Raw genomic sequence first — 54946 nt, 5'->3', positions numbered from 1 at the left:
CCTCGTCGACCCCGGTGTGCACGTCGAAGGAGCCGATGAGGCCGAGGTGGACGTGCACGAGGCGCTCGTGCTCGAGCTCCACGAACAGGTGCTTGCCGGCGGAGTCGGCACCGACCAGGAGGCTCCCGTCGACGAGGGCGGCGTCGGCGGCGAAGCGCCCCTGCGGGCTGCCCACGTGGACGCGGCGGCCCGCGAAGGCGGTGTCGAGGTCGGTGGCGAGGCGCCGGAGGGTGTGCCCCTCAGGCACCCGTGCGGTCCTCCGCGGGACCCTGGAGCGCCGACGCCGGCAGCGGGGGGAGCTCGCCGCTGGTGTCGTACGTCGAGAGCTGTCCGATGCGTCGTACGTGCCGCTCGTCCTCGGTGAACGCGGTGGTGAGGAAGACCTCCACGAAGCGCACCATGTCGTCCAGGGAGTGCATGCGGCCGCCGACGGAGACCATGTTGGCGTCGTTGTGCTCGCGCGCGAGGACGGCGGTCTCCTCCGACCAGACGAGCGCGCACCGGATGCCCTCGACCTTGTTGGCGGCCATCTGCTCGCCGTTGCCCGAGCCGCCGATCACGACGCCGAGGGCGTCGAGGCCCTCGGCCCGGTCGGCCGCCACGCCCTCGGCCGCGCGGAGGCAGAAGCAGGGGTAGTCGTCGAGGGCGTCGTAGACGAACGGCCCGTGGTCGACCGGCTCGTAGCCGTGGTCGACGAGCCACGTCATCAGGTGGTCCTTGAGCTCGAGGCCGGCGTGGTCGGAACCGAGGTGTACGCGCATGGCAGCAGTCTCTCAGGCCGGAACGGCGATCAGCCCAGGTGCTGGTCCACGAAGCCTGAGACCTGCCTCACCAACGGCTCGGCGGCGGTGAACTGCGCGTGCCGGTAGAAGCCGTGGGTCTGCCCCAGGCAGCGGATGCCGACCGTGGCGACGCCCTCCTCGGCGAGCCGCCGGGCCAGCTCCTCCCCCTCGTCGCGCAGCGGGTCGTGCTCGGCGGTCGCGACCAGGGTCGGGGGCAGCGTGCCGAGGCGCTCCGAGCGCAGCGGGGCCAGGTCGGGGTGGTCCCAGGCCGACTCGTCGGCGTACTGCTCCCAGTACCAGCGCGCCTCGGCGGGGTCGAAGCCGCTGGGCACGCCCTCGGTGTACGACGGGTGACCCGCGTGCGGCTCGAGGAACGGGTAGACCAGGGCCACGGCCGCGAAGAGGCCGGGGTTGCGCAGCGCGGCGACGAGCGCGAGGTTGGCCCCGGCCGAGTCGCCGTGCACCGCCCATCGACCGGGGACGCCCTGGCGGCCCAGCCACCCCAGGGCGGTGTCGACGTCGTCGGGAGCCGCGGGGAAGCGGTGCTCGGGCGGCTTGCGGTAGCCGACGCTCAGCACCCGGCGGCGGCTGCGGTTGGCCAGCCGCCGGCTGAACCCGTCGTGCACGTCGATGTCGTTGAAGACGAACCCGCCGCCGTGCAGGTGGACGACCACGCCGTCCACCGCGTCGACCGGCGTGTAGAGCCGGGACGGGACCCCGTCGGCGTCGACGTCCCTGGCCTCGGCCACCTCCTCGCGCGGCTCCTCCAGGCTGGCCAGCCGCGTCTGCTCGCGGTGGCCCGCCAGGTCGTAGCCGGGAGCACGGAAGTCGGGACCGTCGTCGGCCGCGACGGCCGCTCGCACCTCGGGATACATGCCGCCAGTCTGCCGGTGCCGGGCGAAGGTCAGCGCACGATCTTGAAGTTGAAGGTCGCGGTGCCGAGCGAGCCCATCAGCCGCAGCCACACCGGGAGCAGCATCTCGGTCCCGCGTGCCGTCGTGATGTCGCCGAGGTCGATCACGTCGGTGTGGCCGAACTCGGTGAGCATCGCGGTGACGACCGCCTTGGCCTCGGCGTCGTCGCCGGAGACGAAGACCGTGCTGGCCTCGGGCAGCGAGCCGGGACGGACCATCAGCCCGGCCGTGAGGGTGTTGAGCGTCTTGACGACGCGCGCCTCGGGGAAGGCGCGCTGCACCTGCTCCCCCAGCGAGTCGGTGTCCTTGACGAACAGCGTGGGCGGGAAGCCGGCCGAGAAGTCGAGGGGGTTGCTGATGTCGACCAGCACCTTGCCGGCCAGGTTGTCGGCGCCGGCCGCGGCGAGGATGTCGAGGGCGGCGACGCCGCTGCCTGCGTGGACCACCACGTCGGCCGCGGCTGCCGCCTCGGCGAAGGTGGCCAGCGCGACGTCGGGGTGCTCCTCGGCCCAGGCGGCGTACGGCGGGTTGCCCATGCCGTCGGGCTCGGTGCGGGCGAGGGTCGCTCCGGGGTCGCGCGTGCCGACGGTGACCTCGTGGCCGAGCTCGGCGAGCCGGTCGGCGACGGTGCGTCCGACCGTGCCGGTGCCGAGGACTGCGTACTTCATGGGTTCCTCCTGGAAGAGCGGGGGCAGACAGATCTGTCTACGTCTGGGGGAACGCTAGCAGACAGATCTGTCTAGGTCCACGGTAGGCTGACCCCATGGCCACCTCGAGCCCCGCTCCCCCCGCCCGCGAACGGATCCTCGCCACCGCGTTCGCCCTCTTCTACGCGCACGGCATCCGCGGGGTCGGGATCGACCGGATCATCGCGGAGTCGGGCGTGGCCAAGGCGACCTTCTACAAGCACTTCCCCGCCAAGGACGACCTCGTCCTCGCCTACCTCGACCGGGTCGACGAGGTGTGGACCGGGCAGCTCCACGACGCCGCGGCCGCCGCAGGCCCCGACCCGGCCGCCCAGCTCGTCGGCGCGTTCGACGCCCTGGGCAACGCCTGCCGGCGCGACGGCTACCGCGGCTGCGCCTTCATCAACGCGGCCGCGGAGAACCCCGCCGGCAGCCGGGTCCACGACCGCACGCTGGCGCACAAGGAGGAGGTGCTCTCCTGGCTGGCGGGACTGGCCCGACAGGCCGGCGCCGAGGATCCGGAGGGGCTGGCGCGCACGCTCACCCTCCTGCTCGACGGGGGGCTCGCGAGCGGCGCGCTGGACGCGCGGCCCGACGCCCCCGTCGCTGCACGGGCAGCAGCCGCCGCGCTCGTGTCCGCCGCCGTGGACTGACCGCTTCAGGCCTCGAGCGACTTCTCGAACCACCAGCCGGCGTCGGGGTTGCCGTTGTAGTCCTCGACCTCGCGGTAGCCCGACGAGCGGTAGAGCGCGACCGCCGGGGCCATCTCGCGCCCGGTGTCGAGGCGGACGACGCGAGCGCCGAGGGCGGCGGCCTCCGCCTCGAGGGCTGCCACGATGCGACGGGCCAGCCCGCCACCGCGCGCCGACGGGTCGACGTACATGCGCTTGACCTCGGCGACCTCCGGGGACAGCAGCCGCACGCCGCCGCAGGCGACGGCCTCAGCCCCGCGCCAGCCGACCAGCCAGGCGCCGATGGGCGGGGCGAGCTGCTCGGGAGTCACACCACCGGACCACCCGTGGTTGAGCACGACGCCGAGCGAGACCAGCTCGGCCTCGTACGCCGCCAGCAGCCGCAGCGACGCGGGCGAGTCGACGGAGCCGGCGCGCAGCTCGACCTCATCCGCCAAGGCGGGCGAGCTCCTCCTCGACGACGGACGGGTCGAGCTTGGTGAAGACCGGCGTCGGCTTGTCGACCTTGGCGCCCACCGTCACCGGCCGCGACTCCCACGCCGGGGTGGCGGTGTAGTCACCGGTGATGACGGGGTAGGACACGAGGCCGGCGCCGTTGTCCGGCTCCAGCTCCTCGACCTGCTCGATGCGCGGCATCGGCATGAACTCGCCCTCGCCGCCGAGGACCAGGTGGACCTTGTTGGCCGCGTGCGGCAGGAAGGGCGAGAGCAGTGTGTTGCAGTCGGACACGCACTGGGCGGCGACGTGCAGCACCGTCGCGAGGCGCTCGCGCTGCGACTCGTCCTTCATCTTGTAGGGCTCGGTGACGGTCAGGTACTTGTTGACCTCGCCGACGACCCGCATGGCCTCGGCGATGCCAGCGCGCAGGCGGTGGTGCGAGATCAGCCCTCCGACCGTGTCGAAGCCGGTGCGCACGGCCTCCAGCACGGCCTCGTCGACCGGCTCCAGCTCACCGACCTCGGGGATCTCACCGAAGCTCTTGGCGATCATCGTGGCGGTGCGGTTGACCAGGTTGCCCCAGCCGGCGACGAGCTCGGAGTTGTTGCGGGTGACGAAGTCCGCCCACGTGAACGCCGCGTCGGAGGTCTCCGGCCCGGCGGCGCAGATGAAGTAGCGCAGCGGGTCCGGGCCGTAGCGGGCCAGGAAGTCGCCGACGTAGAGCACGTGGCCCCGCGAGGTGGAGAACTGCTGGTCGCCCATCGTGAGGTACTCCGAGGAGACGACCTCGGTGGGCAGGTTGAGGACGCCGTACTCCCCCGGCTCGCCCCCGCGCGCACCCTGGCCGTTGTAGGCGAGCAGCTCGGCCGGCCAGATCTGGGAGTGGAAGACGATGTTGTCCTTGCCCATGAAGTAGTAGGACAGCGCGTGCGGGTCGTTCCACCAGTCGCGCCACTTGTCGGGCTCGCCGAGGCGCCGGGCCCACTCGATGGACGCCGACAGGTAGCCGATGACCGCGTCGAACCAGACGTAGAGGCGCTTGGTGGGCTGGTCCTCCCAGCCCGGCACCGGGATGCCCCAGTCGATGTCGCGGGTCATCGCGCGCGGGCGGATCTCCTTGAGGATGTTCTGGCTGAACTTGATGACGTTGGGCCGCCACGTGCCGCTGGCCTCCCGCTCGTCGAGCCAGGCGCCGAGCGCGTCGGCCAGGGCCGGCAGGTCGAGCAGGAAGTGCTGGGTGTCGACGAAGCTCGGCGTCTCGCCGTTGATCTTCGAGCGCGGGTCGATCAGGTCGGTGGCGTCGAGCTGGTTGCCGCAGTTGTCGCACTGGTCGCCCCGCGCGTCGCCGTACCCGCAGATCGGGCAGGTGCCCTCGATGTAGCGGTCGGGCAGGGTGCGCCCGGTGGATGGACTGATGGCGGCCTGGGTCGTCTGCTCGACCATGTAGCCGTTGGCCAGCACGGTCCGGAACATCTCCTGCACGACGCCGTAGTGGTTGCCGGTCGTGGTGCGGGTGAAGAGGTCGTAGGACAGGCCGAGGTCGGCGAGGTCGGTCACGATGACCGCGTTGTTCTTGTCCGCGAGGTCCTTGGCGGAGACGCCCTCCTTGTCGGCCGTGACGAGGATCGGCGTGCCGTGCTCGTCGGTGCCGCTGACCATCAGGACCTGGTGACCCGCCATCCGCATGTAGCGGGAGAAGACGTCGGAGGGCACGCCGAAGCCGGCCACGTGGCCGATGTGGCGCGGGCCGTTGGCGTAGGGCCAGGCGACTGCGGAGAGGACGTGGGTCATGGCGACGATCCTAGTGAGCGGCCGCCGCCGACCATCCGCCGGTCGCGCTAGCGTCGGGCGCATGCGGACGCTCATCGCCGAGGACCTCCTGCTGCTCCTGCTCGACGACGAGAAGGGCACCGTCGCTGCGTCGGACAAGGTGCAGCCGCTGCTCGGAGGGGCGCTGCTGCTCGAGCTCGCGATGGCCGAGCGGCTCGAGGTCGCGGAGCGGACGAGCCGGTGGAGCACCGCCAAGGTCGCCGTCGTCGACGGGCCGACCCCCGACGACCCGCTCCTGGTCGACGCGTTGGCCGTGGTCGCCGAGAAGCCGCGTCGTGCGCAGGACCTGGTGAACCGGATCGGCAAGGGGCTCAAGGACCGCCTCCTGCACCGGCTCGCCGACCGGGGGCTGGTCGAGCGGCGGGAGGGCAGGGTGCTGGGGCTCTTCCCGCACACCACGTGGCCCGCGACCGACGCGCGGCACGAGCAGCAGGTGCGCGCGCGGCTGCACGACGCGCTGGTGGTGGGCCTCACCCCGGACGAGCGCACGTCGGCGCTGGTCGCGCTGCTCGCGGCGATCGATCACGCGCACAAGGTCGTCGACCGGAGTGACGTCCCCGCGCGGGACGTCAAGAGGCGCGCCAAGGAGGTCGCCGAGGGCGCGTGGGCGGCCGACGCGGTCAAGGACGCCGTCGCGGCGGCGCAGGCCGCGATCGCGGCGGCGGTCACGGCGGGCGCCGCCGCGACCGCCGCCTCCGGGAGCTGAGGCTCGTCAGCTGAAGTCGAGGTCCCCGGTGCGCGACCGCTTGAGCTCGTAGAAGTAGGGGAACTTCGCGACCGCGACGCAGCCGTCCCACAGGTCCACGGCCTCCTGGCCGCGCGGGATCTGGCTGAGCACGGGGCCGAAGAACGCGGCGCCGTCGAAGTGGATCGTCGGGGTGCCGACCTCGTTGCCCACGGCGTCCATGCCCTCGTGGTGCGAGGCGGCGACGTCGCGGTCGAGCGAGGTGTCGTCCATCGCGTCGACGAGGTCGGCGTCCATGCCGGCCTCGGCGAGCGCGGCCACGACCATGTCGCGGTCGAGGTCCTGCTTCTGCAGGTGGATGCGGTTGCCCATGGCGGTGTAGAGGTCGATCAGGCGGTCGTTGCCGTGGCGGTCCTCGGCGGCGATGCACACCCGGACCGGCCCCCAGGCCGGCTCGAGCATCGTGCGGTAGTCGTCGGGGATGTCCTTGTCCTTGTTGAGGTAGGCGAGGGACATGACGTGCCACCGGACGTCGATGTCGCGCTGCTCCTCCACCTCGAGGATCCACCGCGAGGTGATCCAGGCGAACGGGCACAGGGGGTCGAACCAGAAGTCAGCCTTGGTCATATCGGACTAACCAGCCACCGGGCCGGTCGATTCCCGTTGACGTCGGGTGGTTGGATGACCGCCATGCCTGGAACCAACCTCACCCGGGACGAGGCCGCCACCCGCGCCGCCCTCCTGGACGTCACGTCGTACGTCGTCGACCTCGACCTCACGACGGGCGACAAGACCTTCGCCTCCACGACCACCCTCGCGTTCACCTGCCGGGAGCCCGGCAGCGCGACCTTCGCCGACCTCGTCGACGCGACGGTCCACGAGATCACCCTCAACGGGCGGTCGCTGGACCCGGCGACGGCGTACGTCGACAGCCGCATCGCGCTGGACGACCTGCAGGCCGAGAACACCCTGGTGGTGCGGGCCGACTGCACCTACAGCAACACCGGCGAGGGCCTGCACCGCTTCGTCGACCCCGCCGACGACCGCGTCTACCTCTACACGCAGTTCGAGGTGCCGGACGCCCGGCGCGTGTTCACCACCTTCGAGCAGCCCGACCTCAAGTCGGTGTTCACCTTCACCGTGACCGCCCCCGAGGGCTGGAAGGTCGTCTCCAACGCGCCCACCCCCGAGCCGGTCGGCCAGGGTGACGGCAAGGCCCTGTGGACCTTCCCGGCCACCGAGCGGATGTCGACCTACATCACCGCGATCGTGGCGGGCGAGTACCACGAGGTGCTCGACACCTACGAGGGCAAGTTCGGCAAGATCCCGCTCGGCCACTACTGCCGCCAGTCGCTGGTGGAGTACATGGACACCGACGTGCTCGTCGAGCTGACCAAGCAGAGCTTCGAGTTCTTCGAGGAGAAGTTCGACTTCCCCTACCCGTTCCACAAGTACGACCAGCTCTACGTGCCGGAGTACAACATGGGCGCGATGGAGAACGCCGGCTGCGTGACGCTGCGCGACGAGTACCTCCCCCGCTCGCGCCAGTCCCGCTCGTTCTTCGAGTTCCGCGCCTCGGTCATCACCCACGAGATGGCGCACATGTGGTTCGGCGACCTGGTGACGATGAGGTGGTGGGACGACCTCTGGCTCAACGAGTCGTTCGCCGAATGGGCCTGCTACTGGTGCGAGGCGGAGGCGACGGAGTACACCGACGCGTGGACCGGCTTCGCCAACGCCCGCAAGCAGACCGGCTACCGCGCCGACCAGCTGCCCTCGACGCACCCGATCGCGGCCGACAACGTCGACCTGCACGCCGTCGAGGTCAACTTCGACATGATCACCTACGCCAAGGGCGCGTCGGTGCTCAAGCAGCTCGTCGCGTGGGTCGGTCTCGACGCCTTCGTCGCCGGCATCCGGCAGTACTTCAAGGACCACGCGTTCGGCAACACCGAGTTCTCCGACCTGCTGGCCGCGCTGGAGAGGTCGTCGGGCCGCGAGCTCACCTCGTGGGCGCAGGAGTGGCTCCAGACCGCGGGCGTCAACACGCTGGCCCCGTCGTTCGAGCTCGATGCCGACGGCCGCTACTCGTCGTTCTCCGTCACCCAGACCGCGCACCCGGACTGGCCGACGCTGCGCCGCCACCGCCTCGGGATCGGCCTCTACGACGAGGTCGACGGCAAGCTGGTCCGCCGCGAGTACGTCGAGGTCGACGTCGAGGGCGCCTCGACCGAGGTCGCCGAGCTGGTCGGCAAGGACCAGCCGGCACTCCTGCTCCTCAACGACGAGGACCACGCCTACGCCAAGATCCGGCTCGACGAGCGGTCGCTCGCCACCGTGATCGAGGGCCTGGCGCGCATCGAGGACTCGCTGGCCCGGGCGCTCATCTGGGGCGCCACGTGGGACATGACCCGCGACGCCGAGATGGCCACCTCCGACTGGCTCCGCCTGGTGCTGGCCAACATCGGCCAGGAGACGGACGCCTGGGGCGTCACCAAGATCCCCGGGTCCACGGCACTCGCCGTCAACCGCTACTCCGCCCCCGCTCACCGCGACGCCCTCAAGGCCGAGTGGGAGCAAGGGCTGCGCGGGCTGCTGCTGGACGCCGAGGCCGGCAGCGACCACCAGCTGACCTTCGCCCGGGCCTACGCCTCCGCCGCCCGCAGCGACGCGGCGTACGACGACCTGCGCGGCCTGCTGGACGGCTCGTTCACCGTCGAAGGCCTCGCGGTCGACCAGGACTTCCGTTGGGAGCTCATCACCGCGCTGGCCCGCGGCGGTCGCGTGGGTGACGCCGAGATCGACGCCGAGCTCGGGCGCGACAACACCATCTCCGGCAAGGAGAAGGCCGCCGCGGCCCGGGTCGCGCAGCCGACGGCCGAGGCCAAGGCCGCCGGCTGGTCGGCGATCCTCGACCCGGCCACCCCCAACGAGACGTCCCGCGAGATGGTCTTCTCCATCTTCCGCTCCGACCAGGACGAGGTCGTCGCGCCCTACGTGGAGAAGTTCCTCGAGGCCGCGCACACGGTCATCGACACGCTGGGCTTCCACAAGGCCTCGGTCGTGCTCGAGTACGGCTTCCCGCTGGCCGTCGGGTCCCCGGAGGTCGTGGCCCGTCTCGACGAGTGGCTCGCCGCCTCGACCGACGCGCCCACGGGTGCGGTGCGCTACGTGGGCGAGGCCCGCGCCGACATCGCCCGGGCGCTGGCCGCGCAGGAGCGCGACGCCCGCTGATCGTCGTACGACCTCACTGCCAGGGCGGTGAGCCAGCCACGTCCCGCAGTGCCGGGACGGTGGGTGGCTCACCGCCCTTGCTGCGTGTCGGGCGTGACACGCCGCTCCGGCGGTGGCCCAGCCACAGTCCGGGCGGCGCAGAAGGTGGCCTGCTCACCGCCAGAGGGCAGCGCTCGTCGGACGGCGGTCAGCCGCCGGCGTGCAGGGTCTGCTGGGGGCGGGCGTGCTCGGCGAGCATGGCGATGCCGCGCTTGAGTCCGCCCACGAAGTCGCCCGCGGCGAAGTCGGTCTGCAGCTGGAGGATCGCGAGCTCGACCTCACGGTCGGTGAGGTGGCGGCGCACCTCGGAGCCGGTCACGACCTCGATGGCACGGGCGCCGGGGTCCACCAGCAGCAGGATGCTGCGTGCGGGGGCCACGAGGCTGGCGTGCAGGCGGCGCGCGTAGTCGTGCGGGTCGCCCTGGGAGCCGCCGATGAAGACCGAGAACTCGAAGCGGCACAGCAGCTCCGCGGACCGGATGGCGCGGTCGATCTCGGCGCTCTCCCGCGAGGTCAGCTCGCGGGAGAGGCTGTCACCAGCTGCCACGGGCTCCGCCGGTCTCGTCGGCGTGGGCGCCGGCCTCGATCTCCTTGGCACCCTGTCGCGGGCCGCCGAACCACTGGTCGTCCGCGCTGCCGGGCATGAGCTTCTCGCCACGGACCAGGGCAGGCAGGTAGGTGAGGCCCACGATCACCACGAACAGGAGCAGCGGCACCCCGGCGAGGAGCAGCAGGGCGTAGAGCATGTCGACGTCGTCGGGGTTGCTCCATCCCTCGGGGACGTCCGCGCTCGCGGGAGCGGCGAGTCCGGCGGACGCGAGCACGACGGAGGCCGCCGCAGCGCGGGCCAGGCGGCGCTGTCGCCGACGGACGGGGGTGCTGGACGAGGGCTCGGACGTGATCACGAGGGACACGATATCGGCTCCGCTCCGCGCGCTCTCAGCCGTCCTCCCGTCGGATCGGTCACATGCCGCCGCGGGAAGTTGGGTTGGGCGCTCAGATCGCCATACTGGCCCGATGCTCTCGCTCAACGATCCCTGTGCCGAGGACGCGGCCATCTGCAGCTTCGTCTACCGCGAGACCGACAGTACGACGGCCGCCAACATCGCCGACTGGGTGGTGGGCAAGCCGCTCGCGCTGCTCGGGATCGCCCTGCTGGGGCTGGTCATCCGGTGGCTCCTGCACCGCCTCATCGACCGGCTCGTCCTGAAGGCGGAGAAGGGCGTGCTGCCCAACCGCCTCAGCCGCGCAGTGGCCGGCGGCAAGGTGGCCACCGCCCACAAGAGCCAGGAGGTCGCCGGCGCCACCCGACGCGTGCAGCGCGCCCAGACCATGGGGAGCCTGCTCAAGAGCATCGTCACCGGCATCATCCTGGCGATCGTCGTGACGATGATGCTCAGCGAGATCGGGGTCAACGTCGCGCCGATCATCGCCAGCGCCGGCATCCTGGGCCTCGCGATCGGCTTCGGCGCCCAGAGCCTGGTCTCGGACTTCCTCTCCGGCATCTTCATGATCTTCGAGGACCAGTACGGCGTGGGCGACGAGGTCGACCTCGGCGAGGCCGTCGGCACGGTCGAGGCGGTCAGCCTGCGGGTCACCCGATTGCGCGACGTCAACGGCACCGTCTGGTACGTCCGCAACGGCGAGATCCTGCGCGTCGGCAACATGAGCCAGAACTGGGCGCGCACGGTGCTCGACATCAGCGTCGCCTACGGCGAGGACATCGCCCGCGTGCAGCGGGTGCTCGCCGACGTGGCGCACGACCTGTGGGACGACGAGGACTTCAAGGGCCGCGTGATCGAGGAGCCGTCCGTGTGGGGCGTGCAGGACCTGAGCGCCGATGCGGTCGTGCTCCGGGTCGCCCTCAAGACCGCCCCGCTCGAGCAGTGGGCGGTGGCCCGCGAGATGCGCCAGCGGATCAAGGCCCGCTTCGACCTCGAGGGGATCGAGATCCCCTTCCCCCAGCGCGTCGTCTGGATGCGCTCGCCCGAGCAGGAGCCCGAGCAGCCGCAGGTCGACGTCGACGCGGCTCCCGCCGCGGAGGGTCCGGCCCAGGCCGAGGGCCCTGCCTGACCCACCCAGACGCACGTCGGCCCGCCCGGGTCCCCGGGCGGGCCGACGTGTGCGTGGAGCCGGCTCAGGCGAGCGCGGCGTCCAGCGTGATCGTGGTGCCGGTCAGCGCCTGGCTGACGGGGCAGCCCGCCTTGGCCGCCTCGGCGAGCTCGACGAACGTGTCGTTGTCGAGCCCCTCCACGACGCCGCGCACGGTGAGCTTGATGCCGGTGATGCCGGTGCCGGGGGTGAACTCGACCTCGGCCGAGGTGTCCAGCGCGGTGGCCGGGGTGTCGTTCTTGGCCAGGCCGTTGCTGAAGGCCATCGAGAAGCACGCCGAGTGGGCGGCCGCGATGAGCTCCTCCGGGCTGGTCTTGCCGTGGGGCTCCTCGGTCCGCGCGGGCCAGCTGACGTCGTAGGTGCCGAGCCCGGAGGACTCGAGGGTGACCTTGCCGGCGCCCTCGAAGAGGGTGCCCTCCCAGTGAGTGGTCGCGGTGCGGGTCGTGGGCATGTGTGCTCCTGGTGTGCATCGGGGACGTGGGACGGTGCGAGTCTTCCACGTCGTCGCCGGCGCCACCCCGGCTCATCCACCCGCCCGGTGCGGCCCTCCCGACCGGGCCTCGGCACAATGGCGTCGTGAGCACCTTCTACGACGAGATCGGTGGCGAGGCGACGATCCGCCAGATCGTGCACACCTTCTACGAGGGTGTGGCGCAGGACGAGGTGCTGCGGCCGCTCTACCCCGAGGAGGACCTCGGGCCGGCGGAGGACCGCTTCGCCATGTTCCTCGTGCAGTACTGGGGCGGACCGACGACCTACTCCGACCAGCGCGGACACCCGCGGCTGCGGATGCGGCACGCGCCCTTCGCCGTCACGCCGCTCGCGGCCGAGCGCTGGCTGGTGCACTTCCGCGCCGGGCTCGACGAGGCGGACCTGACGCCCGACCAGGACGCGCGGTTCTGGGACTACGTCACCCACGCCGCGCAGTTCATGGTCAACACGATGCACTGAGCCCGCCGGGGCTCACGCCTCGAGAGCGGCCGTCATCGCGGCCCGGTGCTCGGGCCCCGGGTCCACCGAGCGCCCGGTGACCGGGTCGAAGCACACGAGCACCACCCGGGCACGGGAGAGGACCGTCTCGCCGTCGCGGATCTCGGACTCCACCGTGAACGAGCGCGTCCCGACGTGCGTGACCCGCGACCACACGTCGTACGGCTCGGGGCGGAAGAGGATCGGCACCTTGTAGTCGACGTCGGTCTGGGCGACGACGACCCTGATGTCGCCGGCCCCCGGGAGGTGCTCGACGAGGTCGGCCATCAGCGGGATGCGGGCCTCCTGGAGGTACTCGAAGTACTTCACGTTGTTGACGTGGCCGTAGACGTCGACGTCGGAGAAGCGGACGTGCAGGGCGAAGTGCCCCGGCTCCCACGCGGTCACCGGCGCGATGCGCGCGCTCTTGGGACCGCTCTCCTCCACGAACGGGGCGAGGACGTCCTTCTCCTCGGCCGTCAGGCGGCGTGGGCGCTCGGTGGCGAAGACGTACGGCGTCAGCACGGTGCTCGCCCGCACGTACGTCGTCCGGGTGCCGCTCTCGTCCTCGTCGAAGATCTCGTAGGCCATGGTGAAGCTGGCGGCCCGGACCTCGGTGACCCAGCACTCGATGCTGACGGGCCCGAACCGGAACGTCAGCGGCGCGAGGTAGCTCACCTCGTGGCGCACCACGACGACCCCCTCGGCGAGCTCGTCGGCCCGCCGGTCGGGGGCGTGGGTGCGCAGCATGTCGACCCGGGCCTCCTGGAGGTAGTCGACGTACACCACGTTGTTGACGTGGCCCAACAGGTCGAGGTCGGCCCAGCGGAGGGGGCACTCGTAGCGGTGGCGCACGAGGACGATCGTCGCAGAGTCGCGCCCGGGTCCCGACACCCCCGCATGACCCAAGCCACACGAGAACGTGTTCCACCTCTTCGCCGGCCCGTCTAGTGTGAGCGGCGCGACACCCGACCGCCCCGAACCAGATCCGGAGTTCCACATGCCCGAGGCAGTGATCGTTTCCGCAGCACGCTCCCCCATCGGCCGCGCCAACAAGGGGTCCCTCAAGGACTTCCGGCCCGACGACCTGAGCGCCCTGATCGTCAAGGCGGCGCTGGACAAGATCCCCGGCCTGGACCCGAACACCGTCGACGACCTCTACCTCGGCTGCGGCCTCCCGGGTGGCGAGAGCGGCAACAACATGGGCCGGATCGTCAACGTGCTCAACGGCATGGACGCCGTGCCGGGCGCGACGATCACCCGCTACTGCGCCTCCTCGGTGCAGACCACCCGCATGGCCTTCCACGCCATCAAGGCCGGCGAGGGCGACATCTTCGTCTCGGCCGGCGTCGAGACGGTGTCCCGCTTCGCCAAGGGCACCTCGGACCACATCCCGCACACGGTCAACCCGCGCTTCGACGAGGCCCAGTCGCGGACCGCGAAGACCGCGGAGGGCGGCGTCGACTGGCACGACCCGCGCGAGGACGGCCTGCTCCCCGACGCCTACATCGCCATGGGCCAGACGGCCGAGAACGTCGCCCGCCTCCGCGGCCTGTCCCGCCAGGAGCTCGACGAGTTCGGCGTCCGCTCGCAGAACCTCGCCGAGAAGGCCATCGCCGACGGCTTCTGGGCCCGCGAGATCACGCCCGTCACGACCCCCGACGGCACGGTCGTGTCCACCGACGACGGCCCGCGCGCCGGGGTGACCCTCGAGGCGATCTCCCAGCTCCAGCCGGTCTTCCGTCCCGACGGCGTGGTCACCGCCGGCAACTGCTGCGCCCTCAACGACGGCGCCGCGGCCGTGGTCGTCATGTCCGACACCAAGGCCGCCGAGCTCGGGCTCACGCCGCTCGCGCGCATCGTCTCGACCGGCGTCTCGGGCCTCTCCCCCGAGATCATGGGGCTGGGCCCCGTCGAGGCGACCAAGCGTGCGCTGGCCCACGCCGGCATGAGCATCGGCGACATCGACCTCGTCGAGATCAACGAGGCCTTCGCCGCGCAGGTCGTGCCGTCCTACCAGGACCTCGGCATCGACATCGACCGCCTCAACGTCAACGGTGGCGCCATCGCCGTCGGCCACCCCTTCGGCATGACCGGGGCCCGGCTGCAGAACACGATGCTCAACTCGCTGGAGTGGCACGACAAGTCCACCGGCCTGATCACCATGTGCGTCGGCGGCGGCCAGGGCATGGCCCTGATCCTGGAGCGCCTGGGCTGACCCGACCCCCGGTCCGGCCGTCCCGCGGACGGTGTTCGTCTGCACGGCCGGACCGGGATGGTTAGGGTCGTGGCCGAGCGGGGACCATCGGGTCGCCGTGACGCCGTACAAGGAGTAGCCGCATGCCCCCCGCACCCCGCGAGCCGCGCTGGCTCGACGCGGACCAACAGCGCTCGTGGCGCGCCCTCGTCATCGGGTCGACCCTCCTCATGGATCGCCTCGACGACGACCTGCGCCGGGCGTTTAACATCTCCCTCACCGAGTACGAGATCCTCGTCCGGCTCTCCGAACGACCGGGACGCGCGATGCGGATGGCCCAGCTCGCCGACGCGCTGGCCCACTCGCGCAGCCGGGTGACCCACACCATCGACCGGATGGAGCGGGCGGGGTACGTCGTCCGCGGCAGCACGCCCGAGGACGGTCGCGGCATCGTGGCGACCATGACCGACCGGGGCTACGAGCTCCTCAAGGAGGCGGCGCCGCTCCACGTCGAGGGCGTCCGCTCCTACCTCGTGGACCGGGTCGAGGACGACGACTTCGCCGCGCTGGGGCGGGCGATGGACTCGGTGACCGACAACCTCATCAGCGCCCACCCGGAGATGGAGCTGCGCGACGGCGCGACCCGCTGAACCCGTCCCGGCCACGGGACGCCGACGGCCCGGCACGCTCTGCGTGCCGGGCCGTCGTGTCGAGTGCCGGACGGGGTGGCCCCGTCGCGGGCTCGTCGCGCGTCAGTCGCGGGTGAGGCGGCGGTGCGTCACCCGGTGCGGGCGGGCCGCCTCGACGCCGAGGCGCTCGATCTTGTTCTCCTCGTACGACGCGAAGTTGCCCTCGAACCAGAACCACTTGGCGGGGTCCTCGTCGTCGCCCTCCCACGCGAGGATGTGGGTCGCGACGCGGTCGAGGAACCACCGGTCGTGCGAGGTGACCACGGCGCAGCCGGGGAAGTCGAGCAGCGCGTCCTCGAGGGCCGAGAGCGTCTCGACGTCGAGGTCGTTGGTGGGCTCGTCCAGGAGCAGGACGTTGCCGCCCTGCTTGAGGGTCAGCGCGAGGTTGAGGCGGTTGCGCTCACCACCGGAGAGGACACCGGCCTTCTTCTGCTGGTCGGGCCCCTTGAAGCCGAACGAGGCGACGTAGGCGCGGGAGTTCATCTCGAAGTTGGCGACCTTGATGAAGTCCAGGCCGTCGGAGACGACCTCCCAGACGTTCTTGTTGGGGTCGATGCCGCCGCGGCTCTGGTCCACGTAGGACAGCTTGACCGTCTGGCCCACGACCAGCTCGCCGGCGTCGGGCTCCTCGGACCCGGTGATCATCCGGAACAGCGTGGTCTTGCCGACGCCGTTGGGGCCGACGATGCCGACGATGCCGGCACGGGGCAGGGTGAACGAGACGTCGTTCCACAGGGTGCGACCCTCGAAGCCCTTGACCAGGTGGCGGGCCTCGAGGACCACGTCACCGAGCCGCGGGCCCGGCGGGATGTTGATGTCGGCCGTGTCGATCTTGCGGGCCTTGTCGGCCTCCGCCGCCATCTCCTCGTAGCGGGCCAGGCGCGACTTGCTCTTGGTCTGGCGGGCCTTGGCGTTGGACCGGACCCACTCCAGCTCCTTCTCGAGCATCTTGGCGCGCTTGGCGTCCTTCTGCCCCTCGATCTTGAGGCGCTCCTTCTTGGTCTCGAGGTAGGTCGAGTAGTTGCCCTCGTAGGGGTGAGTCTGGCCCCGGTCGAGCTCGAGGATCCACTCGGCGACGTTGTCGAGGAAGTAGCGGTCGTGGGTGATGGCCAGGACGGCGCCGGGGTAGGACGCCAGGTGGCCCTCGAGCCACTGGACCGACTCGGCGTCGAGGTGGTTGGTGGGCTCGTCGAGGAGCAGGAGGTCGGGCTGCTGGAGCAGCAGCTTGCACAGCGCGACCCGGCGGCGCTCACCACCGGAGAGGTTGTCGACCAGCACGTCCGGCGGCGGGCAGCGCAGCGCGTCCATGGCCTGGTCGAGCCGGCTGTCGAGGTCCCAGGCGCTGGCGTGGTCGAGGTCGGTCTGGAGGTCGCCCATCTCGGCCAGCAGGGTGTCGAAGTCGGCGTCGGGGTCGGCCATCTGCTCGGAGATCTCGTTGTAGCGGTCGAGCTTGCCCTTGATCTCGCCGACCGCCTCCTCGACGTTCTCCAGGACGGTCTTGCCCTCGGTCAGGGGCGGCTCCTGCTGGAGCATGCCGACCGTCGCCTCGGGATCGAGGATCGCATCGCCGTTGTTGGGCTGGTCGAGCCCGGCCATGATCTTGAGCAGTGAGGACTTGCCGGTGCCGTTGGGTCCGACGACGCCGATCTTGGCGCCGTGGAGGAAGGAGAGGGTGACGTTGTCGAGGACGACCTTGTCACCGTGGGCCTTGCGCACGTTGCGCAGCGTGTAGACGTACTCAGCCATGCGCCTGAGCCTACGGGTCGGGACGCCCGACCGGAGAACCGGTGGACGCCCGGCGACCGGCCGCCCCGGAGCCGGAGCGGCCCCGGGCGGTCCGTCGCTCAGGCCGCCTCGGAGCCGGCCTCCTCCACGGCGGCCGGAGCCCCGACCCGGTCACCACCCGTGCCGGCCAGGATCTCGCCGGTCTCCGGGTCCACGTCGACCGGGACCGGGGCCCACGGGTCACCGCCCACGGGCCGGTCGTCCTGGCGGGCCGGCTTGGTGTAGAGCGAGGTGCCGTGGGCGAGGTCGTGGCCCACGGAGGTGGCGGTGACGACGAGCTGGGTGCTCGACGTGCCGTCGTCGCGGACCCAGACGTCCGACTCGAGCCGTCCGCTGATGAGGACCGGGTCGCCCACGCGCAGCGACTCCTTGACGTGTCCGGCCAGCCGCCGCCACGCCTTGACCTGGAACCACGTGGTGGTGCCGTCCACCCACTCGTCGTCGGCCTTGCGCCGGCGTCGCGGGGTGTTGGCGACGCGGAAGGTGGCCAGCGCCTGGCCGCCGGCGTCGTGCAGCTGCACCTCGCTGCCGACGCGGCCGCTCAGCGTCACGTAGGTCTCGTTCATGGGTGTGCCTCCTCGGGCCGGGCGGCGGGTCCGCCCTCGTGCACCCAAGGCTGCGGACACCCACCGACACCCCGCCGTACGACGCACACGCGCTGTGGAGGGCAGGGTGGCACGGCGGTCCTGTGGAGACCCACCGGCCCGGGAACGAGCCCCCGGATAGGCTCCGGCGGCTACTTCAGCGCCGCGGCCAGGCCCTCGCGGACCGTCGTGTAGGAGGCGAGCTCGGCCCGGATCGGCTGCACGACGATCTCCTCGGAGACCTCCGAGATCGCGTCGCGCAGCCGCTTGTCCGCCGCACGGGCGCGCCGCTTGGCAGTGAGCGAGACGAGCACGCGGCAGACCAGGGCCAGCAGCACCCCGACCGCGATCCCGCCCAGCAGCATGATCGTGGGCACCGGGATGCCGAGGTACTCAGGCGTGCTGGCGCCGTCGAAGCCGAGGTAGGCCGCGCCGAAGAGCGCCCCCAGCCAGACGAAGCCGGCGAGCGCGGTCAGGATCAGCAGCCACTGCAGCACGCGCACCAGCCCGGCCCAGGCCGGGATCCGGTCCGCGCCGAGGTCGGTGGACGCCACGGCCCGGTCGAGCCGGTCGCCGAGGTCGGGGAGCCGGGAGACCGAGGCCTTGCGGATCGCCGAGGTCCACGCGGGCGACATGCCCTCGGACACCTGGTCGGCGAGCGCACGCACCTCGGTGTCGACGCGGGCGCGCTGGACACCGGTCGCCTGAGGCACCGACGTGCGGGACGCGCCGGTGAGCTCCTTGCCCGCGGACCCGAGGTCGAGGTGGAGGCGCTTGAGCGGGTCGGGCTTGAGCTTGGAGAACCACGCCACGACGGGCCAGCCGGTGGCCCGGTTGGCGCGCATCCGGGTCGACTTGTCCACGGCCCGCACGACCGTCGGAACGCCGGCGGCGTCGGCGAACGCGTCGTCGAGGGCGGCGACCCGCTCGGAGGACAGCGATCGGCCGGCAGCGGTGCCGGTGGCCTCCTGCACCCGCTCGGCGGCGCTGCGGAGGTCGGCGGCGAGCCGGGCGCGGGTGGCCTTCTTCTCCGCAACGCGCTCGGCGATGGCGGCCTTGAGCTCGGGGATCCCGGTGCCGTGCCGGGCGCTGACGGCCAGCACCGGGACGCCGGCCAGCCCGTCGGCCTCGAGCAGGCGGCGCACGTCGGCGACCATCCCGTCGCGGCGGTCCTCGGGCACGGTGTCGATGTGGTTGAGGACGACCAGCATCACGTCGCGGTGGGCCGACAGGGGCGCGAGGTAGCGGTCGTGGATAGCCGCGTCGGCGTACTTCTGGGGGTCGAGGACCCACACCAGCATGTCGGCGAGCTTGACGAGCCGGTCGACCTCGAGGTGGTGGGACACCTCGGTCGAGTCGTGGTCGGGCAGGTCGAGGAGCACGACGCCCTGGAGCTGGCCGTCCTCGCGCCCGGTCGAGAGCATCGAGTCGCGGGTGACCTGGTGGCGTGCGGGGATGCCGAGCCACTCCAGCAGCTCCTCCGCGCCGTCTCGGCCCCAGACGCACGCGGTGGCCCACGAGGTCGTGGGACGGCGCACGCCGACGGCGGACAGCTCGAGCTCGGTCAGCGCGTTGAAGGTCGACGACTTGCCCGAGCCGGTGGCGCCGGCCAGGGCGACGACCGTGTGCTCCGCAGACAGCTTGAGCCGGCTGGCGGCCCGGTCCACGACGGCCTGGGCGTCATCGAGGACGGCGTCGTCGACGCGGCCCCGGGCACCGTCCACGGCCTGCTCGAGGCCCTGCACGCGTGCACCGATGTCAGAACTCCGGGAGACCAGCTTCTTGGCCCCCTCGAGCAAGGACGACATGTTCTCCCTCGACGGCTACGGGACGGATCGGGCCCCACCCTATGCGTCCGGGGTCAGGTCCCCTGCGTCCGCACCCTGCGGGGTGACCTCCGACGCGCCGGACCGGCTCGCGGCGAACCGCAGGTCGTCGACGCGACGCGACGCCGTCCGCAGCTTGTCGGGCGTCTCGGGGGAGATCTCGAGCCGGTCGAGCAGGTCGACGTAGCGGCGGCGCTCCTGCTCGAGCAGGTCGTTGACCTTGAGCTCGAGGTCGCGCCGGGCCCGCTCCGCCAGCGACCGCACGGCCTGGTCGCCGAAGACGGCCTCGAGGAGCTTCTGGCCCAGCACCGCCGAGCCGCCGGCGATGCCGGCCTCCGCCCCGGTGACGCCGGCGGTGTGGGCGAAGACGACGACCATCAGCGCCACCGACAGCCCGTTGACGCCGAAGGCGAGGAACCGGGCCGTCGACCGCTTGTCGGCGCCCTCGGTGCGGACCATCTCGAGCACGTCGGCCTGCCAGTCGCGCACCGCGCGCTCGGCGCGGCGGCGGAAGTCGCGCGACGCACGGCCCAGGTCCTCCCCCGCGCTCCTGAGGAGCTCCTGCCCGGCGGAGGTGGACTGCCACGAGGCCTCGGCGCGCTCGGCCGCGGCCTCGGCGTGCTCGAGGATCAGGGTCTCGAGCCCGGACTCGACGGCGACGGTGACCCGCTCGGCCTGCTGGGGCTTGCCCTTGACTGCGTTGACGACGCGGTCGCGCAGCCAGCCCACCCGCGTCTCGAGCGACTTGAGCAGCTCGCCGGTGCCGACGAACTCCTGCCACCGGGCGAGCACCTCGCCCCGGAGCAGGGTGCCGTCGGCGGACGCCTCGGAGACCGAGGCCACGGCCTGGTCGTAGGAGCGGTTGACGTCCTCGCGCAGCCGGCGCACCGCGTCGACCTGCTCGGTCGCGGCGTCCGCCACCGAGTGGGTACGCCGCGACAGCGTGCGGATCGCGCCCTCGAGCGTCTGGCGCACCACGGCGGAGCGGGCCTCGGCGTCGGCGGCCAGGGAGTCCAGCCAGGCGCGGATGTCGGCCACCGACTCCGCGGGCAGCAGCCCCTCCTCGGTGACCCCTCCCTCGGTGACGACGAAGAGCGGGGAGTCCTTCAGGCCGCGGGAGGCGAGCATCCGGGCCAGGTGGGTGGAGACGGTCTCGACGGCCTCGGGCGGCGTGCGGTCGAGCACGATCGCCACGGCGGCGGACCGCTCGGCGGCCTTGCGCAGGAACTCCCACGGGACCTGGTCGGCGTACCGGGCCGCGGAGGTGACGAAGAGCCACAGGTCCGCGGCGGCGAGCAGCTGGGCGGCCAGCGTGCGGTTGCGCTCCTCCACCGAGTCGATGTCGGGGGCGTCGAGGATCGCCAGTCCGGCCGGCACCGACTCGGACGGGACCAGCTGGAGCGCGTCGGGGTCGTTGGTGCTGCGCGAGACCCGCTCGAGCTCGGGGAGCAGGCGGTCCTGGCCGAACCAGTGGGCGTCGGAGGGGTGGTGCACCAGGACGGGCGACCGGGTGGTGGGCCGCAGCACGCCGGGTTGCGTGACGCGGCTGCCGACCAGGGAGTTGACCAGGGTGGACTTGCCGGCGCCGGTGGAGCCGCCGACGACGGCGAGCAGCGGCGCGTCGATGGTCATCAGCCGGGGGATCGCGTAGTCCTCCAGCTGGTCGACCATCTCCGCCCGGGACTGCCGCTGCTCCTCGGCCATGGGCAGCTCCAGCGGCAGCTGGACCTCCTGGAGGGCGCCGCGCAACCGCACGAGCGCGGTCAGCATCTTGGTGCTGTCCGCGCTCTCCTGGCGGGACTGGAGCTCGGTCATCGGGTGGGTACCACCTGTCCGGGGAAGGCAACGTAGGGGCGTACGGCGTTGAGCTGCTGGACGTGCTCGTGACCTCGCTCGGCGAAGTCACGCGGCGCCGTGCCGCGAAGGTATCGGTGGTGGAGGTAGGCGAGCTCGATGGCGGCCGCCTGGTAGTCACGCATCGCGCGCTCGGCCTGGGGTCCCCCGCGCTGCCGGGCGAAGGCCCGTGCGTGGCGGCGCGCCCGCAGGTCGACCAGCCAGGGGATGTCGGTCATTGGGATCAGCCCGCGCTGCGCGGCGTCCTCCAGCGCGGCCCGCATCATCCCGCGCTCGGACCGGCGCCGGTAGAGGGCGAAGGCGACGAAGGCCACGAAGGCGGGCATCATCAGCGTCCCGTAGACCACGAGGAAGCCGCCGGTGCCGTCGATCGTCGAGGAGTTCCAGAGGCTGTGCGTGACCACGGCCGCGACGTAGCCGAGCACCGGCAGCAGCAGGCGCAGGGACGCGGTGCGCGACGTGACGGCCAGGCCGACCCCGACGCCGATGAAGGCGGTGAACAGCGGGTGCGCGAACGGGCTGACCAGGCACCGCATGACGAAGGTCGCGGTCAGCGCCTCGGTGCCGCCGGGACCGAGACCGTCGGTGCCGTCGTACGCCGCCGCCAGGTAGAGGAGGTTCTCGGTGAAGGCGAAGCCGATGCCGACCATCCCGGCGTAGACGATGCCGTCGAGGACGCCGTCGAGCTCGTGGCGGCGCCACCACAGGAGCAGCACGAGGAAGGCACCCTTGGTGAGCTCCTCGGTGACCGGCGCCCAGACCGCGAGGGTCTCGGTGCTGCTGGACCCGCCGGCCATCCCGATGCCCTGGAACACCAGGGCGGCGGCGGTCGCGACGAAGGCGCCCCACAGCAGCCCGGCCAGCAGCAGGGGCCGGGGCTCGGGCTCATAGCGGTCCAGCCACATGAAGCAGCCCACGAGCGGACCGACGGGGAGTGCCGCCAGGAGGGCCGCGAGGGCCAGCGACCCCGGGGCTCCGGAGAGGGCGATGACCACGGCCATCACGATCGCTCCCAGCAGGACCGACGCGGCGACGACGAGCGTGAAGGCAACGCTGTCGCGACGTCGTCTCGGCATGTCCGGCAGCCTAACGGAGCACCCCCCTCGCCCCCGCGTACAGTGAGGCGGGTGAGCGAGGAGCACCCGACGGAGACCGACGTCGTCACCCCCGAGACGGCAACCCTGAGCACCACCGAGGGCACCAGCGAGCTGGCCACGGAGTCCCACGACCCGGCCGTGCCCGCGGCGTACGCCGCCTTCATGCGCACCGGGTGGGGCGAGCGCGAGCTCGACGTCCCCCGCCACCCGGTCACCGAGCACGCGGCCCGGCGCCGTGCCGCCCTCGCGGCCGCCTTCCCTGGCGAGCGGCTGGTGCTCCCGGCGGGCACCTTCAAGGTGCGCGCCAACGACACCGACTACCGCTTCCGTCCGGACACCGCGCACACCTACTTCTCCGGCAACCAGACCTCGGACGCGGTGCTGGTCATCGAGAGCGGTTCGGACGGAGTCGGCGAGGCGATCTTGTACGCCCGGCCGCGGTCCGAGCGCGACACCGACGAGTTCTTCCGCGACCGTCAGTACGGCGAGCTGTGGGCCGGCCGTCGTCCCTCGGCGCGCGAGATCTCCGACTCGCTCGGCATCGAGGTCCGCCACGTGAAGGACCTGCCGTCCTTCGACGACGACCGCAAGACGCGCGACATCACCAAGGACGAGGACCTCGCCCGGGTCGCCGACGAGCTGCGCCTGGTCAAGGACGAGTGGGAGGTCGCCGAGCTGCAGGAGGCGTGCGACATCACCACCCTCGGCTTCGAGGACTCGGTGCGCGAGTGGGACCGCGTCCTCGAGCACGGCGAGCGCTGGATCGAGGGCACCTTCTTCCGTCGCGCCCGCGCGATGGGCAACGACATCGGCTACGACTCGATCGTCGGCGGCGGGTCGCACGCGACGACCCTGCACTGGATCGACAACACGGGACCGATCACGCCCGGTGAGCTGGTGCTGCTCGACATGGGCGTGGAGGGCCGCAACCTCTACACCGCCGACGTCACCCGCACGCTGCCGGTCGACGGCCGGTTCACCGCGGTCCAGCGCGACCTCTACGACCTGGTGCACGCCGCCCAGCAGGCCGGCATCGACGCCGTCCGCCCGGGCGTGCCCTTCCTGGCCGCCCACAACGCCGCCATGGAGGTCATGGCCCACGGGCTCGCCGACCTCGGCCTGCTGCCTGTGTCGGCGCAGGAGGCGCTCGACCCCGAGTCCAAGGTCTACGCACGCTGGACGCTGCACGGCACCTCGCACATGCTCGGCATGGACGTCCACGACTGCGGCCGCTCGTCGGTCGACGTCTACCCCAAGGGCGACCTCGTCGAGGGCATGGTGCTGACCGTCGAGCCGGGCCTGTACTTCCAGGAGGACGACCTCCTGGTGCCCGAGGAGCTGCGCGGGATCGGCATCCGCATCGAGGACGACATCCTCGTCACCGCCGACGGCTCGCGGAACCTGTCCGCCGCGCTCCCCCGCTCCTCCGCGGAGGTCGAGGAGTGGATGGGCCGGCTGCGCGGCTGACCTGCCCGGGATGGACTGCCACCACTACGACGCCCACCGCTGCCGCTCCTGCACCCTGCTGGAGGTGCCCCGCGCGCGGCAGCTGTCCGACAAGGAGGCGCACGCGCGGTCGCTGGTGCCCGCCCCGCTGTGGCTGCCGACGTTCGCGGGCCCGGAGTCGGGCTTCCGCAACAAGGCCAAGATGGCCGTCGGCGGCACCACCACGAGCCCGACACTCGGGATCCTCGACCGCACCCGGACCGGGGTGGACCTGCGTGACTGCGGGCTGCACTCCCCCGGGATGACCGCTGCGCTCGACGTGGTCGCCGCCTTCGTCATGCGCGCCGACCTCACGCCGTACGACGTCGCGACGCGCCGCGGGGAGCTCAAGCACGTGCTGCTCACCGAGTCGCCGGACCGCGAGCTGATGCTGCGGCTGGTGGTCCGCTCGACCGCCGACGAGGCGCGGATCCGCAAGCACCTGCCCTGGCTGCTGGCGGAGCTGTCGTCCCTACGGGTCGTCTCGCTCAACGTGCAGCCGACGCACGCGGCGGTGCTCGAGGGCGAGCGCGAGATCGTGCTCACCGACGCCTCGAGGCTGCCGATGCGGTTGGCGACGGGCGTCACGCTGCGGCTCGGCCCGCGGGCGTTCTTCCAGACCAACACCCTCGTCGCCGAGGCGCTCTACGAGCAGGCCCGGACGTGGGTCGACGCGCTGCCGGACGTGCGCACGGTCTGGGACCTCTACTGCGGCGTCGGCGGCTTCGCGCTCCACCTCGCGAGTCCCGGCCGCCAGGTGCTCGGCGTCGAGGTCTCGGCCGACGCGATCGAGGCGGCCACGGTGACGGCCGCCGAGCTCGGCGTGGCCGCGGAGCTCGTGGCGGCCGACGCGACCACGTGGGCGTTGGCCCAGGCCGCCGCGCCGGACCTGGTCGTGGTCAACCCGCCCCGGCGCGGCATCGGCGCCGAGCTCGCGGGCTGGCTGGAGGCGTCCGGCGTGCGCCACGTCGTCTACTCGTCGTGCAACGCGGAGTCGCTGGCTCGCGACCTCGCGCTCATGCCGTCGCTGCGGCCGGTCGAGGCGCGGGTGCTCGACATGTTCCCGCAGACCACGCACTACGAGGTGCTGGTGCTCCTCGCCCGGTGACGGGTCAGCCGCGACGGACCTTGGGACCCTTGGCCAGGTTCTCGTCGCCGATCGTCCCGGCGCGGTGGGCATCGTCGGCGAACACCACGACCTGTTCCGTCCCGTCGGCAGCGGCCACGGTCTCGAGGGACGCGATGCCGGCGCCGACCTGGACCCACCGAGGAGCCCCGAGGCAGGCCGTCGGGATCGTGATGACCGCGCGGGCGGCGGCACGGTCGCTGACGGCGCGCAGCCGCCGGCACTCGACGGCGCGACCCCGGCGCGTCATCTCCACCTTCGGCCGCCGACCGAGGTCGTCCGTCTCCACCTCGAACGTGCCCGCCGGGGTGCGCACCTGCAGGAGCGCGAAGTAGTTCCTCGACCGGCCGAGCTCGCGGAGGTCGATGCGCACGCGGAGGCGCGAGCCGGCGTGGGCGACGACGGTGCGGACGACGTCCGCGGTCAGGTTCTCGGGGGCAGGCAGGAGGTTGTCCAGGTCGTCGTCGCCCTGCTCCGTCGGTCCGAGACTCACGACGTCCCCAGCGGCATCTGTCGTCCCGACCTTCTCCGCGTGCGCGGCGACGGGCGCGAACAGGACGGCGGGGAGGGCAGCGGCGAGCAGTCGGAGCCCGAGGCGAGAGATCATGCCGCGCACCCTAGGCAGGCCCCGACCTCCTTGTGACGGGAACCACGGAATCCGCCTGATGCCGCGCCGGTTGTGCCAGGCGTGCGAGCTCCCACGACCCTCCCCACCACGGTGGGTGACCTGCTGACGCAGCGTCGTGCCGTCGACCTCGTGCGCACCGGGAGCGCGCTCTGTCGCTCCCCCCGCGCCGTCGACTGACCCTCCTGCGTCCCTCGGCACCCGCGATCGTCGGGCGCCGTTCCGAAAGGTTATCTACCCAGTATGACTACTTCAGCTACGGAGACCGAGCGGCCCACCCGTCGCCTCCGCCTGCCCTCCTTCGGCGTCCAGGTGCTGATCGGCCTGGCGCTCGGCGTGGTGCTCGGCCTCGTCGCCCGCGCCATGGGGCCCGACTCGGTGGACGCCGCCGGCGTGGCCGACCCCAACTGGCTCACCGAGACCCTCACCACCGTCGGCAGCGTCTTCGTCACGCTGCTCCGCACCATCGTGCCGCCGCTGGTCTTCCTGGCGATCGTGGCCTCGATCGCCAACCTCCGCGACGTCACCGGCGCCGCGCGCCTGGCGTGGAAGACCCTCGCGTGGTTCGCGATCACCGCCCTCATCGCCGTGTCGATCGGCATCGTCCTGGGCCTCGTGCTGCAGCCCGGCGACCACGCCAGCGTCTCCGCCGACGCTGCCTCCGCACCCTCGAGCACGGGCTCGTGGCTCGACTTCCTCACCGGTCTGGTCCCGGCCAACGTCCTCGGGCTCGAGGGCAGTGCCGGTGACGACGGATCGGTGGGCCTGTCGTTCAACGTGCTGCAGATCCTGGTGGTCGCGATCGCGGTGGGCATCGCCACCCTCAAGGTCGGCAAGGACGCCGACCCGTTCCTGGGCGTCGTACGGTCCGCGCTCACCGTGGTGCAGAAGGTGCTGTGGTGGGTCATCCTGCTCGCGCCCGTCGCGACCGTCGGCCTGCTCGGCAACGCCGTGGCGAGCTACGGCTGGGACGCCCTCGGCTCCCTCGGCACCTTCACCGTCGCGGTCTACGCCGGCCTGGCCCTCGTGCTGCTCGGCGTCTACCCGACGCTGCTGCGCCTCAACGGGCTGTCGGTCAAGCAGTTCTTCTCCGGCGCCTGGCCGGCCATCTCGCTGGCCTTCGTGTCCCGCTCGTCGGTGGGCACCATGCCGGTCACCGAGTCGGTGACCGAGCGCAACCTCGGGGTGCCGCGTGCCTACGCGTCCTTCGCGGTGCCGCTGGGCGCCACCACCAAGATGGACGGCTGCGCGTCGATCTACCCGGCCATCTCGGCGATCTTCGTGGCCCAGTTCTTCGGGCTCGACCTGTCGGTCACCGACTACGTGCTGATCGCCTTCGTCTCGGTGATCGGCTCGGCGGCCACCGCGGGAGTCACCGGCGCCACCGTCATGCTCACGCTGACGCTCTCCACCCTGGGGCTGCCGCTCGAGGGCGTCGGCCTGCTGCTGGCAATCGACCCGATCCTCGACATGGGCCGCACCGCCACCAACGTCGCGGGCCAGGCCCTGGTCCCGACGATCGTGGCCAAGCGCGAGGGCATCCTCGACCAGGCGGCGTACGACGCCAAGCGCACCGGGCAGGCCTGGCGCGAGGAGGCCCCGGCCGAGCCGGTGGCCGTCGCCTGACCGACCCCGCCCCCCACGGCCCGTCCTGCTCGCGCAGGGCGGGCCGTGCAGCGTCACGGGCTCGGCGTCAGGAGGCCGTCCGGGCGCTGCGGACCGCCCACCACAGCGCCGGCGGCACGAGCGAGGCGAGCAGGAGCGACCACACCAGGCCGGACCCGGCGAACGCGCCGGCCGCGGCCACCAGGTGTGCCAGCACACCTCCCGCCCCGTTGCCGAAGCCCAGCAGCCACTCCCCCGGAGCCAGTGCGAGGGCGGCTACGACCAGGGCCGCGGACGGGACCAGGGCGGCGGTGAGGCCGCGGTGGACCGCGACCGCGGTCGCGACCAGCCCGGCGATGACACCCACGACGGCCACGACCGCCGAGGTGATCAGCCCCCAGCGCTGGGCCACCTCCAGCCCCCGCGCGAAGCCCAGCCCCTCGGCCGCCTCGCCGCCTTCGACCTCGGACCCGGCCACGACCTCGGGCAGCTCGTCGGCGAAGGTCGAGAGCACCCGGCGGGCCTCCGGGTCGTCGGTCGCGGCGGCCTGCCGCCCGAGCTCGTCGGAGATCGCGGCGACGTACGGCGTGGGGTCCAGGCGGCCGTCCTCGATCCGGAGCGCGCCCAGCGCGTCCAGCACGGCGGGGTCGCCCAGGGCGTCGTCCGCCGCGGCCACCAGGACCTCGCGGGTGCCGGGGGCGAAGGGCCTCCCCCTCTCCTCCTCGACGTCGGCGACGAGGGACTCGGCCGCGTCGTGGCGGAGCTCGGGCACGGAGGTCAGGGCCGCCAGCGCCCGGCCCGGCTGCTCCGGGGTGACCACGACGACGGCGAACACCGCGAGCACCCCGGCCAGCGCGAGCAGCCCGGCCGCCACCATCCCGAACCCGGTCGCGAGCACGGTGCGCACCCAGAACCCCGCACCTCGACCGGGCCGGTCCCCCGGGGTCGTTCCGGTGGGCAGCCGGGCGGCGTCGTCGGCGTACGTCGTCATGGCGGCCATTGTGGTGCGCCTGCCGCGGGCGGTCCCGGGAACGCGCACACGGGACGAGACGGGTCAACCGTCGGGTCGCAGCATGCCCGCGTCGACCCACATCTCGACCAGCGCCCACCCGGCCTCGTCCGGGACGGCCACGGCGATGCGGCCGCTCCAGCCGTCACCGACCCTGCGCCACCCCAGCAGCAGCGCCGCCTGACGGCCGTGGGGTCCGTCGTACCAGCAGTGCCTGACCGGCGGCAGTCCGGCCGCTGGGCCGGGCTGGGGGACCTTGTCCCGTCGTTGCTGCGTGGCTGCTACCCGGGCGGCGAGGGACTCCCCGCGCCTCCGACTCATCCCTCCGGCCATGACTGCCCACGTGGTTGTCTCACTCCTGGCGGCGACATCGCCGGGTGGGCGTGACGTCGGTGGTACCGACGCGGTCGCGCAGGAACTGCTGGCCGTGCGGGTCGGACCAGAGCCAGAGCCCGGTGTCGAGGACCGAGTAGCCCCACCCGGCGTGGGTCTTGAGCTGGTGGTGATGTCGGCACAGCGGGGCGATGTTGCAGTCGCAGGAGGGTCCGCCGCTCGCCGGGTCGTCGTGGTCGTAGGGGATGACATGGTCGTGGTCGCACGCCGTGGCGGGCTTGGTGCAGTGCGGGAAGACGCAACGCTGGGCCACCAGGTCGGCGCGATGGATGGTGGCGTCGCGGGGGCGGTAGGCGTCGGTCGAGTCGTGACCTGCCAGGTCGATCACCGGCAGGACCGTCAGGTGGGTGTCCGTGCGGCCGCACCAGTCGCGGACGGCCTGCTCGAGGACGGGTCGGCTGGCGGTCGTGTTGTCGGCGACGGGGTCGCCGGTCAGCGACTCGGCGCGCATCGTCAGGACGAGCTGGGCGCGCTTGGACGGTGGCGGCGCGTGCTCGCCGGAGAGCAGGGCGAGCGCGGTTGCGGGGTCGGCCAGCACGCCCACCGCGCGCGAGCGGCGTACGTCGAGGCTGTCGGGGACGAGGCCGGTCGCCTCGTCCTGGGCGGCCAGGGCCACGGCGACCGCGGCCAGGGCGCGATCGAAGTCGTGCAGGTCCTTCCAGTCGCCGCGCACCGACATGTCGGCTATCCCCACGTGGTTGATCGAGTCGACGTGCAGGGTGGCGAAGCGTCGATCCAGCGCCTCGAGCTGCTCGGCCTCCCGCTGCTCGGGGTAGAGCCGGAGCATGGCCTCGTCGATCGCCCGGTCGAGGGCGACCCGGCCGAGCTTGTGGGCGACGTGCGCGAGGGTGCGGTCGAGGTGGTCGGAGACGTCCCGCGGTCGGCCGATGACCGACTGGGCCAGCATCCTGGCCCGGTGCGGCTCGACCTCGCCCGCCTGGACCCGCTGCCACACACGAGGGAGACGGTGCCGGGTGAGCAGGGCGTCGCGGATCACCAGCGAGCCGGCCTGGGTGGTGCGCCCGATGGCGGCGCCGAAGGGGGCCGCGGCGTCCCAGCGCACGACCGGGATGAAGGGGTCGTGGAAGCCGTCCGGATCGCCGACGCATCCCTCGGCACAGCCGCCCGCGAAGTCACCGACGTCGAGGTCGCGGCGGTCGGCGCTGCGGCATCCGTGCACGCACTCCCCCGACTGCGTTGACGCGTCGGGGTCGACGTGGGCGTCGGCCCACTCGGCGGCCAGCAGGAAGACCCGCGTCTGGGCGGCACGCGCCTCCGCGTCGGCCTCGCGCACGCGTCCGATCAGCGCGATGTCAGAGGCGGTGGCGGCGAGCATGGTCCATTCTCTATCGAACACGCGTTCGAGGTCAACGCCCTGCAGCTCCCCTGTGCACAGAGCTCGGCACGCACCGTCGTGGTCATGCCTCTCGCCTGGCGCATGGGCCCAGCATCGTGCTGGCGAGGTCGGCCTGACGCGCATCACCGAGGATGCCTGGCGGAGATCGTGCTGGTGCCGACCTGGCATCGCCTTCCACCAGCCGCAGGCGTGACAGTCTCGGGCGCTCGAACGCTGATGGAATGACGAGGTGTGGCGAAGGGCCACGCCGAGACCCTGGAGGGTTCCGCATGTCTGTCTCGATCCGCATCGCAGGCCTCGTCGCCACCGCGGCGGTTGCTCTCGGCGGAGGGTTCACCGTGTCGGCAGCCAGCGCTGACGACGAAGCGGCGACGGCCCCGTGCGCGCAGCAGCAGGCGAAGGTCGAGAAGGCGAAGGGCGCCCTCGAGCGCGTCACCGCCGTGTTCGAGCGTCAGCAGGCTCGCGTGAAGAAGGCCAAGAAGGTCGTGGCCCAGGCAGAGGCGGGCCGTGAGAAGGCCGACGCCCGCCGCGCGCTGGCCGCTGCGAAGGACGACCGCGACGAGACGAAGGTGATCAAGCGGGCCCAGCAGCAGCGACTGGTCAAGGGGCAGGAGCGACTGACGTCGTGCGAGGCCGCGCAGGTGACCACCGAGGTTCCCGCGGAGGCCTGACAGGCTGCGCCGGCCCATCCGTGGTTCGACCATCTGGCTGGCCCGGGAGGGCCGGCGTCCTGCTCTGCGCCTGGCCTCAGGATGGCGGTCGCGGTCGGGTCAGTCCCAGAACCACAGGAGGAGCTCGTTCGCCGGCGACGTGGCCAACCAGGCGACCGACGCGATGCCGACCGCCGCCGCGGCTACGTAGAGGACGACCTCCCGCGAAGCCAGCGTCCGTCCCCAGGCCCACAGGCTGAGCAACGACCACATCGCCACACCAATGGAGACGAAGGGCGCGGTCGGTATCCCGACGATCGCGACGAAGCCGACCACTCCGCCGAGCGGGGTGTCGTAGGGCCACATCGTCGACAGGTCGTGGGCGTAGATCGTCTCGCCGGCGGGGCGCCGGTGGACGCCGTTGACGTAGTACGGGAGCGCGAGGCACACGGCGTACGGCGTCACGGCGAGGCCAGCGGCCAGGAGGGCGAGGCCGGGACGACGACGCTCCACCGCGAGCCCGGGCTCGGCTTCCGAGGACGCGAAGACCATGCCTGCAGTCTCGGCCTCCGGCCGGCCCGGTCCATCGCCTCGATCGGGGATCATCCGTCACTGGTCGAGGAAGACCCCGGTGCCAGCTCCCGCTGGCGCGACCAGGTGGCACCTCCGTCTGCGCCGCGGAGCCGTGCTGCCAGCCGCGTGACGTCGGCGAAACGACCCGAGACCCCGCGTCCGGCGTCCGGGTCGACGCCAGCGATGTCGAGCTCCGCCGAGAGAGACGTCGTGGATCGCTCCTCTCCCCTGCTACCTGGCCGTCACCACCCGCACTCCGTCCGGGAGGAGCGAGCCGTCACCGATCGCATCGTCGAGCCACTGCCCGATCACGCCTGCCAGCTCCACGGGGTGACTGAAGTTCACCGCATGTGCCGCACGGTCGACGAGGGCGACCGTGAGGTGCTCGGGGGCGAGCCGGGCGACCTCCCGGATGCGGTCGGATGGCGGCAGGAGCGGGTCGCGGGTCCCCAGGACGGCAAGGGTCGGGACGGGGGTGTGCAGTAGTCGCTCCAGCGACGGGAAGCGCGTCAGCTCGCCGAAGAGACGCAGTCCGTTCAGCGGCCCGAACCTCACGTAGTCGGGGAGGGCGACGGGAAACATCCTCGCGCTCTCCCGGAAGACGTCCCTCGCCAGCTGCCCGATGGCGCGGCCCATGGGCTGGTTGTGTGCGCCTCCAGCGGGCGAGACCAGCACGAGCCGGTGCACCCGCCCGGGCGCTCGGTGAGCGACCTCCAGGCCGACGGCGCAGCCCATCGAGTTCCCGACCAGGACGGCCCGGTCGATGTCGAGGCCGTCGAGGATCGCGACGGTGCACTCGGCAAGCCCCGGGATGTCGAGCACGCGGTCTCGGCGCTCGCTGCGCCCGTAGCCGGGGAGGTCCGGAACCACGTTCTCTCCACGAGCGGCGAGGGCGCGGGCGGTCGGCATCAGGTAGGCGCCGGAGATCGCGAAGCCGTGCAGGTGGACGAGAGGGACACCGCCTCCGGAAGTGCTCCGCCGGCAGTGGACGGACGACCCTCCCACCTGGAGCTGCTCGTCCACCCAGCCGTCGCCTGGTCCTCGGCGGGCCTTCATGGGCCGAGGCTAGTGCTCCCGGCCGGGTCCAGGCCGCGGCCAGCGCAGCAGCATCGCGATTTCTGGGGAACCGCCGCCGGTCCGCCTTCGGTAGCCTGCGAAGGTCCCTTGGAGAGCGAGGAGGGTCGCCCATGGGGGTCGAACCCGCGGATGACTGGCGCCGCGGCGATCCCGTGGACACGCCGCCTCCGACGTCGCCGCCCACCTTCGAGCTGGCACCGGACGACGTCTCGAGCATCCCGCTCTGGCCCGTCCAGGAGATCGTCGACGGCGCCTTCTTCGTGATCGGCACCGTGCTCGTGATGTGGCTGGGGTGGATCGTGGTCACCGTCGGCTTCGGCGACGGCTGGTACGCGGTCGGCGCGGTGTTCCTGTTCTGGGTGCTGCTGGCCTACGTGGGGCTGCCCCGCCTGCAGGAGGTGCTCTCGAGGATCTACGTGCCCGACTACTTCATCGGGCGGGCCATCACCGACGTCGGCGTGCTCGGCGATCCGATCAACCTGGCCCTCGACGGCAGCGAGGCGGACATCCACGCTGCCCTGAGCCGGGCCGGCTGGACCCGTGCCGACGAGCTCACGATCCGCTCCTCCTGGCGGATCGTCGTCTCGTCGGTGCTGCGCCGCCCCTACCCGGAAGCCCCGGTCTCCTCGTTGTTCCTCTTCGGGCAGCGGCAGGCCTTCGCCTACCAGCAGGAGGTCGACGGCAACCCGTCGCAACGCCACCACGTGCGATTCTGGCCGGTCCCGGACGGCTGGAGGCTGCCCGGCGGGTTCGAGGTGCAGTGGCTGGCGGCCGCGACGTACGACAGGGCGGTCGGCATCTCCCTGTTCACCCTGCAGGTGACGCACCGGGTGGACGCGGACGTCGACATCGAGCGTGACTACGTCATCGACACCGTCCGGTACGTCGTCCCGGAAGCCTCCCTGCGCGTCATCGAGGACTACTCCAGCGCGTTCACCACCCGCAACGGTGGCGGCGACGTTGTACGCACCGATGGAAGGCTGCCGATCCTCGACCTGACCAGCCTCCGTGCGCCGGAGCCCGACCGGGCAGAGCCGGCGACCGACGCGCTGTCGCGAGCGGCGGCCCACCGAGTACCGCCGCCGAGCCTCCTGGCCGCCGCCGTCATGAGCATGGCCAAGGCTGCGGTCACCCTGGCGACCGCGATGGTCGCCCTCTTCCAGGAGGACAGCTCCTCAGCCACCGCCTCGACCGTCGAGCTCGCCGTGATGGGCAGCGGTGCGCTGTGCCTCGTCGGCCTGTGGGTGCTGATGCTCGCCCATCACGCCTGGGCCCGGATCGCCCTGATGGGCGTGTGCACCGCCGAGGCGGTCACGCAGCTGGTCGGCCTCGGCACCGCCGCCGAGGTCAACTTCCCGGTCCTGATGAGCACCGCGATCACCGTTCTCATCCTCATCGCGGTGAGCTCCGACGAGGCGCGACGCTGGGTGCGGACCGACCGGCGACCCTGAGGCCGCCGAACGTTGCAGTCACCCGCCTGCTGACAGGTGCCGTCATCCGCGTCAGCGGCCGACCTCGGGGAGCGCCGACCGCACGTGGTGCGCGCAGCACTCCGGGAGCTCGTGCCGGAGGATCGCCAGGGTCGCCGCCGCCTTGTCGAGGAAGTCACCCGAGGCCTCGACGAGATGGCGACGCGGGTGCGGCGCCCAGATCCTCAGGATCCGGGCGTCGATCTCGGCTGCCGCAGCTGCGGACTCGATCCGCACCGGGTTCTGCCGGTTGTAGCCCTGCTCGGCAGCCGGTGTGCGGAGGTGGACCACGGCGTCGTACCGCTCGAGCTCGGCCTCCAGCGTGGTACCGGTCGAGGCCCAGAAGTCCTCGGCCGAGGCCGGCCAGTAGGCCAGGCCGTCGACCGTGCCTCGATCGCACAGGACGATGGCCGCGTTGTGGGCGTCCCCGGTCGCCTCGAGCTGCCGTTGGACATGGAAGATCGCCAGCTGGGCGGCCCGCCGGCACTGTGGGTCGTCCTCTCGCGGGAACCCGCCTCCGAAGACGATGCTGGCCGCCTCGGGCAGGACCCGCACGTGCTCGCACAGGGACCGCCGGACGATCTCCAGCACTGCGGTCTTGCCGGCTCCGGGCCCCCCGGTCAGCACCATCCGCCGGGTGTCATGGTGCTCCGAGCATGGACAGGCCACCATCAGCTGCCTCCTTCTCCCACCGGGAGCTGCACCGTACCCGCGGGTGCCGGGGCGAAGCGTCGTGCTTCTCCTGCACGACGGTGTCGCGCAGCCCGGACCGGGCTGCTGCGGGCCGGTCGGTCCGGGTCTTTCGCCCCGTGACCACACAGGCAGCGGCGGAGATCATGGCTGCTCTGCGGGAGGGCCGTCCATGGTCCAGCGGGTTCCCGGTTCGGCGCCGCGGCGGCGAGGGAGGGGGCGCGCGCTGTCGTCCGCCGGGGTGTTCGCCCGACTCACCTGGTGGGCAGAGTGCCTACGACCGACCCGGACGGCATGATCGGGCGCGGGTCGGAAGCACCAGAACTACAGCCTGGTTATCCCGATGTTTCTCCCGGCTGTCCTTCCGACCCCCGCCTCCGTGGGGGGTGGGAAATACAGTCCTGACCAGCGCCGACACGTAACTCAGCGCGGAGGTCCGGCCAGATCGGGAACGCACTGCCGCGCGCGACAGAACGCATCCCAATCGCCGGAGGCGTCGACCCACGGCTTGGCCGTGAACGTGGCGCCGTCCCCCTCGTCGGTCCCTCATCGGCGGACTCACCGCCCCGCTTCTCAGCACGGGCGGCATTTTCGAACCCAACATCCTCGGGTTCGTGCTCGCCGTCATCGCCGCCGTCCTGCTGATCGCCGTGGTCAAGGCGGTCGCTAGATGAACAGGAGCACCATCTGACGCACAGTGCAGCCGTCACCCATGACCGCAGAACCACTGTGGCTCGCTCTACAGGTCTACAGTTCTGAGAGGTGAGAGCGATAGCTCCGGCCGCGGCAAGGGTCCGCCGGCTGCGACTGCGCCGCTTCGGCCTAGAAGTGGCTCTCGTCATGCTTGCCGCGGGGATCGCGATCGCCGTCTCGCTGTTGGTGACCCCGATGCAGGAGGTCTCGACCGCGGGGCAAACGGTGCAGGTGGGGGTGACCGCGCCGTCGCTGAGCCTCTCGGGGCCCGCTGAGCTCGACCTGTTCGGGCAGTCGATCCCCACAACCGTCACCTTCGTCGGTCCGGTTCGCCCGCGGCTGCGTCTGACGCACATCACCGTGTCCGCGCAGCTGGCCGAGATAGCAGGCACCACCTCCGGCGAGGAGCCGGGGGGAGCCCTGCAGGACGCGCTCGTCCGCGGGTTTCGTCGGTACTTCTACTGGCAGGTCGCGGTGGTCGCGGTGGTGACGGTCCTGCTCCTGGGTGCCATATGCGGGTGGCGACGCCGCTCGTGGCGCTCGACTCTGCTGACCCTGTTGGCAGGGCTGGTGCTCGCCGCGGGAATCGACCTCGGAGCGATCATGGTCACCGCCTTCAGCGCACCGGCGAAGTTCGGCCAGGTGCATTCACTGGTCGAGCTGGTCGGCGGGACTCCCGTCCCTACCCCTGCCGCTCCGCAGCCGCCCGCCTCACCCTCGGGCGGCGTAGTGGTGCTGGGCGATTCGACCGCTGCCGGTCGCGGCAATCCGGCCCCGGCGGATCCGAGCGCGGCCGACAACGCTTGTCGGCGCAGCGTGGACTCCTACCCGGTTGCGCTCGCCCAGGTGGCCGGACTCGAGGTGACGTCGCTGGCGTGCAGCGGGGCAACGATCGCGGCCGGCATCCTGGGTCCCCAGACCACGCGTGGCCTGACGTTGCCGCCTCAGCTCGGCGACAAGTCTGTGACGAGCGCCTCGACCGTCATCCTGAGCATCGGCGCCAACGATGTGAGGTGGACGAACATCCTGCGCTTGTGCGCGGCCTCCGAGGACTGCGACAACGCGGCAGCGCAGGCGTACTTCCAGAGCCACCTGGCGCAGTTCAGCACCGAGTGGCTACAGCTGCTCACCGAGCTCCAGCAGCTGCCGAACCACCCCAGCGTCCTGGTGAACCTGTACTACGACCCGTTCGCGGGCGACGTGAGCTGTCTGTCCAAGGTGGGAGTAACGAGCAGCAAGCTGCGTTCCATGCTGTCCCGACTGGCGATCCTCAACAGCGTCCTCGCGCAAGGCGCGGTCGCTGCCGGATTCGTCAGCACCCTGCCGGACTTCTCGGGCCACGGCCCGTGCGACGCGACGCCGTATGTCCAAGGACTCGACGCCAACGCACCGTTCCATCCCACGCCCGCGGGTGGGCTGGCCATAGCCTTGGCCGACGTCCAGGCTCTTGCAGACACGCCGACATCCCCACCCACCGGTGCGGGCGACTAGCCGTGCGGGCGCGTGGACGACACCGGCCAACCCTTCATGCCCACAGGCCCGCCTTGTTGTCAGGGGGCTGCAACCTCGCTGAGCGGTCGTGGTCACCCTCGGCAGGCACCGTCTTTCTTTCGGCGGTCTCCGGGGGAGACGGCCGAGCGCGCCCGGGGGGCGCGCGCCGGAGGCCCGGCCGCTCGGCCAGGGACGAGTCGCCGGGCTCCGGCTGTCGGGTCAACTTCCTTGTCGACCGGCCGGCCCAGTCGAGGAGGCGGACCATCGCGGTGGGACACGCAGCGCGACCTCCACGACGCAGCCCTGCCTGTGCACCGGGCGGCCGAGGCCCAAGTGCTCACCTCCACAGCGAGCGACGTACCGGCCGTTGAGCCGGCTGGCGTCCCGGAGCCCACGGACATCGGACGCCGTTGACCCACCGCGGAGTTGCCATCCCGCTGCACCCGCTGCAGTACCTCGACCTCGTCACCGGCTTGCAGGCCAGCCGCGCGGACTGCTCCTCGCGCCGCCGCGCTGGCTCGGCGTCGTCATGAACGAGCCTTGAGCACGAACTGGACCCGACCGGCCTGATCGGTGACGGCGTCGACGGTCCGGCCCTGGAGTCGCTCGAGCGCCCGCGGTCCCAGGAAGACCCTGGCACCGTCGTGCTCCACGACCGCGTCACCTGGTTGCGGGCCCCTCACGGCGGCGACCTGCATCGGCGCAGCCTCGGGGCCAGCGCTGGCGATGCGGAGGCCGGAGCGTGCCGAGAGCACCGGGTGGGATGTCACCCGCCGTACGACGGAGCGTGCCTGCCGGGTCAGGGTGAACATGTCGTCTTCCCTCCTGTAGCTGGGCAGTAGGTCTGCGCCACGTCCTGCCCATCCATGGACCCACGTCGTCGTCCGACTCACAACGACCTCGACCGAAGCCGCCGCGAGCTGCCGGACGATTGTCATGAAGCTGCAACACCGGCGCCTGCTCCCCGGTCGCCTGGAGGAGCGAGCCTGAGTCCATGTCCCCGGACAAGACCCGCCGCAGCGCGCTCGACCGGCCAACCGTCGAGCGGGACGCTCTCGAGTACGACGTGCGGGAGGACGTCGTGCTGGTGTTGGACACCATGGACCCTCGCGACCCCATCAGGGACCTCAGACGGCGGGTCCCGCCCCTGCTCGACGCCCCGCCACCGGCGCTGGTGGTGGATCTGTCGTGCCTGACGGCCCTGTCGTCCGGAGCGGTCGCGGTCCTTCTGTGGCTGCGCGAGACCTGCCAGTCTCGTGGTGTCGACGTGCGCCTCCGCCACCTGCCCCGCGGCGGAGGCGCGACCCTGCGACGCACTGGACTCGCAGACACCCTGCTGGTCGAGGCATCCAGCCGATGAGCGCGTCCGACGTGTCCGGTGGATCCTTGCTCGGCCCGGGGGTCTCCCGATACCACCTGCCGTGTGGACCGCGGACGGAGGGCGACACCGTCGAGCTCGTACGTCGGTGGGGACGCGACCGCGCGTTGCCTGCGCGAGCGATGGACCGGCTGTGCCTCCTGACGGCGGCGGCGATGGCTGCCGGCACCCGGTACCGCCCGCGGTCCGTCACGGTACTGCTGCGGTGGGTCGACCCGGACCGGGTGCGACTCGACGTCCAGTGGCACGGCCCTCGCGGCGTACCACCCGACGCAGTCGCCGAGCCCGACGTCATGGCGACAGCGCACCTGGTAGATGCCTTGGCTGACACCTGGGGCGTCGAGGGTGGCTCAACACCCGCACAGTGGATGGTGCTCGACACGTCGAAACCCGGGCCAGACGCCGCCGGCCGACCCGCGTAGCCCCTCACCGGCAACCGATGCCGGCCGTCATCCCGCCTGGCTTCCCACGGTCGCGGTAACGGTCCGGCACCAGTTCGGCGTAGTCGTCCGCAGACACGGGCCGCGCTGTGAGCGCACCACCGGGCAGCGGCACCTGCACGGCCTCGCCGGCAATGCTGACCAGTACCCGGTCGACTCCGGGCGCCGAGGTCACGGACAGCGCCAGCTGCCCGACGGCGAGCGGAAGCCGGTCGGCGGTGATGGGCGTTGTGGGATCCATCGCCACCGTGGCGACGCCGTCCGCCACCTCCACGAGAGTCAGGGGGGTCGACGGCGGAACGGCTGTCGCCCTGCCCGCCGCGCGGGCGGGGTCGTCGGGCCCGGCTCCCAACGCCCTCAGCAGGTGCTCCACCACCTCGTACGGGGGGGCGGCACAGGACACGTCCACGGCCGCTGGCGTGAGGTGCTCGTCGTCGACGAGCCAGAACACGACGGGCGCGATGGCCCGCACCGGCCCTTCTGAAGAGGAGGTACCGGATGGTCGCTCGCTCTCGAGGAGACGATAGGGGACGGCTGAATCGTCGATCGCCCGCGCGTCGGTGCCCCCGGGCAGCCCGCAGCCGGCGGCAGCCAGAAGCAGGGCGGGAAACGCAGTGCCGACTGCCCACCGTCTCCAGCGGGCGTCGTGGGGTGGCATGCCTACATTCACCGCGGCACTCGCTCGCAGCCGGCTCGCGGGAGGCGCATCACGAACTCTGCTCCCTGCCCCGGCGGCCGCGCCTGCGAGCACCAGACGGCTCCGCCATGGTTCGTGGCTGTCTGCGCCACGATGCTCAGGCCCAGTCCGCTGCCGGTGCCAGCCTTTGCGCCCCCGGCACGCGCGAAGCGCTCGAAGATCCGTTGACGATCCTCGGGTGCCACGCCGGGTCCGCGGTCCTGGATCCGGAACTCCACGTGATCGTCGACTGCCTCGACCCGGACCGCCGTGAGTCCGTGACCGTGCACGTCTGCGTTCTGGAACAGGTTGATCAACGCGCGCAGGAGCTGCGGACGGTCGACGTCGACCCGCGGATCAACACCTTGCTCACCATCCGCCAGCAACAGCTCGGGCGGCCGGCCGCTTGCGTGCAGCGCCTGTCGCACGAGCTCTCGCGCACCCACCTCGGTGGTCTCGCTCTCGCGAGCGCCTGCATCCAGCCGGCCCAGGGCAAGCAGGTCCTCGAGCGCCCGGCGGAACCGTGCGAGCTCGGCCGCCATCAGGTCGACGGCGCTGGCGGATCCCGCTCCGAGGTTGTCGTCGCTCTGCAGCACGCTGAGGCTCGTGGTCAGGGTCGTCAGCGGCGTCCGGAGCTCGTGGCTCACGTCCGCCGCGAATCGTGCATCCTGCTCGATCCGCTCGTGCAGGGCGTTGACCATGTGGTTGAAGGCGCCGACCAGTACTGCTAGGTCCGGGTCACTCGTATCGCGCAGTCGCGCACCCAGGTTCCCGGACGACACCTGGGCCGCGGCACCCGCGACTTGCCCGAGCGGCTCCAGCACGCGCCTGCTCGCAGCCCGGCCGACGACCGCACCGCCCATCGTGGTGAGCGCTGCGGACACCGCGAGGGCCAGCGCCATCGTCCGCAGCGTCGCGGCAAGCTCCTCGGGCACGGCCACCTCGTAGTACTCCGCGTCCACGGCGGGCAGGGGAACGCCGACGACGATCGCGTGGGGGTCGGTGAGTTCCGTCCACGCCAGGCCGGCCGAGCCCTCCGCGACCGTCGGCTGCAGCACTTCGGTGAGCTGCTCGCCCGGTTGGTCGAGCGACGAGGAATACCACGCGTCATCACGATGGACGTACATCAGTGCGCCGGCGGGAGGTGAGATCGAGCCCAACACCTCGCTGACCTCACTTCCCGAGGTGCGCAGGCTGTCCCGGACCATGGCGGCGTCGGTGAACGCCTGGCGCAATGCTGCGCGCTCACGCTGCTCCACGAGCAAGTGCCGGGCCGAGAAGTAGGTGGCGAGCGCCAGGGAGGTCGACAGGGTGAACGCCCCCACCGCGAAGACCATGGTCACCGAGCTGCGGAGCCCCCGGCCCGTGAGCCTCCCGGTCACCGCGTGTCGAGCCGGTAGCCGAGTCCGCGCACGGTCACGAGCGTCCGGGGCGCGCTCGGGTCGCGCTCCAGCTTCTTTCGCAGTCGGCGCACGTGGACGTCGACGATGCGTTCATCACCGAAGAAGCCCTGCTCCCACACGTGCTCGAGCAGCGACGACCGCGACAGCACCCGCCCGGCGTTCTCCGCCATCACCGACAGGAGGCGGTACTCGGTGATGGTGAGGTGGATCTCGCGTCCACCGCGACTCAGCTGCGCCGCTCCACGGTCGAAGACGAGCGGGCCGTCGTCCTGGTCGAGGACGAAGACATCTTGCCCACCCGAGCCGACGCCGTCGTGCGCACGGCCGTTGGTCGGCGTGCCTGCCGAGGACAACGACGGCCGCCGCAGCAGCGCGAGCAGGCGAGCGCGCACCTCCGCCACGTCGAAGGGCTTGGTCACGTAGTCGTCGGCACCGGCCTCGAGCGCGGCAACGATGTCCTCGACGCCGTCACGCGCGCTGATGACCACGATGGGCGCCTCCGTCCCCGGTCTCGCGCGTCGGATGAACGTGAAGCCATCCACGCCGCCCAGCATCAGGTCCACCAGCATGAGATCGACGCCAGGGTCCTGCACCAGACGCAGGGCCTGCTCGGCCTCGGCCGCCTCAAGGACGTCGTACCCGTCGTTCTCCAGCACGAGCCGAAGCGACGCGCGCAGGCCGTCGTCATCCTCAAGCACCAGCACCCGGGTAGTCATCAGCGCCATGCTCCCATCGTCCGTCAACCTCGGACCGAGCTCGCCGGCCCTTCAGGCGCATTGTCATGGGACTGCAAAGTGCGCGTCCGACGACTGGTCACAGCACGCGGACAGGCTGAGAGGCACGACCTTCCGCGAGGAGACACCATGACCACCCTCCAACTCCGCCTGCTGCCTCTCGAGAGCAACGAGATCGACCTCGCCGACGACGAGGACAACGTCAGGGGGTTGGTCGTGCTTGACGCCCACGATCGACGGGTCGGCGAAGTCGACGACATCGTCGTCGACGACGTCGAACGGCGCGGCCGCCTGCTCGTCGTGGCGTCTGGCGGCGTGCTCGGACTCGGTTCGCGCCGACACCTCGTCCCGGTGGAGGCCGTCGCCCATGTGAGCGACCACGTTCGGCTGCATCACATGGACGAGGAGGTGCTGGCGGCCGACGAGTACGACCCCACGCTTCGCGACGCGGTCGATTTCGCTCCCGTGTACGACTACTACGGCTGCATGCCGTTCTGGCAGGCCGGCCACCGGAGCACCTACTTCCACGACCGTCGATCGTGAGTCCCGCCGTGCCCGTCAGGCGTCGCGCTGCTCGACCAGGACCGTACTCCACGGCGGCCCCCCGACGGACGCGGTGAGCACGGACACATCGACCTCCGGGAAACGCGATTCTCATCGCCACCGAGATCGGCTCGGGCTCGCCCACGGGCAGTCCTCCGGCTTCTCGAGTTACGCGATGACTGGCCGCTCGACGCAGCACTGAGTCCTGACGAGCCCGCGCGCCGAGCCCATCAGCCCGGGCCGTGCACCGGTCCGCTCCGGGACCAATGCCCCTACGCGTCCTCCCGGCGACTGCGGTCGACTCGTAGCGAGCACCCAGACCGATAGCGCCGAGACGAGGGTCCGACCATGGCCAGTACGCAGATGCTCCTCGTGGCGGGCTACCCCGATGTCGAGATCGCCACCGCTGAGTTCCAATCGCTGGCGGGTCAGGTCGAGGCCGGGAGCCTGTCGAGCCAAGGCATGATCCTTGTCGGCAAGGACGCCGACGGGAAACCTCGGCTCATGGACACCGGCAACCACCTCGGTCGCCGTGGTGCGGGCTGGGGTGGCGGCGCGGGCGTGCTCGTGGGCATGTTCGCCCCACCCATGCTCGGCGCGGTGGCGGTGGGCGCGGCGGCCGGTGCGGTGGTCGGTCACTTCGCCGGCAACAAGCTCACCGCGGCCGTCCAGCAGCAGGTGGGTGAGGCGCTGAAGGCCGGCACGGCCGTGGTCATCGGTGTCTTCCCCGCCGAGTCCCGTCTCGAGGTCGAGCGGGCCCTCCCCGGCTCACCGGTCAAGTCCGTGGTGGAGAGCGACGAGCGCGGCATCGACGAGCTCAAGGCCAAGCTGGCCGAGGCGATGGGCAAGTTCAACCCCGACCGCAGCGTCCTGCCCGTGCCCGACCGGCACTTCAGCGGCGTGGGCGGGAGGACGATCGACGAGTCCGTGGGTGACTGGAGCATCGTGGCGCCGACCAAGGCGCCCGACGACGCGCCGAACGTCCTCATCGTCCTCATCGACGACGCGGGCTTCGGTGGGCCGGACACGTTCGGCGGTGGCATCCGGACGCCGAACCTCACCCGCGTGCAGCAGCAGGGCATCACCTACAACCGTTTCCACGTCACCGCGGTCTGCTCCCCGACGCGCGCCGCGATGCTGACCGGCCGCAACCACCACCGGGTGGGCATGGGCGGGATCGCGGAGTTCCCGGCGCCCTTCCCCGGCTACACCGGCATCCGCCCACGGTCGTGCACCGCACTGCCGCGGATCCTCAAGGAGAACGGGTACATCACCGGCGGGTTCGGCAAGTGGCACATGACCCCCGGCCACGACATGGGTGCGGCCGGGTCGTTCGACCACTGGCCCTCCGGGTGGGGCTTCGACCACTGGTGGGGGTTCCTGACCGGGGCGGCCGGTCAGTACGACCCGATCATCACCCAGGACAACTCGACCCTCGGCGTGCCTGAGGGTGCCGACGGAAAGCTCTACTACTTCCCCGACGACATCACCGACAAGACCGTCGAGTGGCTCCACGCAGTGCGCGCCCAGGACCCCGAGAAGCCGTGGTTCGTCTACTACTCGACCGGTGCGACACACGCGCCGCACCACGTGGCCAAGGAGTGGGCGGACAGGTACAAGGGCCAGTTCGACGACGGCTGGGACGTCTACCGCGAGAAGACCTTGGAGCGACAGAAGCGGCTCGGCATCGTCCCGGCCGACACCGAGCTCACCGAGCGCCCCGCGGCGTACCCGGCCTGGGACAGCCTCAGCGACGCCGAGCGCAGGCTCTACGCGCGCCAGATGGAGGTCTTCGCCGGCTACTCCGAGAACGCCGACTGGAACGTCGGCAGGCTCCTCGACGCGGTCGAGGAGATGGGCGAGCTCGACGACACCCTGGTCATCTACGTGTGGGGTGACAACGGCGCCTCGATGGAGGGCACCGTGACCGGGTCGTTCAACGAGACCACGTTCTTCAACGGCGTGGTGCTCGACGCCGAGGAACAGCTCAAGATGATCGAGAGGTACGGCGGGGTGGAAGAGCTCGGCGGCTTCCACACGGCCCCGCACTTCGCGGCCGCCTGGGCGCACGCCAACAACGCGCCCTTCCAGTGGGGCAAGCAGATGGCCAGCCACCTCGGGGGGACCCGCGACCCGATGGTGATCTCGTGGCCGAGACGGATCGCCGGTGGTGGCGACCTGAGGCCGCAGTTCACCCACTGCATCGACATCGTCCCCACGGTCCTGGAGGTCGTCGGGATTCCGACGCCCCGGGTCGTGGACGGCATCGAGCAGGAACCGATGGACGGCACCAGCTTCGCCTACACCTTCGACGCCCCCGAGGCGGAGGAGCAGCACTCGGTGCAGTACTTCGAGATGTACGGCAGCCGCGCGATCTACAAGGACGGCTGGTGGGCCTGCACCAAGCTCGACAAGCTGCCGTGGGACTTCTCCCCGGAGACCCTGGCCAGGTTCGGACCCGGCAGCGGCTGGGACCCCACGAAGGATCGCTGGGAGCTCTACTACCTTCCCGAGGACTTCTCCCAAGCCCACGACCTCGCGGCGGAACACCCCGAGAAGGTCGCGGAGCTGGTCGAGCTGTTCTGGGCCGAGGCCGAACGCAACCGCGTGCTGCCGCTGCTGGGCGGCTTCGCGGTGTTCTTCGGGATGCTGCCGCCGATGCCCACCCAGACCCGGTTCACCTTCGCCGGTGACGTGCAGAACATCCAGACCACGCAGATCCCACGGATCATCGGCCGCTCCTACGCCATCGAGGCCGACGTCCACGTGCCCGACGGTGGTGCCGAGGGTGTGCTCGTCGCATTCGCGGACTTCATCGGCGGCTTCGCGCTGTGGGTCGACGAGAAGGGGCGCCTGAACCACACCTACCAGTACCTCGGCATCGACACCTATCGGCAGACCTCGACCGAGCCGGTCCCCACCGGCGATGTCACCCTCAAGATGCTCTTCGACGCCGACGAGACGAGGCCCGGCACCGGAGGGCACGTCACGCTGTGGGCCGATGACAAGCAGATCGGCGAGGGGGACATCCCGCGAACCGTCTCGCTGATCTTCACCACCTACGCGGGCATGGACATCTCCCGGGACAACGGCGGCGTGGTCGACCTCGACTACGAGGACCGGGCGCCGTACGCCTTCACCGGCATAGTCCGCAACGTCGTCTTCGACCTCGCACCGCGCACCCAGGACGACGAGCTCGCCCTGCACGAGTCCACCGCCCAGGGCGCGCTCGCCCACGGGGCAGCCGGCTGAGCTTCCGCGCCGGGACCGACCTGTCCGGCGCACCAGCATCACGAGAGGAGTCATGCATGAGCATCAACATCGACGAGCTGGGCCCGGTCGACTGGATCGTGGTCGAGTTCCCGGAACCGAAGTTCACCGGCGAGGTCGCCCCGATCCTCAAGGACCTGGTCGACCGCGAGCTGGTCCGCGTCCTGGACCTGATCTTCCTGACCCGGCACGACGACGGCGGGTACGAGGTCTTCGAGGCCACCGACATGGAGGACAGCGACATCGGCGAGCTGCGCGCCTTCGAGACGGAGCTGGCGATGCTGCTGAGCGAGCAGGACGTCATCGACCTGGTCGAGACCATCGAGCCGGGGAGCTCGGCCGCCGTTCTCGTCTGGGAGAACCTGTGGGCCGCGCCATTCGGTTCCGCCGTACGCCGTGCCGGCGGGCAGCTGGCCGCCAGCGGGCGGATCCCCGTCCAGGCCGTGATCGCGGCCGCCGAGGCAGATGCCGCAGAGACCGACGAGGAAGGAGACTGACATGCCCATGGCAGCAAGGCGCAGGCGCAGGACCGTGGCCGCGGTCGGCGGTGCCGTCGTGGTGGCGCACGGCATCAACCGGCGGACCGATCGCCGCGAGGACCGCCGCGAGGACCGCCGCGACCGCCGCGACGACCGCCGCGACCGCCGCTGATCCGATCCCCGACCGAGACGGGAGCGCCCGACATGGAGGTCACGGCCGTCGCGGTCGCCGCCGCGGCGCTGTTCGCCTGGGGGCTGGTCTCCAACCGCCTGGAGCGGGCGGACGTCACGGCGCCGATCATGTTCATCGTCGTGGGGGTCGCCCTGGCCGGCTGGGACCTGGTCGACGGACCGTCGACGCCGGAGCCCCTGACCCCGCTGGTCGAGCTCACGCTGGTGTGGGTGCTGTTCTCCGACGCCGCGCGACTGCCCGTGCAGGAGCTGCGCCGCGACGTCGGCCGCTACCTGCGCCTGCTGGCGGTCGGCCTGCCGCTGACCATCCTGCTGGGCTGGGGGCTGGCTGCATGGATGTTCCCGGCCCTCGGGGTGTGGTTGGCGTTGTTCGTCGGGGCCGCGCTGGCCCCCACCGATGCCGCCCTCGGCGTGCCGGTGGTGACCAACCCGGTCGTGCCCTCGCGGATCCGCCAGCTCATCACCGTCGAGAGCGGCCTCAACGACGGCATCGCCACCCCGGTGGTGATGCTGGCCATCGCGGGCGCCGCCACCGCCGCGGGGCTGGAGCACGCCGAGAGCCCCGGGCGGGCCGCCGTCGAGCTCCTCATCGGGGCGGCGGTGGGCGTCGGGGTCGGCGGGGTCGGCGGCCTGGCGCTGCGCGAGGCGCGGCGACGCGGGACGGCCGCCGAGGCGTTCGCCGGCATCGCGGTCCTGGCCCTCGCGCTGGCGGCGTACGCGCTGGCGCTCACGCTGAACGGCAACGGTTTCGTCGCGGCGTTCTGCGGGGGGCTGGCCTTCGGGGCGACCGCCGGCCGACGGGCACCGGCCGAGCTGGAGTTCCTCGAGCAGATGGGCACCCTGCTGGCCTCGCTGGTGTGGATGGCCTTCGGCGCCGTCGCCGTCCCGATCATGCTCGACCGCATCAGCGCGGCGGTCGTCCTCTACGCCGTCCTCAGCCTCACCGTGGTTCGGATGCTCCCGGTCGCGCTGGCCTTGATCGGTGCGGGGCTGGGTCGCACCACGGTCCTGTTCGTCGGCTGGTTCGGCCCGCGCGGCCTGGCCTCGCTGGTCTTCGCCCTCCTGGCCCTGGAGGCGCTCGGGTCCCACGCCGACGACGCCGTCACCGTGCTGGCGACGACCATCCTGATCAGCGTCGTCGCCCACGGGCTGACCGCGGCGCCGCTGGCACGTCGCTACGGCCGGGTCGCGTCGGCGGCGGGGCCGGAGCCGGGCGGACCGGTCACGGTCACTCCGCTGCGACGGCGGCTGGGGCGGTGACGGAGAGATGACGGAGAGCGCCGCCACGGCGGTTCCCACCCCCACCGGGCCGGGGGGCGGACGCCTGTTCCACGTGATGGTGAAGCCGACGGGCGCCGTGTGCAACCTCGACTGCGAGTACTGCTTCTTCCTGTCCAAGGAGATGCTCTATCCCGGCAGCAGGTTCCGGATGGCCGAGGAGATGCAGGAGACGTACGTCCGGCAGCTGCTGGAGGCGCACCCGACGGCGTCCGAGGTCGTGATGGCCTGGCAGGGCGGGGAGCCGACCATGATGGGGCTGGACTTCTTCCGGCGGGCGATCGAGCTCCAGGCGCGGTACAAGCGCCCGGGGCAGCAGGTGCTGAACACGCTGCAGACCAACGGGACCCTGTTGAACGACGAGTGGGGCGCCTTCTTGCGGGAGCACGACTTCCTGGTCGGGATCTCGATCGACGGTCCGCCGTCGATGCACGACGCCTACCGGGTCGACAAGGGCGGCAAGCCCACCTCGCATCGGGTGCTGAAGGGGCTCGACGTGCTGAAGCGGCACGGCGTCGAGTGGAACGTGCTGACCACGATCAACGCCGCCAACGGTGACCACGGGGGCGAGGTCTACCGCTACCTGCGCGACGACCTGGGCGCCTCGTTCATCCAGCTCATCCCGATCATCGAGCGGGCGACCCCGGAGACCCTGCCGATCGCGGACGAGGGCTGGGGCAGCGGGGTCCGCAGCCGGCCCCTGTACGTCCAGGAGGGTTCGCTGGTGACGCGACGCTCGGTCTCCCCCGAGCAGTACGGCCGGTTCGTGATCGAGGTTTTCGAGGACTGGGTCCGCCACGACATCGGGTCGGTCTACGTCCAGGTCTTCGACACGGCGCTGGCCTCCTGGTACGGCGAGGGCGGTGGCATGTGCGTGCACGCGGAGACGTGTGGGTCCCAGCTGGCACTGGAGCACAACGGCGACCTCTACTCGTGCGACCACTTCGTCGAGCCGGCACACCTGCTCGGTAACATCGGCGACCGCACCATGCTCGAGCTGGTCGACCTGGCGCAGCAGCGGAAGTTCGGGCAGGACAAGCGCGACACGCTCACCCGGACCTGCCGTGAGTGCGACGTGCTCTTCGCCTGCAACGGGGGGTGCCCCAAGGACCGGTTCACGACGGCTCCGAGCGGGGAGCCCGGCCAGCACTACCTCTGCCCCGGCTACCTGTCCTTCTTCCACCACGTCGGCGAACCGATGGCACGCATGGCCCAGCTCCTGCGGGAGGGCCGCGCCCCCGCGGAGCTGATGGCCGACTACGCCCGAGCCGACGCCGCGCGCGGCCGCAACGAGCCCTGCCCGTGTGGCTCCGGCAGGAAGTGGAAGACGTGCCACGGATCCGGTGCGCCATGACAGGCCGCAAGCTGGGGCGGGTGCGGGTCGCCGGTGGCGATGTCTACTGCCCGGGTACTGCGGGCGCGCTCCGCTGGATCCGCCAGTTGGGAACGGTTGCGGCATACTGACGGCCGGGTCGGAAGCCGGCTGACCTACAACGGGTTGTCCCGATGTTTCTCCCGACTGTCATTCCGACCCCCCGCCTCCGTGGGGGGTAGGAAATACAGTTCTGACCTGCACGGACAGACGTAGAAACGCGGCCCCTGGTCCGGATTCGGAATGCCGCATCGCACACTCCGGAACGCGACTGAGAACCAGCTCTCGGGCCGTTTTGGACGCGGCCGATAGCTGGCAGCAGTTCTACGCGTGGGCCAGTGCGTCCTTTGATCGTGCTGAAGCGTCGCGCCGAGCAGGCCCTGCTCGAGGGAGTTGCGCGGGACGCGCGGACATTCCTGTGCATGGCTCATCACCTTCCACGGGCCCTCGACCCTGGACGGCTGGAACCTGCAGCCACTCCTCGAGGAGGCAGACGACGTCGATGCATCTCTCGAGCACATGAAGTACTTCGACGACATGGTCGATGGCGACCAGACCGTCTACGCGCTCGACGAGGAAGTCCCGCTCTGACGCCGACTCCGTGGTTCGGCGCGACGCCGGCCGGCGTCGCGAGCCGGCTCAGCCCAGGATCTCGTCGCCCGAGATCAGCCAGCCGTCCGGGCCGCGCTCGAGGTAGACCCGGCGTACTTCGTCGCTTCCGCCGTCGTACAGCAGCGTGACGTCCACGGCTCCTCCGCCCGCCGGTGCGCTGTCCTGCACGGTGACCTCGCCGATGCCGGACCAGAACCCGTCGTACGCTCCATAGCTGAGCCGCTCCTGGTACGACGGCGACAGCATCGAGTACCCCGCCTCGGTGTCACCGGGCAGGACTGCGTAGTAGTCCTCGACGAAGGTGACCGGGTCTCTTCCACTGCCCGGGGCCGGCTGCGTCTCCCGCGACTCGTCCGACTCGTCCTCGTCCGACTCGGTCTCGGTCGGCCCGGACTCCGCCGGCGCGGACTCGGTCGCCTCGGGGCTGCCCTCGGGGTCTGGTCCTCCGGCGTCGCGGGCTCGGAGGTGTCCGACGGCGTCTCGTCGTCAGCGGTCGGGGTCGTCGCGGGATCGTCGCCGATCTGCGTCAGGGCGACCGCGGTGACCACCACCACCGCGACCAACGCGGCGACGAGCGCCGCTATCCCCGCCGGCCGGCGACGACGGCTCCGCGTCTCTGCGGCCGTGGGAGCAGGCGCGGGCGCCGAAGCCGGGCTCGACGCGGCTGCGGGCCCCGCGGGAGACGGGTCGACAGTGGCGGGCACCGCCGCGAGGGCCCGCGTCCGCTCCTGGGTGCCGGCCTCGGGGGTCTGCTCGTGGATGCGGTGCAGCGCGTGCGCCGCGTCGGCCATCGACCAGCGTGAGGCGGGGTCCCGGTCCAGCATCCGGCTGATCGGGCCCGCAAGCACCCCGGCGCGCTCGGGGGCCGGCGGATCCTCCGCCGCGACCCTGGCGAGCAGCTGCAGCGCATTCGGGTTCTCGCCGTACGGCGGCCTGCCCTCAACGGCGTGGTAGAGCGTCGCGCCGAGCGCCCACACGTCGGAGGCGGGCCCGGGGTCCCCGCCACGGGCGATCTCGGGTGCGAAGTAGCCGGGCGTGCCGGTGAGGATGCCGGACTGGGTGAGGCTGGCCTCTCCGGTCGTGCGAGCGATGCCGAAGTCGGAGATCTTGGCCCGGTCCCCTTTGGTGACCAGCACGTTGCCGGGCTTCACGTCGCGGTGGGTGGTGCCGCGCTCGTGAGCGGCAGCCAGGCCGTCGGCGACCTGCGCGCCGATCCAGGCCGCCCGGTGAGGAGACAGCGGTCCGTCCTCGCGCAGCATCTGGGACAGCGTCCGGCCAGCGACGTACTCCATGACCAGCCAGACGGAGTCGCCCTCGGCCATGGAGTCGTAGACAGACACGACGTTCGGGTGGTTCAGGGCCGCAGACGAGCGTGCCTCGCGCAGCGCCCGCGCCTGGTCGGTCACCGACTCGCCGGGCATCCGGCCGACCTGCTTGACCGCGACCTCGCGGCCCAACCGTTCGTCGATGCAGCGGTAGACGGCACCCATGCCGCCGCGGCCAGCCTCTTCAAGCACCCGATAGCGGCCGGCGATCTCCGCAGGGGGCGTAGGCATGGCAGGACCGTACCCGGCTTCCGCCGACGACAGGCCTTCACCTTCGGGCTTGGTCGGCTCGACCCGCGAGGAGACCGCGACGACGTACACAGTCGAGAAGCTCTGGGGTCTGCTGCACGGACTGGTGACAGTTTCGGTTAGGCCGCCTGGGTGGCGGTTGGGGTCATGATCAGCTCGTATTCAACCGGGGTCAATCGTCCGAGAGCCGCCTGCTTGCGACGGCGGTGGTAGGTCCTCTCGATCCACCTCACGATCGCGATCCGCAGCTCCTCCCGCGTGGCCCAGGAACCCGGCGGCCTGACGCGTGCGCGGATCGCAGCAAATCCGGTTGTTCGAGGGACATGGACCTTCGCCTAGTCGATGACGACCTAGAACCTTCACGAATCCGCGGGCCGACCGAGCGCGCCGGGGCGCCATCCTTCAGCGCGCAGGCCGCGCGATCCACCCGAGCGCTGCGAACGTGCTTCGAGCGAAGTCGCCGACGGCCGGGTCGGTCAGTTCACTACGTGCGAACCAACGCACCTGGTCGACTTCGTGCCCGTCGGGCGATGTTTCCGCATCGGGAGCCAGCCTCGCGCTGTAGACGATGCTGACATACGCGCACTGGTCGCCGTTGGGGTAGGTGAGACGGAACTCCGGGCCGCCGATGGCGCCGACCAACCCGGTGATCTCGACATCGGCGCCGATCTCCTCGCGGGCCTCGCGACGCGCGGCGTCTTCCGGTGCCTCGTCCTCGTCCACGGCGCCGCCGATGGTGCCGTATGACCCGAAGTCAGTCTGTCGAACGAGCAGAACGCGGCCATCGTCGTCGATGGGCAAGATGGCGACTGAGGGCAACAGGAGCAGGTCGTTCCCGACCTTGGAGCGAAGACGCGCGATGTGCGGAGCAGCAGGCATGACCGGAACCTATTGGTGCCAGAGCATCGCGTGGGACTCACCCCCCTCGGATCTGTCCCGGAGGACGTGCGGACATCGGCAGATCCGGTAGCTGTGCACCGACCACCTCGTGCGGATCCCAGTCCACGAGGGCGGCGGACGCGGGCGAGCCAGCTCGCCCGCGTCCGGTCGGGCATACTGGCGGCCGGGTCGGAAGCCGGTGAACTACAGCGGGTTGTCCCGATGTTTCTCCCGACTGTCATTCCGACCCTCCGCCTCCGTAGCTCAGCTGGATAGAGCAGCGGCCTTCTAATCCGCCGGTCACAGGTTCGAATCCTGTCGGGGGCGCCCGGTCACCCCACGTCGGAGCGGCTCGTCCGCTCCGACAAGGTCGGTCGCTGTGCGGCGGGGCGACCTGTGGCAGTCTGCGCGGATGAGTCTCCCCCGGCATGACGTGGACCCCGACGGACTTCTGGAGTACTCGGTCGTCTTCACCGACCGGTCCCTCAACCACATGTCCCGCCGCTTCGTCGGGGTCATGCAGGACATCCACGAGGTCCTTCGCACGACGTACGGCGCCGAGGCCGTCGCGGTCGTCCCGGGTGGTGGCACCTACGCCATGGAGGCCGTCGCCCGGCAGCTGGCGACGGGTCGGCGGTGCCTGGTCGTCCGCAACGGGCTGTTCTCCTACCGCTGGTCGCAGATCTTCGACGCCGGCTCCATCCCGGCCGAGACGACCGTCCTCCGCGCCCGTCCCGTGTCCGACGAGCGGCACGCGCCGTGGGTCCCGGCGCCGGTCGCCGAGGTCGTCGAGGCCATCGAGCGCACCCGGCCCGAGGTCGTCCTCGCTGCCCACGTGGAGACGGCGGCCGGCATGGTGCTCCCCGACGACTACGTCCGCGCCGTCGCCGCGGCGACGCACGCTGCGGGCGGGCTCCTCGTCCTCGACTGCATCGCGTCGGGGGCGCTCTGGGTCGACATGGCCGACCTCGGCGTCGACGTGCTCCTCAGCGCCCCGCAGAAGGGCTGGAGCGGTTCGCCGGGCGCCGGCTACGTGATGCTGAGCGAGGCCGGCCGCGCCCGGGTGATGTCGACGACCTCGACGAGCTTCGCCGCCGACCTGCAGAAGTGGCTGACGATCACGGACGCCTACACACAGGGACTGACGCCCTACCACGCGACGATGCCCACCGACACGCTCGCGCACGACGCCGCGCTCATGCTCGAGACCCGGGCCGTCGGCCTCGATGAGCTCCGCGAGGCCCAGGTCTCGCTGGGCGCCCGGGTCCGCGCCCTGCTGGCCGACCACGGGTACGCCTCGGTCGCCGCCGACGGGTTCGCAGCCCCCAGCGTCGTGGTGGCCTTCACCGACGACCCGGACGTGCGGAGCGGCGCGAGGTTCAGGGAGCGTGGGGTGCAGGTGGCCGCCGGGGTGCCCCTGATGTGCGACGAGCCCGACGACTTCTCCACGTTCCGGATCGGGCTCTTCGGCCTCGACAAGCTCACCGACGTGGACGGGACCGTCGGGCGGCTCGCGGCGCACCTTCCCGCCTGAGCGGCGTACGCACGGTCCTCGGGTCAGGCCGGGACGGCCGTGACGACCAGGTTCTGCTGGTAGCCGCCGGCGTCCGGCACGAACGGTCCGGTGCACGTCACGAGCCGCAGCCGTTCGGGGCCGGTGCGGGCGAACACGTCCTCCGGGAGCGCCTGCCGGGAGAACCGCTCGATGCTGTCGACCCGGTAGGCGCGCACCGACCCCGGTCCCGTCACCACCTCGACCCGGTCCCCGACCCCGATCGTCTGGAGGGCGGCCAGCGGCCCGACGCCGAACCTGCGGGAGTCGACGTGACCGGCCAGCACGACCGATCCGTCTCCCCCGGGCGCCGGCCCGAACCGGTACCACCCGAGCACCCGTGGGTCGGCGGGCAGGCGCATCTGTCGCCCGGCACCGACGCCCACCGGTTGCACGGCTGCGTCCAGGCCGATCCCGGGTACCCGCACCCGGACGGGGGTGGGCGTACGACGTGCTGCCGCCGACTCCAGGGACGCGTCACTGCGCCCGACCGCACCTCGGGACGGTGGTCCGGCGGTCGACGGCGCGGCGTCCCGAGGCCCGGCGGCCGAGACCGACGCCTCGCCCCGGACCTGCTCGACGGCCGGCGGGTCGTCCCCCGAGAGCACGGCAACGAGGCTGAGCAGGAGCCCGGCGACCGCGACCGCAGCCACGGCCCACCAGGTGCTCCTGCCCAACCTCGTCATGATGATCGCCGTCGTCCGTCGCGCCCGTCAGCGACGGGTGCGGGCGGGGACCAGCCGGGTCCCGGCCAGGCCGAGAGCCAGCAGCGACGCGGCACCGAGTCCGACAGCCCACAGCGGAGCCCCGTCGCCGGCCGCCGCGGCGCCGGTCTCGCCGCCGGGGACGCCGGACGGGGACGAGTGCAGGCCGTCGATGGTCTGCACGGCCAGGTCGAGGTTGCCCTCCTCGGCCGAGCCCCAGGCGTACACGATGGTGGCCGTGCCCTCGGAGAGCTGCACGTCCGTGGGGCCGAGGACGGCCTCGTCCTCGCCGGCCAGGGTGACGTCGGCGGAGTAGCTGCCGGCCGGGACGTCGCCCGACGCCTCGTCGGGATTGGCCAGGTCAGGGAACAGGACCTCGCCGTCGGCGCGGACGTCCACCGCGGGCGCGGCGGCGGTGTGGCGCACGACCAGTCGCGCCTCGCCGGCAGCCGTCGCCGACACGTCGTTGACGAACGGCGTCAGCACCGGGTTGCCGTCGGCGTCGAGGTGGGCCACGACGGTGGCGTTGGCGCCCGCGGGCACCTCGACGCCCTGGGCCTCGATGGCCGGATCCGCGTTGTCAGGGTTGTCGCCGTCGGCGAAGACCTGGAGGTCGTAGCTCCCGGCGGGGAGGGTGAGTGGGTCGGTGAGGGTGCCCGGCGCGAAGTCGGGGATCAGCTCCTCGCCGTTGGCGTAGACGTCCACCGTGAGACCGGGGACGGCGTGCAGTACCGAGACGGTGGCCTCCTGGGCCTGGGACGCCGAGGCCGGGGCGGCCAGGGCGGCCGGGAGGGCCATCAGGGCGGTCACCGAGAGCAGAGCAGTGGTTCGCTTCATCGGACTGGTCCTTTCGTGGGGATGCGAGCACCCCCAATTCGGAGCCTGTCCGGCGACAGATGGGTGAATCTCAACAAAAACTTCCACAAGTTGTCGAGGTTCGCGGCGGTCCTACAACACTCGGGTGCCGTACATCTCCCCCAGCGGATCGGCGATCAGCTCGAGCCGGGCACCGTTGGGGTCCCGGAAGTAGATCGAGGTGCCGCTCTCCTCGAGGTACTCCACCCCGGCCCGGTCGAGGTTTCCCTTGAGGCTCTCCCACCTCTCCGGCTCGACGGAGATCGCGATGTGGTGGAGGCCGCCGAGCACCTCGGCGTACGGACCGACGTCCAGGCCCGGGAAGTCGAAGAACGCCAGCAGGTTGCCG

Annotated in this window: 55 protein-coding genes, 1 tRNA gene and 2 pseudogenes (2 of these 58 only partly in view); 24 read left to right on the top strand and 34 right to left on the bottom strand. The window is 71.6% G+C overall.

Annotated elements, in window-relative coordinates; all coding sequences use genetic code 11:
- The 4 genes in view from DAI17_RS03815 to DAI17_RS03800 are tightly spaced (at most 29 nt apart) and all read right to left on the bottom strand, a layout consistent with a single transcriptional unit that may run on beyond the window.
- Window positions 1–247: the 5' portion of an Fpg/Nei family DNA glycosylase gene (locus DAI17_RS03815; RefSeq protein ID WP_107771517.1), read on the bottom strand. 635 nt of this gene lie to the left of the window's left edge; the window shows 247 of its 882 coding nt (coding positions 1–247); it begins with the start codon at window positions 245–247; its stop codon lies off the left edge, out of view.
- A complete protein-coding gene (locus tag DAI17_RS03810; protein WP_107771516.1) occupies window positions 240–761 on the bottom strand; it encodes a ribose-5-phosphate isomerase in 522 nt (173 codons plus the stop codon). The genes DAI17_RS03815 and DAI17_RS03810 overlap by 8 nt, the downstream gene beginning before the upstream one ends.
- 29 nt (window positions 762–790) lie before the next feature.
- Window positions 791–1657, bottom strand: coding sequence for an alpha/beta hydrolase (locus DAI17_RS03805; RefSeq protein WP_107771515.1), 867 nt, complete (start codon window positions 1655–1657; stop codon window positions 791–793).
- Between the two features lie 29 nt (window positions 1658–1686).
- Window positions 1687–2364 carry an NADPH-dependent F420 reductase gene (locus tag DAI17_RS03800; RefSeq protein ID WP_107771514.1) on the bottom strand — a complete coding sequence of 226 codons (678 nt, stop codon included), beginning with the start codon at window positions 2362–2364 and terminating at the stop codon, window positions 1687–1689.
- A 95-nt stretch (window positions 2365–2459) separates the two neighbouring features.
- On the opposite strand from DAI17_RS03800, the gene DAI17_RS03795 reads away from it, so the two are divergent.
- Window positions 2460–3035 (top strand): TetR/AcrR family transcriptional regulator, encoded by a 576-nt coding sequence (locus tag DAI17_RS03795; protein ID WP_107771513.1) that lies wholly within the window; start codon window positions 2460–2462, stop codon window positions 3033–3035.
- 5 nt (window positions 3036–3040) lie between these two features.
- Here the strand turns inward: DAI17_RS03795 and DAI17_RS03790 are convergent, their stop codons facing one another.
- Together DAI17_RS03790 and metG are read right to left on the bottom strand one after the other, a co-directional pair.
- Window positions 3041–3511, bottom strand: coding sequence for a GNAT family N-acetyltransferase (locus DAI17_RS03790; RefSeq protein WP_107771512.1), 471 nt, complete (start codon window positions 3509–3511; stop codon window positions 3041–3043).
- The gene (gene metG / locus DAI17_RS03785) at window positions 3501–5303 is read right to left on the bottom strand and encodes a methionine--tRNA ligase (RefSeq protein WP_107771511.1); all 1803 of its coding nucleotides are present in this window, start codon (window positions 5301–5303) and stop codon (window positions 3501–3503) included. The genes DAI17_RS03790 and metG overlap by 11 nt, the downstream gene beginning before the upstream one ends.
- A gap of 61 nt (window positions 5304–5364) precedes the next feature.
- Here metG and DAI17_RS03780 point away from each other — a divergent pair, with 61 nt between their 5' ends.
- A complete protein-coding gene (locus tag DAI17_RS03780; protein WP_107771510.1) occupies window positions 5365–6048 on the top strand; it encodes a GOLPH3/VPS74 family protein in 684 nt (227 codons plus the stop codon).
- A 6-nt stretch (window positions 6049–6054) separates the two neighbouring features.
- On the opposite strand, the gene DAI17_RS03775 is transcribed toward DAI17_RS03780, so the two are convergent.
- Window positions 6055–6654, bottom strand: coding sequence for a mycothiol-dependent nitroreductase Rv2466c family protein (locus DAI17_RS03775; RefSeq protein WP_107771509.1), 600 nt, complete (start codon window positions 6652–6654; stop codon window positions 6055–6057).
- A 63-nt stretch (window positions 6655–6717) separates the two neighbouring features.
- Here DAI17_RS03775 and pepN point away from each other — a divergent pair, with 63 nt between their 5' ends.
- Window positions 6718–9261: an aminopeptidase N gene (gene pepN, locus DAI17_RS03770; protein WP_107771763.1), complete on the top strand. Its 2544-nt coding sequence runs from the start codon at window positions 6718–6720 to the stop codon at window positions 9259–9261.
- 187 nt (window positions 9262–9448) lie between these two features.
- On the opposite strand, the gene DAI17_RS03765 is transcribed toward pepN, so the two are convergent.
- On the bottom strand, window positions 9449–9847 hold the full coding sequence (locus DAI17_RS03765) for a DUF5130 family protein (RefSeq protein WP_159081338.1): 399 nt from the start codon (window positions 9845–9847) through the stop codon (window positions 9449–9451).
- Window positions 9834–10205 carry a hypothetical protein gene (locus tag DAI17_RS20860; RefSeq protein ID WP_159081337.1) on the bottom strand — a complete coding sequence of 124 codons (372 nt, stop codon included), beginning with the start codon at window positions 10203–10205 and terminating at the stop codon, window positions 9834–9836. The genes DAI17_RS03765 and DAI17_RS20860 overlap by 14 nt, the downstream gene beginning before the upstream one ends.
- A 112-nt stretch (window positions 10206–10317) precedes the next feature.
- On the opposite strand from DAI17_RS20860, the gene DAI17_RS03760 reads away from it, so the two are divergent.
- The gene (locus tag DAI17_RS03760) at window positions 10318–11373 is read left to right on the top strand and encodes a mechanosensitive ion channel family protein (RefSeq protein WP_107771507.1); all 1056 of its coding nucleotides are present in this window, start codon (window positions 10318–10320) and stop codon (window positions 11371–11373) included.
- A 64-nt stretch (window positions 11374–11437) separates the two neighbouring features.
- Here the strand turns inward: DAI17_RS03760 and DAI17_RS03755 are convergent, their stop codons facing one another.
- A complete protein-coding gene (locus tag DAI17_RS03755) occupies window positions 11438–11863 on the bottom strand; it encodes an OsmC family peroxiredoxin (protein ID WP_107771506.1) in 426 nt (141 codons plus the stop codon).
- Between the two features lie 125 nt (window positions 11864–11988).
- On the opposite strand from DAI17_RS03755, the gene DAI17_RS03750 reads away from it, so the two are divergent.
- Window positions 11989–12363 (top strand): globin, encoded by a 375-nt coding sequence (locus tag DAI17_RS03750; RefSeq protein ID WP_107771505.1) that lies wholly within the window; start codon window positions 11989–11991, stop codon window positions 12361–12363.
- Between the two features lie 12 nt (window positions 12364–12375).
- Here DAI17_RS03750 and DAI17_RS03745 read toward each other — a convergent pair whose 3' ends face one another.
- Complete coding sequence (locus DAI17_RS03745) at window positions 12376–13236, bottom strand: acyl-CoA thioesterase (RefSeq protein ID WP_234412159.1); 861 nt, start codon at window positions 13234–13236, stop codon at window positions 12376–12378.
- Between the two features lie 145 nt (window positions 13237–13381).
- Between DAI17_RS03745 and DAI17_RS03740 the strand changes: the two genes are divergently transcribed.
- Entirely contained in the window at window positions 13382–14599 is a 1218-nt protein-coding gene (locus DAI17_RS03740; protein WP_107771503.1) for an acetyl-CoA C-acetyltransferase, read from the top strand.
- A 122-nt stretch (window positions 14600–14721) separates the two neighbouring features.
- Window positions 14722–15228: a MarR family winged helix-turn-helix transcriptional regulator gene (locus tag DAI17_RS03735; RefSeq protein WP_107771502.1), complete on the top strand. Its 507-nt coding sequence runs from the start codon at window positions 14722–14724 to the stop codon at window positions 15226–15228.
- 102 nt (window positions 15229–15330) lie between these two features.
- On the opposite strand, the gene ettA is transcribed toward DAI17_RS03735, so the two are convergent.
- From ettA to DAI17_RS03710, 5 genes are all read right to left on the bottom strand, one after another.
- Window positions 15331–17013 carry an energy-dependent translational throttle protein EttA gene (gene ettA / locus DAI17_RS03730; protein ID WP_107771501.1) on the bottom strand — a complete coding sequence of 561 codons (1683 nt, stop codon included), beginning with the start codon at window positions 17011–17013 and terminating at the stop codon, window positions 15331–15333.
- Window positions 17014–17111: 98 nt separating this feature from the next.
- A complete protein-coding gene (locus DAI17_RS03725; protein WP_107771500.1) occupies window positions 17112–17618 on the bottom strand; it encodes a single-stranded DNA-binding protein in 507 nt (168 codons plus the stop codon).
- A gap of 170 nt (window positions 17619–17788) precedes the next feature.
- On the bottom strand, window positions 17789–19444 hold the full coding sequence (locus DAI17_RS03720; RefSeq protein ID WP_107771499.1) for a GTPase: 1656 nt from the start codon (window positions 19442–19444) through the stop codon (window positions 17789–17791).
- Window positions 19445–19483: 39 nt separating this feature from the next.
- Window positions 19484–21277 carry a dynamin family protein gene (locus DAI17_RS03715; RefSeq protein WP_234412158.1) on the bottom strand — a complete coding sequence of 598 codons (1794 nt, stop codon included), beginning with the start codon at window positions 21275–21277 and terminating at the stop codon, window positions 19484–19486.
- On the bottom strand, window positions 21274–22392 hold the full coding sequence (locus tag DAI17_RS03710; RefSeq protein WP_107771498.1) for a PrsW family intramembrane metalloprotease: 1119 nt from the start codon (window positions 22390–22392) through the stop codon (window positions 21274–21276). Before DAI17_RS03710 ends, DAI17_RS03715 begins: the two co-directional genes overlap by 4 nt.
- 51 nt (window positions 22393–22443) lie before the next feature.
- Here DAI17_RS03710 and DAI17_RS03705 point away from each other — a divergent pair, with 51 nt between their 5' ends.
- Together DAI17_RS03705 and rlmC are read left to right on the top strand one after the other, a co-directional pair.
- Entirely contained in the window at window positions 22444–23880 is a 1437-nt protein-coding gene (locus DAI17_RS03705) for an aminopeptidase P family protein (RefSeq protein ID WP_234412156.1), read from the top strand.
- Window positions 23881–23890: 10 nt separating this feature from the next.
- Window positions 23891–25006 (top strand): 23S rRNA (uracil(747)-C(5))-methyltransferase RlmC, encoded by a 1116-nt coding sequence (rlmC, locus tag DAI17_RS03700; protein WP_107771497.1) that lies wholly within the window; start codon window positions 23891–23893, stop codon window positions 25004–25006.
- A gap of 4 nt (window positions 25007–25010) precedes the next feature.
- Here the strand turns inward: rlmC and DAI17_RS03695 are convergent, their stop codons facing one another.
- Window positions 25011–25631, bottom strand: a complete 621-nt coding sequence (locus DAI17_RS03695) for a hypothetical protein (protein WP_107771496.1) — start codon at window positions 25629–25631, stop codon at window positions 25011–25013.
- Between the two features lie 72 nt (window positions 25632–25703).
- Here DAI17_RS03695 and DAI17_RS21760 point away from each other — a divergent pair, with 72 nt between their 5' ends.
- Complete coding sequence (locus tag DAI17_RS21760; protein ID WP_407669665.1) at window positions 25704–25829, top strand: putative leader peptide; 126 nt, start codon at window positions 25704–25706, stop codon at window positions 25827–25829.
- Window positions 25830–25892: 63 nt separating this feature from the next.
- Window positions 25893–27275 (top strand): dicarboxylate/amino acid:cation symporter, encoded by a 1383-nt coding sequence (locus DAI17_RS03690; RefSeq protein WP_107771495.1) that lies wholly within the window; start codon window positions 25893–25895, stop codon window positions 27273–27275.
- Between the two features lie 67 nt (window positions 27276–27342).
- Here the strand turns inward: DAI17_RS03690 and DAI17_RS03685 are convergent, their stop codons facing one another.
- The 3 genes from DAI17_RS03685 to DAI17_RS03675 form a co-directional block, all read right to left on the bottom strand.
- A complete protein-coding gene (locus DAI17_RS03685; protein ID WP_159081336.1) occupies window positions 27343–28245 on the bottom strand; it encodes a hypothetical protein in 903 nt (300 codons plus the stop codon).
- 63 nt (window positions 28246–28308) lie between these two features.
- Entirely contained in the window at window positions 28309–28584 is a 276-nt protein-coding gene (locus DAI17_RS03680) for a hypothetical protein (RefSeq protein WP_107771493.1), read from the bottom strand.
- 31 nt (window positions 28585–28615) lie between these two features.
- Window positions 28616–29992, bottom strand: coding sequence for an HNH endonuclease signature motif containing protein (locus DAI17_RS03675; protein WP_107771492.1), 1377 nt, complete (start codon window positions 29990–29992; stop codon window positions 28616–28618).
- Window positions 29993–30282: 290 nt separating this feature from the next.
- Here DAI17_RS03675 and DAI17_RS03670 point away from each other — a divergent pair, with 290 nt between their 5' ends.
- Window positions 30283–30684, top strand: coding sequence for a hypothetical protein (locus DAI17_RS03670; RefSeq protein WP_107771491.1), 402 nt, complete (start codon window positions 30283–30285; stop codon window positions 30682–30684).
- Window positions 30685–30783: 99 nt separating this feature from the next.
- Here DAI17_RS03670 and DAI17_RS03665 read toward each other — a convergent pair whose 3' ends face one another.
- The gene (locus DAI17_RS03665; RefSeq protein ID WP_107771490.1) at window positions 30784–31215 is read right to left on the bottom strand and encodes a hypothetical protein; all 432 of its coding nucleotides are present in this window, start codon (window positions 31213–31215) and stop codon (window positions 30784–30786) included.
- Between the two features lie 252 nt (window positions 31216–31467).
- Window positions 31468–32292 carry an alpha/beta fold hydrolase gene (locus tag DAI17_RS03660; RefSeq protein ID WP_107771489.1) on the bottom strand — a complete coding sequence of 275 codons (825 nt, stop codon included), beginning with the start codon at window positions 32290–32292 and terminating at the stop codon, window positions 31468–31470.
- Window positions 32293–32423: 131 nt separating this feature from the next.
- Here DAI17_RS03660 and DAI17_RS03655 point away from each other — a divergent pair, with 131 nt between their 5' ends.
- Window positions 32424–33764 (top strand): LssY C-terminal domain-containing protein, encoded by a 1341-nt coding sequence (locus DAI17_RS03655; RefSeq protein ID WP_107771488.1) that lies wholly within the window; start codon window positions 32424–32426, stop codon window positions 33762–33764.
- Between the two features lie 51 nt (window positions 33765–33815).
- On the opposite strand, the gene DAI17_RS03650 is transcribed toward DAI17_RS03655, so the two are convergent.
- Window positions 33816–34454 (bottom strand): ATP/GTP-binding protein, encoded by a 639-nt coding sequence (locus DAI17_RS03650; RefSeq protein ID WP_107771487.1) that lies wholly within the window; start codon window positions 34452–34454, stop codon window positions 33816–33818.
- Between the two features lie 858 nt (window positions 34455–35312).
- Here DAI17_RS03650 and DAI17_RS03645 point away from each other — a divergent pair.
- Complete coding sequence (locus DAI17_RS03645) at window positions 35313–36656, top strand: GDSL-type esterase/lipase family protein (protein WP_159081335.1); 1344 nt, start codon at window positions 35313–35315, stop codon at window positions 36654–36656.
- A 527-nt stretch (window positions 36657–37183) separates the two neighbouring features.
- Here the strand turns inward: DAI17_RS03645 and DAI17_RS03640 are convergent.
- On the bottom strand, window positions 37184–37468 hold the full coding sequence (locus tag DAI17_RS03640; RefSeq protein WP_107771485.1) for a Fe-S cluster assembly protein HesB: 285 nt from the start codon (window positions 37466–37468) through the stop codon (window positions 37184–37186).
- 182 nt (window positions 37469–37650) lie between these two features.
- Between DAI17_RS03640 and DAI17_RS03635 the strand changes: the two genes are divergently transcribed.
- Entirely contained in the window at window positions 37651–38016 is a 366-nt protein-coding gene (locus tag DAI17_RS03635; RefSeq protein WP_107771484.1) for an STAS domain-containing protein, read from the top strand.
- A gap of 444 nt (window positions 38017–38460) precedes the next feature.
- Here the strand turns inward: DAI17_RS03635 and DAI17_RS03625 are convergent, their stop codons facing one another.
- The 3 genes from DAI17_RS03625 to DAI17_RS03615 are packed head-to-tail and all read right to left on the bottom strand — an operon-like array spanning window position 38461 to window position 41278.
- The gene (locus DAI17_RS03625; RefSeq protein ID WP_107771482.1) at window positions 38461–39132 is read right to left on the bottom strand and encodes a GerMN domain-containing protein; all 672 of its coding nucleotides are present in this window, start codon (window positions 39130–39132) and stop codon (window positions 38461–38463) included.
- A gap of 8 nt (window positions 39133–39140) precedes the next feature.
- Entirely contained in the window at window positions 39141–40487 is a 1347-nt protein-coding gene (locus tag DAI17_RS03620) for a sensor histidine kinase (RefSeq protein WP_234412218.1), read from the bottom strand.
- 41 nt (window positions 40488–40528) lie between these two features.
- Entirely contained in the window at window positions 40529–41278 is a 750-nt protein-coding gene (locus tag DAI17_RS03615) for a response regulator transcription factor (RefSeq protein WP_234412154.1), read from the bottom strand.
- Window positions 41279–41416: 138 nt separating this feature from the next.
- Between DAI17_RS03615 and DAI17_RS03610 the strand changes: the two genes are divergently transcribed.
- The 7 genes from DAI17_RS03610 (at window position 41417) to DAI17_RS03585 (ending at window position 49012) form a co-directional block, all read left to right on the top strand.
- Window positions 41417–41830 carry a PRC-barrel domain-containing protein gene (locus tag DAI17_RS03610; RefSeq protein WP_107771480.1) on the top strand — a complete coding sequence of 138 codons (414 nt, stop codon included), beginning with the start codon at window positions 41417–41419 and terminating at the stop codon, window positions 41828–41830.
- A gap of 348 nt (window positions 41831–42178) precedes the next feature.
- Entirely contained in the window at window positions 42179–45082 is a 2904-nt protein-coding gene (locus DAI17_RS03605) for an arylsulfatase (RefSeq protein WP_107771479.1), read from the top strand.
- A gap of 56 nt (window positions 45083–45138) precedes the next feature.
- Window positions 45139–45597 (top strand): DUF6325 family protein, encoded by a 459-nt coding sequence (locus tag DAI17_RS03600; RefSeq protein ID WP_107771478.1) that lies wholly within the window; start codon window positions 45139–45141, stop codon window positions 45595–45597.
- A 1-nt stretch (window position 45598) separates the two neighbouring features.
- On the top strand, window positions 45599–45751 hold the full coding sequence (locus tag DAI17_RS20855; protein ID WP_159081333.1) for a hypothetical protein: 153 nt from the start codon (window positions 45599–45601) through the stop codon (window positions 45749–45751).
- A gap of 32 nt (window positions 45752–45783) precedes the next feature.
- Entirely contained in the window at window positions 45784–47031 is a 1248-nt protein-coding gene (locus tag DAI17_RS03595; protein WP_107771477.1) for a cation:proton antiporter domain-containing protein, read from the top strand.
- Window positions 47032–47038: 7 nt separating this feature from the next.
- Entirely contained in the window at window positions 47039–48403 is a 1365-nt protein-coding gene (locus DAI17_RS03590; RefSeq protein WP_107771476.1) for an anaerobic sulfatase maturase, read from the top strand.
- Between the two features lie 411 nt (window positions 48404–48814).
- Window positions 48815–49012, top strand: a complete 198-nt coding sequence (locus DAI17_RS03585) for a hypothetical protein (RefSeq protein WP_107771475.1) — start codon at window positions 48815–48817, stop codon at window positions 49010–49012.
- Window positions 49013–49060: 48 nt separating this feature from the next.
- On the opposite strand, the gene DAI17_RS21485 is transcribed toward DAI17_RS03585, so the two are convergent.
- The 4 genes and pseudogenes from DAI17_RS21485 to DAI17_RS03575 form a co-directional block, all read right to left on the bottom strand.
- Window positions 49061–49279: a hypothetical protein gene (locus DAI17_RS21485; protein WP_234412152.1), complete on the bottom strand. Its 219-nt coding sequence runs from the start codon at window positions 49277–49279 to the stop codon at window positions 49061–49063.
- A 539-nt stretch (window positions 49280–49818) separates the two neighbouring features.
- A pseudogene (locus DAI17_RS21755) lies at window positions 49819–50589 on the bottom strand (serine/threonine-protein kinase); the annotation flags it as partial.
- Window positions 50590–50726: 137 nt separating this feature from the next.
- Window positions 50727–50873: pseudogene (locus tag DAI17_RS21190) on the bottom strand (IS3 family transposase); the annotation flags it as partial.
- A 136-nt stretch (window positions 50874–51009) separates the two neighbouring features.
- Window positions 51010–51486 (bottom strand): NUDIX domain-containing protein, encoded by a 477-nt coding sequence (locus DAI17_RS03575; protein WP_107771473.1) that lies wholly within the window; start codon window positions 51484–51486, stop codon window positions 51010–51012.
- 253 nt (window positions 51487–51739) lie between these two features.
- Here DAI17_RS03575 and DAI17_RS03570 point away from each other — a divergent pair.
- Window positions 51740–51813 (top strand) — tRNA-Arg (locus tag DAI17_RS03570).
- Between the two features lie 85 nt (window positions 51814–51898).
- Window positions 51899–53020, top strand: a complete 1122-nt coding sequence (locus DAI17_RS03565; protein WP_107771759.1) for an aminotransferase class V-fold PLP-dependent enzyme — start codon at window positions 51899–51901, stop codon at window positions 53018–53020.
- 23 nt (window positions 53021–53043) lie between these two features.
- Here the strand turns inward: DAI17_RS03565 and DAI17_RS03560 are convergent, their stop codons facing one another.
- The 3 genes from DAI17_RS03560 to DAI17_RS03550 form a co-directional block, all read right to left on the bottom strand.
- A complete protein-coding gene (locus tag DAI17_RS03560; RefSeq protein ID WP_199904916.1) occupies window positions 53044–53715 on the bottom strand; it encodes a class F sortase in 672 nt (223 codons plus the stop codon).
- Window positions 53716–53751: 36 nt separating this feature from the next.
- Complete coding sequence (locus DAI17_RS03555) at window positions 53752–54579, bottom strand: DUF4397 domain-containing protein (RefSeq protein WP_107771471.1); 828 nt, start codon at window positions 54577–54579, stop codon at window positions 53752–53754.
- Window positions 54580–54690: 111 nt separating this feature from the next.
- Window positions 54691–54946, bottom strand: partial view of a VOC family protein gene (locus DAI17_RS03550; RefSeq protein ID WP_107771470.1) — the 3' portion only. The gene runs 242 nt beyond the window's last position; only the last 256 of its 498 coding nucleotides appear in the window; the start codon falls outside the window, past its right edge; it ends in the stop codon at window positions 54691–54693.

It is taken from the genome of Nocardioides sediminis, from assembly GCF_003047295.1.
GTDB lineage: Bacteria > Actinomycetota > Actinomycetes > Propionibacteriales > Nocardioidaceae > Nocardioides > Nocardioides sediminis.
This window is presented reverse-complemented; position numbering and strand designations above follow the sequence as displayed.

Coding starts and splice junctions, on each gene's coding strand:
- DAI17_RS03810 (WP_107771516.1), bottom strand. CDS start 761: ATGCGCGTACACCTCGGTTCCGACCACGCCGGCCTCGAGCTCAAGGAC.
- DAI17_RS03805 (WP_107771515.1), bottom strand. CDS start 1,657: ATGTATCCCGAGGTGCGAGCGGCCGTCGCGGCCGACGACGGTCCCGAC.
- DAI17_RS03800 (WP_107771514.1), bottom strand. CDS start 2,364: ATGAAGTACGCAGTCCTCGGCACCGGCACGGTCGGACGCACCGTCGCC.
- DAI17_RS03795 (WP_107771513.1), top strand. CDS start 2,460: ATGGCCACCTCGAGCCCCGCTCCCCCCGCCCGCGAACGGATCCTCGCC.
- metG (WP_107771511.1), bottom strand. CDS start 5,303: ATGACCCACGTCCTCTCCGCAGTCGCCTGGCCCTACGCCAACGGCCCG.
- DAI17_RS03780 (WP_107771510.1), top strand. CDS start 5,365: ATGCGGACGCTCATCGCCGAGGACCTCCTGCTGCTCCTGCTCGACGAC.
- DAI17_RS03775 (WP_107771509.1), bottom strand. CDS start 6,654: ATGACCAAGGCTGACTTCTGGTTCGACCCCCTGTGCCCGTTCGCCTGG.
- pepN (WP_107771763.1), top strand. CDS start 6,718: ATGCCTGGAACCAACCTCACCCGGGACGAGGCCGCCACCCGCGCCGCC.
- DAI17_RS03760 (WP_107771507.1), top strand. CDS start 10,318: ATGCTCTCGCTCAACGATCCCTGTGCCGAGGACGCGGCCATCTGCAGC.
- DAI17_RS03755 (WP_107771506.1), bottom strand. CDS start 11,863: ATGCCCACGACCCGCACCGCGACCACTCACTGGGAGGGCACCCTCTTC.
- DAI17_RS03740 (WP_107771503.1), top strand. CDS start 13,382: ATGCCCGAGGCAGTGATCGTTTCCGCAGCACGCTCCCCCATCGGCCGC.
- DAI17_RS03735 (WP_107771502.1), top strand. CDS start 14,722: ATGCCCCCCGCACCCCGCGAGCCGCGCTGGCTCGACGCGGACCAACAG.
- ettA (WP_107771501.1), bottom strand. CDS start 17,013: ATGGCTGAGTACGTCTACACGCTGCGCAACGTGCGCAAGGCCCACGGT.
- DAI17_RS03725 (WP_107771500.1), bottom strand. CDS start 17,618: ATGAACGAGACCTACGTGACGCTGAGCGGCCGCGTCGGCAGCGAGGTG.
- DAI17_RS03720 (WP_107771499.1), bottom strand. CDS start 19,444: ATGTCGTCCTTGCTCGAGGGGGCCAAGAAGCTGGTCTCCCGGAGTTCT.
- DAI17_RS03715 (WP_234412158.1), bottom strand. CDS start 21,277: ATGACCGAGCTCCAGTCCCGCCAGGAGAGCGCGGACAGCACCAAGATG.
- DAI17_RS03710 (WP_107771498.1), bottom strand. CDS start 22,392: ATGCCGAGACGACGTCGCGACAGCGTTGCCTTCACGCTCGTCGTCGCC.
- rlmC (WP_107771497.1), top strand. CDS start 23,891: ATGGACTGCCACCACTACGACGCCCACCGCTGCCGCTCCTGCACCCTG.
- DAI17_RS03695 (WP_107771496.1), bottom strand. CDS start 25,631: ATGATCTCTCGCCTCGGGCTCCGACTGCTCGCCGCTGCCCTCCCCGCC.
- DAI17_RS03690 (WP_107771495.1), top strand. CDS start 25,893: ATGACTACTTCAGCTACGGAGACCGAGCGGCCCACCCGTCGCCTCCGC.
- DAI17_RS03685 (WP_159081336.1), bottom strand. CDS start 28,245: ATGACGACGTACGCCGACGACGCCGCCCGGCTGCCCACCGGAACGACC.
- DAI17_RS03680 (WP_107771493.1), bottom strand. CDS start 28,584: ATGAGTCGGAGGCGCGGGGAGTCCCTCGCCGCCCGGGTAGCAGCCACG.
- DAI17_RS03675 (WP_107771492.1), bottom strand. CDS start 29,992: ATGCTCGCCGCCACCGCCTCTGACATCGCGCTGATCGGACGCGTGCGC.
- DAI17_RS03670 (WP_107771491.1), top strand. CDS start 30,283: ATGTCTGTCTCGATCCGCATCGCAGGCCTCGTCGCCACCGCGGCGGTT.
- DAI17_RS03665 (WP_107771490.1), bottom strand. CDS start 31,215: ATGGTCTTCGCGTCCTCGGAAGCCGAGCCCGGGCTCGCGGTGGAGCGT.
- DAI17_RS03660 (WP_107771489.1), bottom strand. CDS start 32,292: ATGAAGGCCCGCCGAGGACCAGGCGACGGCTGGGTGGACGAGCAGCTC.
- DAI17_RS03655 (WP_107771488.1), top strand. CDS start 32,424: ATGGGGGTCGAACCCGCGGATGACTGGCGCCGCGGCGATCCCGTGGAC.
- DAI17_RS03650 (WP_107771487.1), bottom strand. CDS start 34,454: ATGGTGGCCTGTCCATGCTCGGAGCACCATGACACCCGGCGGATGGTG.
- DAI17_RS03645 (WP_159081335.1), top strand. CDS start 35,313: ATGCTTGCCGCGGGGATCGCGATCGCCGTCTCGCTGTTGGTGACCCCG.
- DAI17_RS03640 (WP_107771485.1), bottom strand. CDS start 37,468: ATGTTCACCCTGACCCGGCAGGCACGCTCCGTCGTACGGCGGGTGACA.
- DAI17_RS03635 (WP_107771484.1), top strand. CDS start 37,651: ATGTCCCCGGACAAGACCCGCCGCAGCGCGCTCGACCGGCCAACCGTC.
- DAI17_RS03625 (WP_107771482.1), bottom strand. CDS start 39,132: ATGCCACCCCACGACGCCCGCTGGAGACGGTGGGCAGTCGGCACTGCG.
- DAI17_RS03620 (WP_234412218.1), bottom strand. CDS start 40,487: ATGGTCTTCGCGGTGGGGGCGTTCACCCTGTCGACCTCCCTGGCGCTC.
- DAI17_RS03615 (WP_234412154.1), bottom strand. CDS start 41,278: ATGGCGCTGATGACTACCCGGGTGCTGGTGCTTGAGGATGACGACGGC.
- DAI17_RS03610 (WP_107771480.1), top strand. CDS start 41,417: ATGACCACCCTCCAACTCCGCCTGCTGCCTCTCGAGAGCAACGAGATC.
- DAI17_RS03605 (WP_107771479.1), top strand. CDS start 42,179: ATGGCCAGTACGCAGATGCTCCTCGTGGCGGGCTACCCCGATGTCGAG.
- DAI17_RS03600 (WP_107771478.1), top strand. CDS start 45,139: ATGAGCATCAACATCGACGAGCTGGGCCCGGTCGACTGGATCGTGGTC.
- DAI17_RS20855 (WP_159081333.1), top strand. CDS start 45,599: ATGCCCATGGCAGCAAGGCGCAGGCGCAGGACCGTGGCCGCGGTCGGC.
- DAI17_RS03595 (WP_107771477.1), top strand. CDS start 45,784: ATGGAGGTCACGGCCGTCGCGGTCGCCGCCGCGGCGCTGTTCGCCTGG.
- DAI17_RS03590 (WP_107771476.1), top strand. CDS start 47,039: ATGACGGAGAGCGCCGCCACGGCGGTTCCCACCCCCACCGGGCCGGGG.
- DAI17_RS21485 (WP_234412152.1), bottom strand. CDS start 49,279: ATGCTGTCGCCGTCGTACCAGGAGCGGCTCAGCTATGGAGCGTACGAC.
- DAI17_RS03575 (WP_107771473.1), bottom strand. CDS start 51,486: ATGCCTGCTGCTCCGCACATCGCGCGTCTTCGCTCCAAGGTCGGGAAC.
- DAI17_RS03565 (WP_107771759.1), top strand. CDS start 51,899: ATGAGTCTCCCCCGGCATGACGTGGACCCCGACGGACTTCTGGAGTAC.
- DAI17_RS03555 (WP_107771471.1), bottom strand. CDS start 54,579: ATGAAGCGAACCACTGCTCTGCTCTCGGTGACCGCCCTGATGGCCCTC.